The sequence below is a fragment of the Pelomonas lactea genome (assembly GCF_043555885.1).
GTDB lineage: Bacteria > Pseudomonadota > Gammaproteobacteria > Burkholderiales > Burkholderiaceae_C > Pelomonas > Pelomonas lactea.
Map to the genome: position 1 here is coordinate 277,572 of NZ_JBIGHX010000006.1, position 57,671 is coordinate 335,242.

The window sequence follows — 57,671 nt, forward strand, 5'->3', positions numbered from 1 at the left end:
TGAAGCTGGCAATCGTGTACTTGGGCCGGCGCTGCGCGGCCAGCTGGCGGCGTGTGTCCTCCAGCTCCTGCTGCAGCCGCGCGAATTTCTGGATCAGCGGCTGCATCGTCGTCTCGGGGTGGTCCAGCAGCACCAGGCCCAACGCACCGATGACCTCGCCGGCGTCGTTTCTCAACGGAAGCCGGCTGACGAGGAAGGTGCCGGCCTTGTTGGTCAGCAAGTCCACCAGCACCGGCTTGCCGGTCTCCAGCACCTGCAGCATCTGCGTGTTGGGGACGACGTCTTCCACGCGCTTGCCGACGAACTCGTGCTCGTCGCTGAAGCCCAGCGCCGGCAGGAAGCGCTTGTAGCCGTCGCTGATCCAGACGACGCGGTGATGGCGGTCGATGACCATCATCCCTTCCGTCGACCGCGCCAGCACGTCGAACATCGACTGCGCGGCCAGCCGCAGCAGGCCGTCGACGTCCTGCGGGATGTCGGTGGGTGTCTGGGATTTGGACAGCGGCATGGCCGGCGCAATGTACCGCGCCGGCAACCTCTCCCGAAGCGACTCCTGAAGAGCAAAAGGGCGACCCGCCGGGCCGCCCTCGAAGGCACTGGGTTTCACCTCAGAACTTGTATGTCCCGCCGACGGTGAACGTCCGCGGCGCGCCGTAGTAGGCGTTCAGCACCCCCAGCGCCGCGATGTTGTAGCCGTCTGTCTTGTAGGCCTTGTCGGTCAGGTTGGCGCCCTGCACGAAGAAGCTCAGCTTCGCGTCCTTCTCCAAGATCAGCCCGGCGTTGACCAGCGTGTAGGCCGGCTGCGCCAGCGACTCCGACAGGTCCGTTGTCGGGTAGACCTTGCTGCGGTGCGTGACGCCCAGCCGCGTGCGCAGCAGGCCCACCGGCAGCGCCACCGTGCTTTCGATGTTGATGCCGCCCTGCACGCGCGGCGTGTTGGTGAACTTCTTCTGGCTGGCCACGTTGACGCCGCGGTCGATGTACTCGTCGTACTTCGCGTCCAGGTAGGCCAGGTGGCCGCTGATGCGCCAGTCGCTGGCCGGCACCCACAGGAACTCGACCTCGCCGCCCTGCAGCGTGGCCTTGCCGGCGTTCGTGAAGTCGCCGAAGAAGCCCGGCTGGCCGGCGGGTGTCGTGTAGCTGGTGAACACCGACAGCTGCACGTTCTTGTACTTGTTGTGGAACAGGGCGGTGTTCAGCTCCAGCCGGCCGCCGTCCAGCACCATCTTGGCCCCCACCTCCAGCGAGTCCAGCTTCTCGTCCTCGAACGGCCGGCCCGACGATGGGAAGGCCAGCGTGTTGGCGCGGATGTTGTAGCCGCCGCTCTTGAAGCCGCGCGAGGCGGTGGTGTAGAGCTTGATCTCCTTGCTGGCCTTGTATTCCAGTGACAGGCGCGGCGACGTGTTGGTCACCTCGCGCGAGTTGTCGAAGTTGGCCGGCGTCGTCAGCGGCGTGCCGCTGAAGCTGTCGTTCGCGAAGGTCTGGTTCAGCACGACGGCGCGCTTGGTCTCCTTGGTGTAGCGCAGGCCGGTGCTGACGGAGAAGTCCTTCGTCAGCCGCCAGCTCCAGTCGCCGAAGATGGCCTGGCCCTTCGTGAACACCGTGCCGTTGGTGGTGCCGAAGCTCAGGTTGAAGAAGTTGTTGCGCACCGTGCCGCCGGCCTTGCCGTCGAAGTAGTACAGGCCCACGACGCCCGAGCTGCGGTCGCCTTCGTAGATGGCCTGCAGCTCGTGGCTCTGCGAGCTGTCGTGGTACTCGGCGCGCACGTCCGCGATCTTGTTGGGCAGGCCGTCGAAGTCGATGGACGTGTTGGTGTCCGACGCGCGGTGCGCCAGGATGTACTTCAGGCTCCAGTCGTTGCTGACGCCCCAGTTCAGCGCCAGCGACTCGCCCTCGCTGGTGGTGCGGTTGGCGTTGGGCATGCCGGAGGCGATGTCGAAGCGGCCCGTCGTGGCCGGCGTCTTGGCGGGGTCGAACGCGTTCACGTTCAGGCGCTGGAAGCCGCGCATGTGCGAGGCGTCCACCGTGCGGTCCACCGACACCTGCGCGTTGAATGTCGAGCCGGTCGGGAACCAGCCGGCCGAGACGCGGCCGCTGGTCGTGTCCTGGTCGCTCACGGGGCTGCCGTCGGTCAGGTTCTTGCCGAAGCCGCCGCGGTTCAGGCTGGCGCCGGCGAGGCGGAAGCGGAACTGGCCGTCGTCGGTGGCCGCGCCCACCGCGCCCTTGGCGTTGACCTGGCCGTAGCTGCCCATGGCCAGCGTGACGGCGCCCTCGGTCTTCTGCGGCAGCGGCTTGCTGACGTACTTCACCGCGCCGCCCACCGTGTTCTTGCCGTACAGCGTGCCCTGCGGGCCGCGCAGCACCTCCACGCGCTGCACGTCGTACACGTCCAGCAGCGCGCCCTGCGGCCGGGCGATGTAGACGTCGTCGAAGTAGATGCCCACGCCCGGGTCCACGCCCCACAGCGGGTCCGCCTGGCCGACGCCGCGGATGAAGGTCGTGATCGTCGTGTTGCTGCCGCGTGCGGCGTAGATGGTCAGGTTGGGCACCTGGCCCTGCAGGTCGCCCAGGTCCTTGATGGCCAGCTTGTCGAGCTGCTCGGCCGTCAGCGCCGTGACGGCCACGGGCACGTCCTGCAGCGTCTCCTCGCGCTTGCGCGCGGTGACCTTCACGGCCTCCAGCGTGGCCGTCGGTTCGGCCGGCGCGGTCTGGGCGGCGGCGGGCAGGGCGGTCAGCGCGCCCAGCGCGGCAAGGGCGGCGAGGTGCAGGCGTGAAGGCGCCGGTAGGCGTCGGGGCATGGCTTGTCTCCTGGTGTGGTTTTCGTGGTGCCAGGAGCCTTGGCGCAAAAGCCATGCCCGGGCCAACCTGGGGCGAACTCCGTGCCAACCCTTGCGGGTTGACCCTGGGTTTGGCGGTCGCCGGCCCGGTTCCTGTCCGGATTCCAGGCACCCGGCCGCGCGGCGGCTGTCCAGAACCCGGACAGCAACCCCGCGGCCTGCAAAGCCGCGGGCGCGCCGATATGCTGCGCCGCTCAGCTTCCCCACCCCCCTGGAGATTCACGATGCTCAAACGCCTGCTTCCCGCCGCCCTCGCCCTGGGCGTCAGCGCCACGACCTTCGCCGCCGGTCCGCAGCTCAAGGGCCAGGCGCCGGGCTGGTACCGGCTGCAGCTGGGCGACTTCGAGATCACCGCGCTGTCCGACGGCAGCATCGACCTGCCCGTCGACAAGCTGCTGCAGCAGCCCGCCGCCAACACGTTGCGCGCGCTGCAGAACGCCTATCTGGGGGTGCCGCTGGAGACCTCGGTCAACGCCTACCTCGTCAACACCGGCAGCAAGGTCGTGCTGGTGGACACCGGCACCGCCGGCCTGTTCGGCCCCACCGCCGGCCGCGTGCTGGCCAACCTCAAGGCCTCGGGCTACAGCCCGGAGCAGGTTGACGAGATCGTCATCACCCACATGCACGGCGACCACATCGGCGGCGCCTCCAGCAGCGCCTTTCCCAACGCGACGCTGCGCATCGACAAGCGCGACAGCGACTTCTGGCTCGCGCCCGAGCAGGTCGCCAAGGGCGGCGACGGCGGCAAGGCCATCGCGGCGCTGGTCAAGGGCTTTGCCGACGCCGGCCGCTTCAAGCCCTTCGAGGGCAGCCCGGCCGGCGTGGAGATCGCGCCCGGCGTGAAGGCCTTCCCCGCCTACGGCCACACCCCCGGCCACAGCAACTTTGTTGCCGAGAGCAAGGGCCAGAAGATGATGTTCTGGGGCGACCTGATGCATGTGGCCGCCGTGCAGTTCCCCGACCCGTCGGTGACCATCCAGTTCGACAGCGACCCCAAGGCCGCCCGCCCCGCCCGCGAGGCCGCCTACGCCGCCGCCGCCAAGGACGGCTACTACGTCGCCGTCACCCACATCAGCTTCCCCGGCATCGGCCGCCTGCGCGTCGACGGCAAGGGCTACGACTGGCTGCCGGTGAACTACTCCGCCAACCGCTGAAGCGGCCGCGCCGTCACGGCGCCAGCGGCTGCAGCCACAGCTGCCGGCCGGCCGGGTCCACGCAGACGCGGTGGCGACTGAGGAAGTCCTGGCCCAGGAAGCCGTCCAGCCCGGGCACCTGCAGGGGGGCGCTGACGAATGCACCGGCCGCTAGCGACCGGTCCCCCGCGCTCAGCGGGCCGGCGGCCACGGCGTCGGCCAGCGCCGGGCGGATCACGTTGCGCGACGCCCCGGTGTCCAGCCCCAGCGTCAGCGGCTGGCCGGCTGCGTCGTGCAGCCGCAGCACCGGCAGGCTGCCCAGCAACTCGAAGCGCAGCGGCTCTGGGCCGCAGCCAGCCGGCATCGGCTCGTCGCCGCCCAGCAGACGCAGCTCGCGCGCGGCGTAGTCCACCACCCAGCGCCGCTCGCGCAGCCAGCCCCAGCCGAGGTAGCCGTCGATGCCTGGCGGCCGCCGCGGCTTGCCCCAGGTCTGCGCGGCCGGTGCCGGCTGCAGCGCCTGGCCGGCCAGCTCCACCTCGCCCACGGCCAGCGCGGCATTGGCCCGCGGCCGGCCCTGCGCATCCTGTGAAGCGTCGGCGCTGCCGCCGGCGGCAGCCGGGGCCCAGTCCGGGCGCAACGCCAGCGCGGCCGCGCCGCCGGTGTCGATCAGCAGCCGCGCCTCGCGCCCGTCGATGCGTGCCGCCACCGAGGCCAGGCCGCCTTCCAGCCGCAGCGGCAGCACACGGGCCGGGCCCGCCCATGCCGTCAGGGTGGCCGTGATGAGCAGGGCGGCTGCGAGGGGCCGGTGGTGGCGTGTCATGCGCTGCAGTCTAGGCAGCCATAGGCGCCATGCCGGAGGGCATGGCGGCGGTGCCCGGCGCTGCCAGCCGGGGCGTCCCCAACCTTGTCGAGGTGCGCGCACCCGCGGGCCTCCCCGGCACGGCCTGGTGCGCCACACTCCGCGCCAACGCGCGGCGCGCCAGTGCGCAGGCCGGCCAGTCTTCGGGTTAGCTCTGGGAGATGCCATGTTCCGTTCGACCTGGCGCCGCCGTGCGCTGCAACTGCTCACCGCGGCCACGACGGCCTGGGCGGCGCTCGGGGCGCCTGCCGCACAGGGCGCATCAAGCTTCAGGAGCGGTGCCAGCTGCAAAGCCAATGCGCCGTTCACCCTGGCGGTGGAGTGCGCGCGCGTCGCCGCGAGTTCCGACGAAGGGCTGCTTCCCAACCAGGTGCTGAGCACCGGCATCGACCCCCCGTCCAGCTTCGACTACAAGGCCTCAGCCAGCGCCAGGAGCGGCCCGGGCAACCTGGGCCTGGCCATCGCCGCCAGCCTGAGTGGGGGGCTGAACGGCTTTCCGGGCGTGCTGGGCAGCCAGGCATCGGCCACCGTGGCCTATGCCGACACCGTGCGCATCACCTCGGCGACGCTCGCGCCGGGCACGCCGATCCAGCTGACGGTCTCGCAGACCTTGAGCTTCACCATGCTGACGTCGGGCTCGGCCGCCGGGCGCCTGTTCGGCATCGTCACCGGTCTGGGCGTCAGCGGCGTTGACGGTTTCTACCTTCGCTATTGCCGGGGCAATGCCTACAGTGACTGCATTCCCGTCACGTCCGACAAGCTCGACCAGACCGTCACGCTCAGCGGCGTCGTGTCAACCCAGGTCGGCGGCAGCGTGACCCTCAGCGGCAGTTTGGACGCCTTGACGTTGGTGCTCGCCCACCGAGGCGTGGCCAGCGCCGGCTACGTGGCCTCCGCCGCCTCGATCAGCAGCCTGAACAGCGCGCACACCTTCATCGAGTCGCAGACTCCCGGCGTCACGCTGCTGGCCGACAGCGGCCACAACTACGCCGCGCTGGCCGTGCCCGAACCGGCGCCGCTGGCACTGCTGCTGGCCGGCCTGGGCGTGCTGGCCGTCAGGGCGCGGGCACGGCGGCTTTCTGCTCCCTGAGCATCCGCACGATCGTCGTCACGTTGATCGCCGCGATGACGACCTCCAGCGCCGTGCCGCCGATGGAGCCGACGATGACGTTGTTGACCACCCAGAGCCCCGTGCCGCACAGCATCAGCAGCCGCATCGGCACGCCCTGCAGCGTGAAGAGCGCGATGGTGCCCAGGCATGAGGCCGTCAGCGGCAGCCAGTCGCTGGGCTGGGTGGCGATGGCCAGGCCGAAGCCGAGGTTGGCGCAGACGACGGCCACCGCCACCCACTTCGAGCGCGTGCGCAGCGACAGCAGCGAGCGCGTCATCGAGATCAGCGAGCTGGCCACGGCCGTGGGGTTGCCCAGCAGCGCGAAGTGCACCACGTAGGCCAGGCACTCGCCGGTCATGAACCACTTGAAGCGCCGGTCGTCGGTCTGCAGGAAGCAGCCGACGCCCAGCACGAACGCCACGTAGCCGAACAGCTGGGCGGGGGAGAACCAATCGGACATCGGCGGCATTGTCGCGGCGCCGGGCCGCCCGCCATGACTCCCGGCCGGCCGCGCGGCCGCCGCGACACTGGCCGCCCCACCACCGAGGACCGCCCCATGCCCACGACACCCGCCGTTTCGCGCCCGCCCGCCCTGCCTGGCCGCTGGCGCCTCGCGTGCGCCGCGGCGCTGCTGGGCCTCACAGCCGGCGCCAGCGTCGCGCAGGACGGCAACGCCCGCAGCGGCCCGCTGCACGACGAACTCGCGGCCATGGACGCCCGGCTGTTCCAGGTCGCGTTCGTCAGTTGCGACGCCGCCGCGTTCCGCGCGCTGTTCACCGAGGACGCCGAGTTCTATCACGACAAGACCGGCGCCAGCGTCGGCGACGCGGCCCGCACGCTGAAGAGCTGCCCGCGCGACCACGGCGTCACCCGCACGCTGGTGCCGGGCAGCCTGGAGGTCTACCCCATGCAGGGCTACGGCGCCGTGCAGATGGGCCGCCACGTCTTCGCGCGGGCCGGCGAGCCCGGCTCGGAAGAAGCCAGGTTCGTGCACCTGTGGAAGCGCGACGCCACCGGCTGGCGCCTGGCCCGCGTGCTGAGCTTCGACCACCGGCCCACGGCGCCGCGGCAGCCGCAGTGACGGCGCAGGGCGCCTTGACGGATTGCGCACCCCACGCCGGGCTTCAGCCGTGACCAAGCTCAAGTACGCACTGGCCTGCCTGCCGTTCCTGCTGCCCTGCGCCGGCTGGAAGCTGGCGCCGGTCATCGGCGCGGCGTGGGCGTGTCCGGTGGCGGACAAGTGGCCGCAGCCCTGCATCGTTGCGGCCGTCAACGTGGAGCCCGCGTTGAGCGCCATTGCTTGGTGGGGCATGCTGTTGTGGGTGCCGGGCCTGCTGATCTCGGGCCTCTGGCTTGGCAGCTACATCGCGCCGCACCTGCCACGCCCGTGGGGGCGAGGCGCGAGGCGAGGCAGTGGGGACGACCTGACCATTCCCTGAGGTGGGCACGCGCAGGCCCTGCCCGTCCGCCGGTGAGATCACCGTCACAGTGCCGTCCGTCACGCTGACCGGCACTTACGACGCTGACGCTGGACGAACTGGCCTGTGGCTGCGGCGTCAGCACCGACTGGCTGCACGCGCGGCTGGACGGCGGCCTGCTGGCCTGCTGCAACGGCGAGCCCCGCCGCTTCGCCATCCCGCAACTGCGACGCCTGGCCATCGAGCGGACTTCGGCGCCAACCAGGCGCTCGCGGCGCTGCTGGCGGACTTCATCGACGAGATTCATCGGCTGAGGGCGCGGAGGTAGGGGGGTGGCGGCTTTGCAGCGATCGCGGCTTGTCAGTTCGCCAGCGCGCTGCGTGAGGCCAACCGTGCTGCGGCCGCGTCTACCTGGCTCGTCAGATCAGGGCGGGCCTTGGCCGGTACGTTTGGAATGCTGCGATGCCCTCGCGGAATCACTTCTACAACTGCCCCTGGTTCACCACGGCATTGTTCGCATTCCTACCATCGCTCAGCGCAAGATGGTCACGAAAGAGCGCACCGACTCTTCACGCCTACGGCTCGCGCCGGTAGTGCCGTACCGCGAGCTTGCGTCCATCAGGCGCTTCAGTCGCGAACTCCAGCAACCAGTCGCCGGAAAGCAGCAGGAAACGCACGCGGTCGTTGCCGTCCGCCTCCGCCTGATCGCACTGCATGAGCACCTGGCGATAGCGCTTCTTCGTGCTCAGCGGTGCCAGCGCAGCATCGGCGGCGCCATCGTTGGCGAACGATGCGTCCAGGCCGTTGCCAGTCGAGGAGAAGTCGCCCAGCGCCGTGCGTTCCGCGCTTTGTTGGCCTTGGCCTGTGAGCTTCGGCAGATAAGTCAGGCCGCCGCTGTATCGGAGCGGGCAGTCAGTCGCGTCCACCAACGGCGCTCCGGCGCCTGTCTGCAGGGTGATGCGGAAAGCCTCACCCACGCGGTGAATGTCGGCGGTGCCCGCCATGGGCTGCAACGGGGCCGTCCAGTTATCGGCACCGCGCTCCAGCCGCCAGCGGCCCAGCCACGCGGCGTCCAGCTGGCCGGTGGCGGAGGTCGTGCCCTGTGGCACCCATTCGTGGCGCCCCACGCGAGTCAGCAGAAAGACGGCCCAGCGCGGTTCGCGCTGCAGCAGTTGGTCGATCGCCAGCTCGCGCGCCTGGTGGTGCTCGGCGGTGGCGTAGAAGAACGTCCGCCCGCTGAAGGGGCTGGTGCCGCCGCCCCGGTGCAGTTCCCGGCCCCAGGTCAGATTGCCGGGTGTCAGCGCGGCGGGGCGGTTCAAGCGCAGTTGCCGGAAGGCGTCAGTTGCCCAGATGTCGTACTCGCCAGTGCAGTAGCGGAACGCGCGCTGCCAAGTTTGAACGCGGCCGTCGCAACGCTCGTAGGCGGGCTCGAACCCAATTTCGCGCAGACGGGCAAGGGCCTGGGAAGCCTTGGCGTTGTTGCAGGTGGAGGGGTCTTCGCCGCGGTCCAGCGCGGTTGTTGTCTCGCATTGCAGATAGATGACCTCAGCCACGAGGTCACCCTTGCCGATGGCCGCTTTGAATTTCGGCAGCCAGGCGGCGTTAAAGGCTGCACGGGCGGACTCAAAGCGCGCCTCCTGTTCCGCAGCCTTGTTCGCGCAGCTCATCTCCTCGTGGGCAAGGCGCGCAGCTGCACGCTTGGACATGGGAGGGTCATCCGGGCTGCGCTCGCGATCGCAGAAGTCGGAGTTGATGGTGGGGGTCAGGGCTTCCACCGCGATGACGTCGCGGCGCAGGGCCCAGACGTCGACGAAGCCGCGGCCATCAACGGTCGCGCGGGGCTGGAAGGGTGGCGCCGCCCAAGCTGCAATTGGCCACAGCAGGCAGGTCAGCAGCGCCGTTGCAATGGCTGACTTCACGGTTCACCGCAGACCGTGAATAGCCGTATCGACACGTGGCGCCTGGAGAAGGTGAGCGAGCGCATCGCCTGACGATAACTCGGGCTGGCTGTACAGGTGCTTCAAGACGAGTTGGCCGGACGCATCCTTTGCGCTCTCGGCTTCCCGCAGTGAATCTGCGGGTCACACCGACGGCGGTCATCAGCTGGTTGCGGTGGAAGCTGTCGCTCACGTCCTCAACCACGAACGGCTCAGATCAGGCTAGAGCAGACCCGCTGCCCCGCTCGCTATCCCTCCGCACCATCCTTTCCGTGCTCCGTGGCAACCACCACCTTCTCCGGCCACGCCCCACCCTCGCTGAAGCATCTCCACGCCCACGTCACCCATTTCAGCAGTGATGTCGCCAGCCACAGCGCCCAGGCCAGCATCAGCGCGCGGTACAGCCAGACCGGGGCGCTGAGCACCCAGGCGCCGGCGGTGTGGTCGGTGAAGCGGTCGGACACCCAGTGCAGCTCATGGCCGCTGGAGCCCGGCCCGGCAACGAGCAGGTCGGGGTAGCCCAGCAGGCCGGTGCGCAGCACGTCCAGCAGCGCGCCGATGGCGAACAGCGTCCACAGCACCAGCGTCAGCTGCACGACGATGCGCAGCCAGCGCCGCGCCTCGGCAGCGCCCCAGCGGCGGCGCGCCTCCAGCAGGCCGAACCAGCCGGCCAGCGTGGCCAGTGCCCACAGCGACACCGGCGCCACGCCCAGCGCCAGCACGAGCCAGGCCGGCCGGGCCATCAGCCCCGGTACGCCGCGCGGCGCGAACCAGGCCAGCACCAGCACCACCGCCAGCACGCCCCAGATCAGCACGGCCGGGCCGATCAGCGGGCCGCCCACGGCCAGCACAAGACGGTCCTCGGGCACCTGCAGCTGCAGCGTGTCGTTGACGCCGGGCAGACCCAGCGCCAGCCCCTCGTGGCGCCACAGCGCGCCCATGCCCTCGGGTGCGCGCCAGCGGATGTCCACGCTCTGCGCGCCGGGCGTCAGCGGCAGGCTCAGCGCGCCGTCGCGCGGCTGCAGCGCCAGCACCTGGCCGTCGATCTTCACGCTCAGCAGCTCGGCACCGGTCGGCAGCTTCAGCGCGTGGGGCCCGCCCAGGCTGGCGCGCAGCTTCATCGCCAGGTTCACCGTGGTGCTGCGTTCGCCGGGTTCCAGCGTCGTTTGCACGCTGTCCAGCGTCAGCGTCTGGCCGCCCACGCCGGCGGGCTTGGTGATGGCCAGCTTCAGCGTCTCGCCGGGCCAGGGGCGCCACTCGGGCCGCCACTCGCCGTCCTGCTGCAGCGCGGTGGCCGGCAGGCCGGAGGCCTCCACATGCCACTGCGGCGACGCGGCCACCGTCCAGCGCTCGACCTGGTTCGCGGCCTTGCCTGCCACCAGCGTCAGCGTGCCGGTGGGCGCCAGGCTGCTGGCCACCTCCACCGCGTCGTCGCCGCCCAGCTGCAGGCTGGCGATGCCGTTGGCCACCGTCACGCCGGCGTCGCCGACGGCCTCGCCGGGCAGCAGCGCCCACTGCACGCGCAGCGGCGCACGGCTGGGGGCGATGCGTTCAAGCCGCGTGACGACCTGCCAGCGCAGGCCCAGTTCCAGCCGGCGGTCCACGCGCACCAGCGGCGCCAGCGCGTCGCGCTGCGTGCCGGCGTCCTCGGCGCGGGCGCTGCCGGCGGTGGCCTCGCGGCTCAGCGTGATGGCGCCGGTGCTCAGGCCGCGCGGGTCCAGGCCGGCCAGCGTCCAGCCCTTCAACTCGGTCTGCACGACGCGCGGCGGCAGCGGCAGCGCGATGTCCAGCCCACTGGCAGCGCCGACGTCGGCGCTCAGCACCAGCTGGTGCACGCCGGCCGGCACGGCGGCCCACAGCTTGCCGTCGCTGTCGCGTCGCGTGGCAGCGGGCTGGCCGTCCAGCGTCACGCTGGCGGGCTGCCAGCCGGTGCCCTGGCCGGGCAGCGGCACGGCCACCAGCGCCTGCGCGTGGATCTCGGCGCGCAGCTGCACCGCCGAGTCCTGCGCGCTGACGAGCAGCCGGGCCAGGTCGGCACATTGCGGCACGCAGTCGGGCGGCGCGGCGAGCTTGCCGCGCAGCGCCTTCAGCTGTTCATCGCTGGGCCACGGTGCGGTGGGCGCAGTGGGCGTTGCTGCGGGCTTGTCGTCCGCCGCGTCGCTGGGCGTGGGCGCCAGGCCGAGGCCCAGCGCCACGCACAGCGCGGCCGCCACGGCGGCACCGCTGCGGCGCGGCGGCAGCGCGGGCGGCCTCAGGCCGGTCACCACCACCAGGGCCAGCGCCAGCAGCGCCAGGCCCAGCAGCTTCAGCAGCGCCGTGGCCCAGGGCGGCAGCAGCCACAGGTTCAGCGTCTGCTCGGGCGTCACGGGGCCGCTCCAGCTCAGCGTGTGCGCGCGCCAGCGCCACGTGGGCAGGCCGGGGCCGGTCTGCACGCGGGCGCCGGGGTCCACGCGGGCGAGGTCGCTGCTGTAGGGCGAGATGCCCTTGGGCGGCGCCTTCATCATCAGCGCGGGCGGCGGCACCACCCGCTCCGCCACGGCGGCGTCCCGCCGCGCATCGGGCATCTCTTCGTTGACGGCGGCGGGCACGGCGACTTCCTCCTTGTGGGCGAAGCCCAGGCCGCTGTGGACTTGTTCCAGGCTCGGGTAGATGGCCTGGCGGATCTCCGTCACGGCATAGGGCAGCAGCACCAGCACCAGCAGGCCGGCCACGGCCAGCCGGCCGCGCGCAAACAGCGTCTGCGCCCGCCCCGCCGGCATCACGCGCGCCAGCGCCGTCAGCGCCAGCAGGCCGAACCACAGCACGGCCGGCGGGCTGCCGGGCGTGTGCCAGGTCAGCGCCAGCGCCACGCCGACGAGCACGCCGGTGCGCCAGCCCAGCAGCCGGTAGGCCGCCAGCGCGGCCAGCAGCACGAAGAAGAAGTCCCACAGCGTCCACATCGCCACCCACGCGCCGTCGGCACGGCTGGGGCCTTGCGCATGTAGCAGCCGCCAGCCGGGCGGCAGCTGCAGCGTGGCCTGGACGTGGTCCACCGTGCTGGCCCAGCCGCTGGCGGGCAGCGCGCCGTCACGCGGCCAGCGGCTGTCGGCCTCGATGATGGCGCGGCTGTTGCGCACCTCGAAGCCGGCGGGGCCGTCCTTGGTGAGCTGCGTGATGGGCTGGTCGTCGCCGGTCAGCGCGGCGCGGCCCAGCTGGCCCGGCGCGGCCATCGTCAGCCGCGCGCTGGCCGACAGCGTGCCGTCGAAGCGGTCACTGGCCGTGAAGCCGTGGCCGTCGAAGTCCAGCCACAGCGTGCGGTTCAGGCGCAGCGCGTCAGGCGCGGGCTTGGCGTTGCCGCGCTGCAGCTCGGTCAGCTTCAGCGTCTCGCCGGGCTTGAGGCGGAAGGCCGGCAGCGCGCGCCAGCCCTCGGGCATCTCCACCTGGCGCGGGTCCACGCTGGCCACGCCCTCGGGGCGGACCAGCCGCAGCGCCGGCGCGGCCTTCACGGCCCAGACTTCCTCGTCGGTGGCCGTCTTGGGCAGGGTCAGGGCTTGCACGGGTGAGTTCAGCCGCGCGGTCAGCTGGATGCGCCACGCACCCGGCCTTGCCTGCACGACGAGCCGGCCGTCCTCGGCCAGCCGGGCGGGCAGCGGGCTGTCCAGCTGCATCGCCACCAGCCCCGGCAGCAGCGCCAGCGGCAGCTCCACGGCGCGGGCGCGGCCGGCCACGCGCAGCTCGTAGGCCGTCGTCACGGTCAGCGGCAGCTCGTCGTCGACGAGGCGCACCGTTTGCACGCTGACGCTGTCGGTCGCCTCGGCGGGGCTGGCCGCCGCGCGCAGCCACAGCCGGCCGTCGCCGTCGGGCGTGCGCGCCTGCGTGGCGCCGTCGCTGCTCACGACGATGGCGCCCAGGCCGGGCGGCACGGCCAGGTTCTGCGGCGTCTGTGCCCAGGCGATGCGCCCTTCGACGACATGCGTGCCCGGCGCCAGCCACACGGCCGGGTGGCCGTCGCCCTCGGTGACGGGCAGCGCCTTGCCGCCGGCCTTCACGTCCTGCGGCCACGCGCCGGGCTCGCCCGGCAGCGCCACGCGGGCCGGGGCGCCGAACACCTGCACGTCCAGCCGGAACGTCGCCTCGCGCGCACCGGCACTGAGCTGCAGCCGGCCGGGCCAGACGCAGAAGGCTTGCTCCGACGACGCCACGGGGTTCACCGGGCAGCCCAGCGGCGGCTGGCCCTGCTGGGCCCAGGGCAGCCAGTCGCGCAATGCGGGTGGCAGCTCGGCCGGCGTCAGCGGCGCGGCGTGGGCGGCAAGGCCGGCCAGCAACAACAACAGCGGGTAGGTGAAGCGCTTCATGGGTCTCCCTGAGAGTGCGTGGCCGCAGCCGGCCGCATTGCAGCACAGCAGGCCGGCCCCGGCGCCGGGCTGGCGGCGCGGGCGCTGGGGGCGCGCCCGGCGGTGTCGTCGCGCGCACCGGCGGCAATCCCTGGCCGCGCGGGGCCGTCTCCTACAGGCCAGGGTGGCTCGCCCGCCCACACTGGCGGTACACGAACTCTTCCGTCGGTGTGTGCTGCGAACCGCCACCCCCACGGTTGCGCTCGGTCTGCTGGCCGCCGCCCTCGGCGGCGCCGCACGCTGCCTGGCTGCCCGCACATCCTTTGACAAGGCCGCCTGCGGGCGCGGCCGGCCCGCTTTCCAACCCCTGCCCAGGACGACCCCATGAAACTCCCCGCACTGCTGCCTTCGCTGCTCATCGGCGCCGTCGCGAGCTCGCGCTCGATGACGCCCATGGCCACCATCACCACCGCCCGCCTGGCCGGGCGTCAGGCGCCGGGGCGCCTGCTGCTGCTGGACCGCCCGCTGTTCCGCTTCGGCGCACTGCTGATGGGCCTGGGCGAGCTGCTGGGCGACAAGATGAAGACGGCCCCCGACCGCACGGTGTTCCTGGGGTTGACGGCGCGCGTGGCCAGTGCCGGCATTGCCGGCGCCGCGCTGGCGCCCGAAGGCCAGGCGCGCGCCGGCGCGGCCGTGGCGGTGGCCACCGCCGTGCCGCTGGCCTATGCGACGCTGGCCGTGCGCAAGCAGGCGATGGCGCGCGTGGGCCAGACGCGCAGCGGCCTCGTCGAAGACGCGCTGGTGGTGGCCGCTGCCACCGCCATCGTCGCGCTGACGATGCGCGCGACGCGGGGCTGAGCCACCGCAGCACGGCTGGCGACCTGAGCGCCCCGGCACCTAACATCGGGGTCAAAGGGCGACACCTCAGGGAGAAGACATGGGCTGGTGGAACCGATGCCGGGTGGCCGCGTTGGCGCTGGGCGTGGCGTGCGTGCTGCCGGTTCAGGCGCTGGCGCAGGCCATGACGCCGGACGTCGTGCTGGCGCGCGCCGATGCCGATGCAAGCGGCGGGTGGCCGGTGGTGCTGTGGGTCGTGGATGGCGACCGTTCGAGCGTCGTCATCAGCGCGCCGCGGGCGCAACTGGGCGAGATCCCCGGCGCGGCATGGGCCCCGGTGGATGCCGACGCGCTGATGAACCTGGAGCGCTTCGGCGCGCCGCGGCTGCTGGCGTTGGCGGCGCCCGATGCCGATGCGGCATTGCTGGACTGGGAGCGACCGTCGCGCATGTCGTCGTTCCCGCCCTACGCGCATTGGCCGGGTGAACGGCTGGAGCTGCGCCACGCGGCCTGCGCCGGCGATGGCTGTGCGCCGCGACAGGCCTGGCGCATCGAGTTGCCACCGGGCAGCGGCGAGACGCTGCCGCTGGCCCGGCTGCTGCCGCAGCTGGGCTCCGACGCGCCGGCCTGGCTGGTGCTGCACGTGGTGAGCCGGCATGCCGCGCCGGGGCTGATGGAGGTGCGCTATCTGGCCGTGCCGGCGCCGTTGCAGCCTGCGGCCGATGCTGCGAAGCGGGCCATCCTGCCCGCCGAGGCCGCGGCGCAGTTCCCGGCCATCCACACGGCGATGCTGATGCAGCTGGCGCGCGCGCAGGGGCGGGAGGCGACGTCAACGCTGATGCGCGCCGACGACCTGGGGCCCGTGCAGAGCCCCGGGTATGTGCGCTCGTGGCACAGCCATGCCAGCCAGCGTGCGGCGCTCGGGCTGCAGTCGCTCTCGCCGGACACCGGTGGCCTCGCCCGGCTGCTGCTGCGGCTGCATCCGGCCGACCGGCCCGCCACGCTGAGCCTGCTGGCCCGGTCGGTGGATGGCAACTTCGCGACACTGCGGGCGCTGCTGCCCGCACCCGCCGACGTGCAGGCGCGCCGCGACCAGGTGGCCGCCCTGCGCTGCGAGCCGGCCTGCGCCGAGCGCCTTCAGGAGGTGGGGGTGAGATTGGCCCGGGGGCTGTCGCCCGAGCTGAAGGCCCTGGGTCGCCTGACGCCCGCCGAGCGGCTGTCGGCCTGCCGGCAGTCCTGCGAGTTCCAGAAACGCCGCACCGAGGAAGACCTGCCGGGCCAGCTCAACTCCGCGGCGCAGCGCCAGGCGCTTGCGTGGCGGTGGGTGGCATCGCTGACCGGCCGCACGGCGGCGCAGTGGCAGCAACAGCCCTGAGCAGGGTCAGCGCGGCTGCCAACTCAGAGACACGCTCCAGCCGCGCGGCGCGGCCGGCTCGAAGAAGCGGCGGTTGGCCTCGTTGACGATGACGCTGGCGGCCGTGGCGCGGTTCAGCAGGTTGTCGGCGCGCAGGCGCCAGCGCAGCTCGGGCGTCAGCGCGCCGCCGACGTTGAAACCCCACAGCCCGCCGCCGGCCGGCGCTGCGGTGCCGGCGTCGTCGGCCGGCAGGCGCGCGCGGCCTTGCAGGCCCAGCGCCGCGTCCAGGCCGTCGCCCTGCCAGCGCAGTTCGGCGCTGCCGAAGGTGGCGGGCACGCCGGGCAGCGGCAAGCCGGTCGCCAGCACGCGGGTGGCCAGCCGCGTGGCGGCCAGGTCCAGCTGCCAGCCGGGGGCCAGCGGCAGCGTGGCGGCGGCTTCCAGGCCGCGGCGGCGCGTCTGCGCGGCGTTGGTGAACACGGTACGGCCGCCGCTGCTGCTCAGCACGCTGATCTCGTCGCGCGTCTCGGCGTGGAAGGCGGTCAGCGCGAGGCGGCGTTGGCCGTCGCGCCCCGGCCCGCGAACCTCCCAGCCCAGCTCCGCCTGCCGGCTGCGCTGCGCGCGCAGCTCGTTGTTGAAGCCGCTGCCCTGCGAGCGGTAGGCCAGCTCCGTCAGCGTGGGCGACTCGGCCGCGCGGCCCAGCGCCAGGCGCACCACCTGGCCCGCCGCCGGCCGCCAGGCCAGGCCCACCACGGGCTGCACGCCGCTGAAGCTGCGTGCGCCGCTGTCGTCGCCGTTGGCGAGATACCGGTCCGCGCTGTCGAAGCGCAGCCGGCTGGCGCGCAGCCCGGCCAGCAGTTCCCAGTCGGGCGTGGGCGTCCAGCGCCACTGCGCGTAGGGCTCGCTGCTGGTGGCGCGGTTGGTCTCGTCGCGCTTGAGCGCGCCGGTGTCGCCGGCCTGGTTGAGGTAGCCGCGCCGCGCGTCGCGCTGCGTCTCGACGGCCCAGCCCAGTGTCAGCTCCTGCTCGGGCGCCAGGGCCCAGTTCGCGCGCGCGTCCACGCCGCCAAAGCGGCGCCGCAGCGCGATGACGCCGCCCGGGTGCGTGGGCGCGTTCTGCACGGCCAGCGGGATGGACTGCCACTGGTCCACCGCCCGATGGCCCACCCAACCGGCCACCTGCGCGCGCAGCTGCGGGGTCAGGTCGCGCAGCCAGCGCAGGCCCAGCTGCTGCTGCGTGGCGGTCTTGCGGGTGTTGAAGGCGTCGGCCTGCGGCGCGGTCTGGCGCGGGTCGGCGGCGAACTGCTCGGCGGTCAGGCCCAGCGGGTCGTCCGCCGGCTGGCTCTGCAGCTGTGCGACGACCAGCAGCTGCTGCTCCGCCGTGCGCAGCTGCCAGCGCGCCTGCGCCAGGCGGCGCTCGCTCTCGCTGTGGGTGCGCCAGCCGTCACGGTGCGTGGCTTGCGCGGTGACGCTCAGCGCCTGGCCGTCGGCGGGCAGGCGGTCCACGCTCACGCTGGCCTGGCGCAGGCCGAAGCTGCCCAGCGTCAGCGAAGCCTGCGTGCGGTCCTGCGTGGGCCAGCGGCTCTGCAGCGCGATGACGCCGCCGCTGGCGCTGCCGTACAGCGCCGAGAACGGGCCGCGCAGCACCTCCAGCGACGCCGCATCGGCGATCAGCCAGTGGCCCAGCTGGCCCTGGCCGTCGGGCGTGCTGGCGGGGATGCCGTCGGCCACCAGCCGCAGCCCGCGCACGCCGAAGCTGGCGCGCGCGCCGTAGCCGCGGCTGGACAGCTGCAGGTCCTGCGCGTCGTTGCCGCGGTTGGCGGCGTACAGGCCGGGCACGCGCGACAGCGTGCGGGCCAGTGCCTGGGCGGGGTCCTGCGCGTCGGCGTCGCGGGCCAGCGTGGCGGCGTCCACGCGCTCCAGCGCCAGCGTGGGCGCCGCGGCGCGGCCGTGCAGCACGAGGGTGTCGAGCTGCTGGACGGTCTCTGTGCCGCCGGCCAGCGCCAGCGCGGTCAGCAGCCCGTGCATCGCTGGTGTTCCGTGCGACGACGCGGACGGGTTGCGGGCCGAGCGCCGGGCCGCTCCCAAGCCGGCCCGCGCTGGCGATGTGCTCGCGGCTCAATGCCGTGAGCATCGCCGTCCCCTCGGGGGACCGACCAAGCGCGCCCGCGTTCAGCGGGGCGTGATTGGGCGAGGGGCGTCAAGGCTTGACTCGGACGATCTTGCCGGACGCTTCGAGGACGAGGTAGAGCAGCCCGTCCGGGCCCTCGCGCACATCGCGCATGCGGCCGGCGCCCTCGAACAGCTTCTCCTGTTCGGCGGGGCGGTTGTCGGCGTCCAGCTTCACGCGCTCCAGGTAACCGAACTTCAGCGAGCCGATGAAGAAGTTGCCCTGCCAGGCCGGGCCGTACTTGGCGCTCCTGAGCTTCGCCAGCCCGGCCGGCGCGATGGAGGGCACCCACTTGACGATGGGCTGCTCCATGCCGGCCTTGGCGAAGATGCCGTCGCCGATCTTGCCGCCGCCGTAGTTCTCGCCGTAGGTGATGACGGGCCAGCCGTAGTTCTGCTTGGGGCGGATGAGGTTGAGCTCGTCACCGCCCTGCGGGCCGTGCTCGTGCTGCCAGAGCTGGCCCTTCTCATCGAACGCCAGGCCCTGCGAGTTGCGGTGGCCGTAGGTCCAGATCTCGGGCAGCGCGCCGGGCGTGTTCACGTAGGGGTTGTCGGCCGGCACGCTGCCGTCCTTGCCCACGCGCACGATCTTGCCGAAGTGGTTGTCCAGCGTCTGCGCGCGGTCCATGCCCTTGTAGCGCTCGCCCAGGCTCAGGAACAGCTTGCCGTCCTGCGCCTCGGCGATGCGGCAGCCGAAGTGCAGCTTGCTGTCCATCTTCGGAACCTGGCTGAAGATGACCTTCACGTCGGTCAGCCGCTTGTTGTCGGCGCTGAGCTTGGCGCGGGCCAGCGCGGTGCCGTTGGTCTTGTCGGCGCCCGGCTCGGCGAAGCAGAAGTAGATCGTGCGGTTGCGCGCGAAGTCGCTGTCAGTGACGACGTCCAGCAACCCGCCCTGGCCCACGGCGTCCACCGCCGGCACGCCCTGGATGGGCGCGCTGGGCTTGCCGCCGGCCTTGGCCGTGCGCAGCGTGCCGTCGCGCTCGGTGACGAGGAACTCGCCGCCGGGCAGGAAGGCCACGGCCCACGGCGTCTTGAGGCCGTCGACGACGGTTTCGAGCGACGGGGCGGCGTGGGCGGTGCCCAGCGTCAGGGCGGCGGCCAGGGCGGCAACCAGGGCGAAGGGGCGCTTGCTCATGGGGATGGCGTGAGGCGGCTGCGAAGAGGGGCGCGCATCATCGCAGCCCGGCGAAACCCCCGGCCGATGCCGGCAATTTCAGCCGCCCTCAGTCATTCCATAGGCCGCCCAGCAGCCCCAGGCTCACGCTGAGCAGGTCCACGCCCAGCCCGCCGGGCCCGTGGAGCTGCCGCGACCCGGCGGGGCGCTCGCGTTGCTGCCGCGAGCGCTCCTTCTCCAGCGCGACGATGGCGTCGGCCACGTCCGAAGGGCTGCCCCAGGCCTGCCGTGCCGGCGCGTGGGCGTAGGTCTGCAAGGCCTTCTCCACGGCCTGCGGGTCCAGCAGCGACAGCGCCGTGCGGCAGTGCGAGCAGGCGTCTTCCTTGCGCAGGTCCACCGGCGCGCCGCAGGCGCTGCAGTGGATGGCGCCGACCTTCTTCGCGATGTCGGCGATCTCGGGCCGCGTCAGCTGGCGCACGAAGCCCTTCTCGATCATGAACGACGAGAAGCTGCTGAAGCGGCCGTGCCGGGCGGCGCAGCGGTGCGTGATGTAGCGGCCGCTGCGCACGATGTCGAAGCCCTGCACCAGCCCGCCGCGGCAGGTGGGGCAGGCCAGGCGGCTGTTCAACGGCGTGCGTGGCTCGTCGCGGTGCTGGTGCATGGCCTTGAACACGGTCGCCACGGCCTCGGGGGACAGCTTGAGGTTCTCCATCTGGTCGAACCACAGGCCGTGGCAGCCGAAGCAGAAGTCGATCTCCACGTCGCCGCTGTACAGCGCGGGCAGCTTGTGCGCCTGCAGCGCATCGCCGCAGGAGGGGCAGGGGCGGGAGAGGGTGGTGGACATGGCGTCATCGTAGGGGTGGCGGTGTGTATCGCCTTGTCACCGAGGGATACCGCCTCCGCGGCCGGCCTGCTGGAATGCACGCCTCGATGACTTTTGCGCCGCCCGCGCGCGACCCCCAGCCATGCTCCGTTCCTTCCCCGCCTCCTGCTGCGCGCTGGCCGCGCTGCTGCTGTCTGCCGGCGCCGCGAGTGCCGCGCCGGTGCTCGAACTGCAGCCGGGCCTGTGGGCGCATGACAGCGAGATCTGGATCAACGGCCAGTCGCTGAAGCCCGGCCTCGCCGCGCTGCGCACCAAGGTGCGGGGCCAGCTCACCGACGAGCAGAAGCGCGAGCTGGACCGCCGGCAGGCGGCCGAGAAGCAGTCGTGCCTGACGCCGCAGCAGGCGCGCATCGACCTGGCGCGCTACCTGGAAACGGCGCTGGCCAGCACCGGCGGCCCGTGGCGCTGCGAGGCCAACGCCAGCAAGCTGGACAGCAGCGCGGCCGAGGGCCGCTACGCCTGCCGCACGAGCGGCGGTGGCAGCACGCAGGGCAAGTTCTCCGCTACCTACGGGCCCAAGAGCTACCAGCTGGAACTCAACGGCCGCGGCAACGCCGTGGACGGCCGCACCGGCGAGGCGATCAGCGGTGTCGAAGTGGACCAGCGCATGCTGTCCACGGGGCGGTGGCTGGGCGGGGACTGCTGAGCGTCGCGCTCAACCTTCCATCCGCTGCTGGAACACCAGCCCCGCGTGCTCGCGCAGCGCGTGGAACTTGATGCGGGGCCAGTTCTCCTGCATCGCGCGCAGCTCACCGGCGTATTCCAGCAGCACGGTGGGCGCGTTCACCGCGTCCCACGCCACGCGGTGGGCGTTGTGGTCGATGAAGCGGCGCAGCTCCTTCTCGCCGCTGCCGGGCTGGCCCTCGGCGTCGTCGCAGGTGACCCAGCGCGCGACGTTGTAGCGCGCCGGCATCACGCGGGCCTTGCAGCCGTACTCGTGCTCCAGCCGGTGCGCGACAACCTCGAACTGCAGCTGGCCGACCGCGCCCAGCAGCAGCACGCTGCCGGCCTCGGGGCGGAACACCTGGATGGCGCCCTCTTCGCCCAGCTGGCGCAGGCCCTCGCGCAGCTGCTTGGTCTTCAGCGGGTCGGCCACTTCCACCGAGCGGAACATTTCCGGCGCGAAGAAGGGCAGGCCCGTGTACTGCAGCGCTTCGCCTTCGGTGATGGTGTCGCCTAGCTGCAGCACGCCGTGGTTGGGGATGCCGATGATGTCGCCGGCGAAGGCCTCGTCCAGCAGCTCGCGCTTCTGGCTCATGAAGGTCACCACGCTGTTGGGGCGCAGCGTCTTGCCCGAGCGCACCACCTTGAGGTTCATGCCGCGCTCGAAGCGGCCCGAGGCCACGCGCAGGAAGGCGATGCGGTCGCGGTGCGACGGGTCCATGTTGGCCTGGATCTTGAACACGACGCCGGTGAACTTGGGCTCTTCCGGCTTGACGGTGCGCTGCATGGCCTGGCGCACGTCGGGCGGCGGGGCCAGCTCGACGAGGGCGTCCAGCACCTCCTGCACGCCGAAGTTGTTGACGGCCGAGCCGAAGAACATCGGCGTCTGCTTGCCGGTCAGGAAGTCGTCGTGCACGAACTCGGGTGCGGCCTCGCGCACCAGCTCGATCTCGCCTGAAGCCTGCTCGTACTGCATGCCGAAGCGCTCGGCATAGGCCGGGTTGTCCAGGCCTTCCAGCACTTCCTCGGTGCCGGCGGCGCGATCCTCGCCGGGCGCGAACACGCGCATGCGCTGCTGGCGCAGGTCCATCACGCCGTGGAACTGCTTGCCCATGCCGACCGGCCACGTGAACGGCACGACCGTCATGCCCAGCTCCTGCTCGATCTCGTCCATCAGCGCGAGCGGGTCCTTCACCTCGCGGTCCATCTTGTTGACGAACGTGAGGATGGGCGTGTTGCGGGCGCGGCAGACCTGCAGCAGGCGGCGGGTCTGCGGCTCCACGCCGTTGGCCGCGTCGATGACCATCAGCGCCGCGTCCACGGCGGTCAGCACGCGGTAGGTGTCTTCCGAGAAGTCCTGGTGGCCCGGGGTGTCCAGCAGGTTGATGACGCAGTCGCGGTACTCCATCTGCATGACGGACGAGGCCACCGAGATGCCGCGCTGCTTTTCGATCTCCATCCAGTCCGACGTGGCATGTCGGGTGGCCTTGCGCGCCTTCACCGAGCCGGCGATCTGGATGGCGCCGGAGAACAGCAGCAGCTTTTCCGTCAGCGTGGTCTTGCCGGCGTCGGGGTGGCTGATGATGGCGAAGGTGCGGCGGCGGCGGACTTCCGTCTCGATGCGGCTGGCGATGGGTTCGGACATGGAGTGCTTCTGGCGGGCTAACCGGCGATTATCGATGGCGCTCACCGGCCGCCTACATCCCCTTGAACCGCCCCCGCTGCGCGCGGCTGACCGGCAGCGGCTGCGCCAGGCCGCGCAGCTGTACCCACAGCTCGCCGTCTTCGCGCCGCTCGATGCGCTCGATGGCACGGGCGTTGACGACGGAGCCGCGATGGATCTGCCAGAACAGCTGCGGGTCCAGCTGTTCCATCAGCTCGCCCAGCGGCGTGCGCAGCAGCAGCTGTTCGCCGGTCTGGCTCAGCGCCCGCGTGTGGCGCAGTTCCGAGCGCAGCGCGGCGATGTGCGCCACGTCCATCAGCTTCATCGTGTTGCCGGTCCAGGCTTGCAGGAAGCGCAGCTTCTCGGCCGCCGGCTGCCCCTGCTGCTGCAGGCGCTGCACGGTGGCGGCCAGGCGCGCGGGCGTCAGCGGCTTGCGCAGGTAGTCCACCGCGCCGTGCTCGAAGGCGTCCAGCGCGTGCTCGGGGTGGGCCGTGACGAACACCAGCCGCGTGCCGGCCGGCGCCAGGCCGGCCAGCGACAGGCCATCGATGCCGGGCATGCGGATGTCCAGGAAGGCGATGTCCGGCCGCAGCTCGTCCAGCAGGCGGCGGGCCTCGGTGCCGCTGCGGGCGCGGGCCACGATGGTGAGGTCGGGCCAGGCGTCGGCCAGCAGCTGCTGGAGCTCGTCGAGCAGCTGGGGTTCGTCGTCGGCGATGAGGGCGGTGGTCATGCCAGTGGCAGTGTCAGGCAGGCCTCGGTGAGGCCGTCGGCGGTGGTAGCCAGCGTCAGCGCGGCCGCGTCGCTGTGCAGCGCGCGCAGGCGCTGGCGCAGGTTGGCCAGCGCCAGGCCGTGGCCGGCGGGCTCGGCGTCGTGGCGCAGCGGGCAGCCGCTGTTGACGACGCGCAGCCGCAACCCGGCGCCGTCGCGTTCGGCCGTCAGCCGCACCTCGCCGCCGGCCTCGCTGGGCTCGATGCCGTGCTGGATCGCGTTCTCCACCAGCGGCTGCAGCATCAGCGGCGGCAGCGGCAGGTCCAGCAGCGCGGTGTCCACGTCGATGCGCCAGACCAGCCGCCCGCCCAGCCGCAGCGCCATGATGGCGAGGTAGTGATCGACGATCTGGCACTCCTCGCCCAGCGTGGACTCGGCCTGCCGCGCGCGGGTGAGCGCGATGTCGAACAGGCCGCTGACGGCGTCCAGCAGCGGCAGCGACTGGTCCGACCCCTGGCGGATGAAGCTGCGCAGCGTGGCCAGCGTGTTGAACAGGAAGTGCGGCTCTATCTGGGCCTGCAGCATCTGCAGTTCGGCGCGCAGCCGCGCGCGGTCCTGCTCCACGCGGCGCAGCGCGCGCAGGCGGCGCAGGCCCTGCGTCAGCGGCAGTCCCAGCAACGCGGCGCCGAAGCTCAGGTGCAGCCAGAAGCGGGTGAGCCGGTCGGCGGGCTGTGGCGACGCGCTCACCAGCGCCTGTTCGATGACCCAGCCCAGCGTGGCACCCGCCAGCAGGGCCACGAGCAGGATGGCGGGCAGCAGTGCGTCGTCCTGTGGGCGGGTGCGCCGGGCCAGCAGGCCGCACAGGCCGTCGGCGGCGGCATGGCCGGCCCACAAGCCCAGCGACAGCGCCCACGCGGGGTGGCCGCGCAGGAAGACCGCGGACAGCCCGAACAGTGCCAGCCCGGCCAGCAGCGGCGCGGGCCGGCGCCAGCCCACGCCCTCCTCGCGGACGGCCTGGGCCAGGTCGCTGCCGAACGTGGGTGCGGCCGTGCTCAGCGTGTTGTTCAACGCGGTGTTCAAGGCGGCGTCAGCGCGCGGGGCTGGCGCGGCAGCACGGGCGCACCGCTCTCACCGGTGACGGCCACGCTGTTGCCCACCACCTCGAGCTGGAACTTCGTGGCCTGCAGCTGGCCGGCTCCGTTGAGCAGGAACCCGAAGCTCAGCGCGGTGGCGTCGGCCGGGATGTCCAGCACGACCTCGGCGGGCTGCCACGCGAAGCTGCCGCGCAGCGGGCGGTTGTACATGTTGTCGAAGGCGGCGGCGCGCTGGCCGACGTCGGCGCGCATCCACAGCCCGCCCCAGGCGGCCAGTTGGTCGGCGCGCAGCTGGGCGGTCAGGCGCACGCGCTTGCCGGCGTAGTCGGTGCCGGCCACCTGCTGCATCAGCGTCGTGAAGCCGGTCGTGCCGGGTTGGCAGTCCAGGCTGAATACGCGTGTGCTGGGGGCGCCGCTGGCGGGCACGACGTCGCCCTTGCAGGTCTGGGCGTCGCCGGTCTGCAGCCAGCCGGGCGGCAGGCTCTCGGGCTTGGCCAGCGCGGTGGCGAGCACGCCGACGCCGATGGCGGCAACGATGGCGGAGGCTTTCATCGATCAATCTCCCGTGGCGGGCCAGGATCGGCCCGCACGCAGACTAGGGCGGCGACGCCCGCACCGCGGGGCAATGGGGCGAACGGCACCGGCGCGTGCAGCAAGGGTCGAAATGCCGACATCAACGCAGGCGCTCAGGGCGAGCGCAGCAGCGGCAGCGCGTCCAGCCGCCGTTCGATCTCCGCCTGCATGCGGCGGTACGGCGGTGCGTCCACGCCGCCGTAGGTGGCGAGGAATTCGCGCTCGCTGAGGAATTCCGGCAGGTCGGCCACGTCGGGCATGAAGTCGCTCTCTGCCACGCCGCGCGCCAGCCGCGCCTGCAGCGCCCGCGGGTCACGCTGAGCCAGCAGCCCCAGGCGCGTGCCGGCACGGTCGGCGGCAATGTCGTTGAAGCTGAAGCCACTGCCGTCGCGCAGGTCGGCCGTCTCCTTGTAGACGCCGATGGCGTTGGCCAGCGGCCCGCCGCCCTCCAGCGCCAGCACGGCAGAGATCAGCAGGTGCTGCGGGAAGTCATCGCGGCCGGCCAGGGTCACCGTCACCCGCCGCGGGTAGGGCGCCGCCCGCAGCGCCGGCACCAGGTCGGAGAGGCGCCGGCCGGTGGATTGCAGCGCCAGCGTCAGCAGCGCCGCACGGTTCTCGGCGACCGCATCGCCACCGCCGACGCTGCGCTGGCTGGCGAGCGTGAACAGCGGCGGCAGCAGGCGCGCCAGCGACAGGCCGGCGCCGCCGCCCGCCGCGGCATGCGCCTGGATCGCGCCGGTCAGCGCCTGGGCATAGGCCGTCAGGCGGGCCTGCTCTGCGGGCGGCAGCACGGTGCCGAGCAGGCGCTGCAGGCCGTCATCGCCCCATTCATAGACCACGTCGAGCCGCGCCGGCTTCAGGCGCACGCGCTGCACCATGTCCAGCGCCAGCGACCCCTCCGGCGTGGCGTTCAGCCGCTCGGCCAGGCGCGGCAGCAACCGGGCGGCCACCCAGGCCGGCACCGGCAGGCGGCCCACGGTCACGTCTTCGAGGGCGGGCAGCCCCGGCGTCTCGCGCAGCGTGGCGGCGATGTTCAGCCAGGCCGCGATGGGGCTGTGGGGCAGAGGCAGGCTGGCCTGCAGATGGGCGCTCCCAGCCTCCAGCACCAGCTGTGCCGACGCGCCGGGCACCAGCCGGCGTGCCAGCTGGTGCAGCACGAGGTTGGCCTCCCGCTCGGAGGCGACCAGCGTGCGAAGCGGGCCGGGCGTTTGCCGGCGCGGGTCGTTGCGGCGCAGGAAGTCGCGCGCCCGGGCGATGTCCGCCGCCGACACCTCGGCCGGCCCCGGCCAGCGTGGCGCGCGCTGCACCGCCAGGGCCAGTGCCAGCAAGGCGGCCACCGCCAGGGCCAGCGCCGCCCAGGCGACGGCCCTCAGCCCTCGCCGCAGGGCGGGCCGGCTCACTCCTCCAGCAGGCTGCGCAGCATCCAGGCGGTCTGCTCGTGCACGGTGATGCGCTGCGTCAGCAGGTCGGCCGTGGGCTCGTCGCTGGCCTTGTCGACGGCGGGGAACAGCTCGCGGGCGGTGCGCGCCACGGCCTCGTGGCCTTCCTTCAGGATGCGCACCATCTCCAGCGCCTTGGGCGGCTTGGCGGGCGCATCGGGCAGGCCGCTGAGCTTGGCGAACTGCGCGTAGCTGCCGGGGGCGGCATGGCCCAGCGAGCGGATGCGCTCGGCGACCGGGTCCACGGCGTTCCACAGCTCGGTGTACTGGGCCATGAACATCGCGTGCAGGCTGTTGAACATCGGCCCGGTGACGTTCCAGTGGAAGTTGTGCGTCGTCAGGTACAGCGTGTAGGTCTCGGCCAGCAGCTTGGACAGGCCGGCGACGATGGTGGCGCGGTCCTTGTCGCTGATGCCGATGCTGATGGCGGGGGCGGGCGTCTTCTTGGGCATGGGGGGCTCCGGGTGACAACTCGGCAAGCCTACCGGAAGTGGCGAGCCCGGGCCGCTCACGAAAGAAAGCCCGCCGGCGCCGGAAGGGCGCTGGCGGGCTGCTTGCAGCGGGTTGCCGGGATCAGTCGGCGCGGCGGCGGCGCTGGCTCATGAAGCCCAGCACGCCCAGGCCCAGGGCCAGCATGCCCCAGGTGCCGGGTTCCGGCACGGCGACGGCCACGCCGTCCATCGCGTAGATGTCGGCGGAGCTGACCGAGTAACCCTTGTCCGTCAGCGCGTTGACATGGGTGTTCCAGCCCATCGCGTCGAACGCGGCGATGTCGTTGCGCGACACGTTCTCGGTGTAGCAGGGTGAGGAGGTCGGGTCCATGATGCCGACCTGGCGCGAGCTCTGGAAGCAGCCAAGCGCGTCGGGGTCGTTGAAGGCGATGTTGTCCTTCCAGTGGGAGGCCTGAGCGCCGTCGCCGGAGAACTCCCCTGTGGAGAAGGTGGCGGGCTCCTGGAAGGCGGAGTCCCGCAGTCCGAACACGCTCTTGCCGTCGATGGAGAAGTAGGCCGGGCGGTTGGCCGACCACTGCAGGATGGCCTTGCCGTCCGTGCCGATCGAGTTGCCGTAGCGGAACAGGTCCAGCGTGCTGCCGACGGGCAGCTCGGCGATGTCCGTGAAGCCGAAGTCGCCGGCCTCGAACGGGGCGGCCAGCGGGCCCTTGCCGTGCATCAGGATGTCGAAGGTGTCGGTGCCGCTGACGAAGCCGAGGGCATGGCCCAGCTCGTGCACGGCGACGGCGGTGAAGTCGTACTTGCCGGCGTCGATGCCGTTGCTCGGGTTGTAGTCGAACGCGAACTGGCTGCTGAACTGGATGCTGGCGTCGTACTTGTTCAGCGGCGCCACCTGGTTCGTCAGGCCCAGCGCCTTGATGACGGACTGGTTGACGTCCAGGTAGTTGTTGATCGCGGCGTTGCCGGTGCGGGTGACGGTGGCGTCCTGGATGCCCAGTTTGTTGGCAACGTCGAGGTAGTTGTTGGTGCGGATGGTGAGGCCGCCACCGGCGTTGAGCTTGGACAGGTTGGCCACGGCGATGGCGTCCAGCGCCGTCGTGCCGGTGCTGGCCAGACCCTGGTAGACGTCGCTCACGGCGACGGCGCTGGAGTAGCTGCGCGTGGAGCCCAGTACCCGGTCGCCAAGCGCGTTGAAGCCGATCTCGATCTTGACGGTGACGTTGTTGGTCAGCGTCTTGTTCCAGTAGTTGGCGGCCTTCTGGAAGGCCAGCAGCGCCTCTGCGCCGTTGGGCGAGGTGCCGAAGCTGTTGGTCGGGTCGACCAGCACGATGTCAAGGGCGACGGCCGGCGCGGCGCAGCTGATGGCTGCGGCGGCGGCGATGGCGTGCAAGAGGCGGGTACGGCTCACGGAAAACACTCCTGGTTGGGACAAAAAAGCGCGGCGCTGCTCATGCAGCGCCGGGTCCCGCCGAGGATAGATTCGTGACAAAGCGTGAACTTGTTCTCGCTCCCCGCAGTTGGTGGGCGGGATTTCCCCGGGCTTGCCGGGTGTGAAGACGCTCAGGACAGGCGCGTCACGCCGCCCAGCTCGCAGGCGTAGATGGCGTTGCGCAGCGCGGCGATGGCCTCGTAGCGCGTGAAGCTGCGCCGCCAGGCCAGCACGACGCGGCGGGTGGGCACCGGGGCGCTGAACGGCACGAAGCGCAGGTGGGCCGACGGGTCGCGCGCCACGGACAGCTTGGGCACCACCGTCACGCCCATGCCCGAGGCCACCATGTGCTTGATGGTCTCCAGCGACGAGCCCTCGAAGCTGCGGCGGATGCCCTCGGCGTCGCTGGAGAAGCGCGCGAACTCGGGGCAGACCTCCAGCACGTGGTCGCGGAAGCAGTGGCCCGTGCCCAGCAGCAGCATGGTTTCGCGCTTGAGTTCCTCGGCGCTGATGGTGGCGCGGTCGGCCAGCGGGTGCGAGGCCGGCAGCGCGACGACGAAGGGCTCGTCGTAGAGCTGGGCCGTGGCCAGGCCGGTGTCCGGGAAGGGCTCGGCCATGATGGCGCAGTCCAGCTCGCCGGTGCGCAGCATCTCCAGCAGCTTCACCGTGAAGTTCTCCTGCAGCATCAGCGGCATCTGCGGGTACTGCTCGATGGTGTGCTTGACCAGCTCGGGCAGCAGGTAGGGCCCGATGGTGTAGATGATCCCGAGGCGCAGCGCGCCGGCCAGCGGGTCCTTGCCGCGCTTGGCGATCTCCTTGATGGCGCCGGCCTGGTCCAGCACGGACTGCGCCTGGCGCACGATCTCCTCGCCCAGCGGCGTCACGCTGACCTCGCTGCCGCCGCGCTCGAAGATCTTGACGTCCAGCTCCTCCTCCAGCTTCTTGATCGCGACGGACAGCGTCGGCTGCGACACGAAGCAGGCCTCGGCGGCGCGGCCGAAATGGCGTTCGCGCGCGACGGCGACGATGTAGCGGAGCTCTGTCAGGGTCATAGGCCCGAACGCTACACTGCCGCCGCCCCACGAGGGCTCCCAGGGTTTATACCGAGGTACCTCCCATGACAGATCGCAAGCCGATGACCCTGCCGCGCCTGGCGCAGATGCATGCCCGCGGCGAGAAGATCGCCATGCTGACCTGCTACGACGCGGCCTTCGCGTCGCTGCTGGACGAGGCCGGCGTGGACATCCTGCTGATCGGCGATTCGCTGGGCAATGTGCTGCAGGGCCGCGGCTCCACGGCGCCGGTGAGCCTGGAGGACATGGTTTATCACACGTTCTGCGTGTCGCGCGGCCACCGGTGGGCCTGGATCGTGGCCGACCTGCCGTTCGACAGCTATCACGTCAGCAAGGAAGAGGCCTGGAAGAGCGCCGCCGCGCTGGTCAAGGCCGGCGCCCACATGGTGAAGCTCGAAGGCGGCGGCTGGACGACCGAGACGGTGCGTTTCTTGAGCGAACGCGGCATCCCGGTCTGCGTGCACCTGGGCTTCACGCCGCAGACGGTGAACGCGCTGGGCGGCTTCAAGGTACAGGGCCGCGACGAGGAGAGCGCCGCGCGCATCAAGCGCGAGTCGCAGGAGGCCGTCGAGGCCGGCGCGGCGATGCTGCTGTACGAGATGGTGCCGGCCGCGCTGGCCGCCGAGATCACCGCCGCGTCGCCGGTGCCCGTCATCGGCATCGGCGCGGGCGTGGGCACGTCGGGCCAGGTGCTGGTGCTGCACGACATGCTCAACATCACGCCGGGCAGGAAGCCCCGCTTCGTCAAGGACTTCATGGCCGGCAAGGACTCCGTGCTGGCGGCCGTGAAGGGCTATGTGGACGAGGTGAAGGCGGGGACCTTCCCGGTCAACGAGGTCCACGGGTTCTAGGACAACATGCCCCCACGCTCGTTCTGCTCAGTGCCCGCCGAGGGGGCGCGTCAGCGGTTTCGGGCGACCGGGCACCACTGACATGCAAGTCATCCACACCATCCCCGAACTGCGCGACGCGCTCGCCATCCACCGCCAGCGCGGCTTCGTGCCGACGATGGGCAACCTGCACGACGGCCATCTGGCGCTGGTGAAGCAGGCGCGCGAGCTGGTGGGGCCGGCCGGCGCCGTGGTCGCCAGCATCTTCGTGAACCGGCTGCAGTTCGCGCCGCACGAGGACTTCGACACCTACCCGCGCACGCTGGAGCGCGATTGCGAGCTGCTGGCGAGCGCCGGCTGCGACATCGTCTTCGCGCCGTCCGAGAAGGCCCTGTACCCCGAGCCGCAGGGCTACAAGGTGGTGCCGCCCCCCGAGCTGGCCGACATCCTGGAAGGCCACTTCCGCCCCGGCTTCTTCACCGGCGTCTGCACCGTCGTGCACAAGCTGTTCAACATCGTGCAGCCCACGCTGGCGGTGTTCGGCAAGAAGGACTACCAGCAGCTGATGGTGCTGCGCCGCATGACGGCGCAAATGGGCCTGCCCATCGCCATCCACGGTGGCGAGACGCGCCGCAGCGCGCAAGGCCTGGCGCTGTCGTCGCGCAACGGCTACCTCAGCGAAGCCGAGAAGGTGGAGGCGCTGCGGCTGTCACGCACGCTCACGCAATTGATCGCGCGCTGGCGTGCCGGCGCGCGAGACTCGGCCGCGCTGGAAGCCGACGCGATGCAGTCGCTGCGCGATGCCGGCTGGGCGCCGGACTACGTCACACTGCGCCGCCAGCATGACCTGGGAGCGGCCGTCGAAGGCCAGCCGCTCGTGGCCCTCGCCGCTGCCAAGTTGGGCAGCACCCGTTTGATCGACAACCTCGAAGTTTGAAATGGCACTGAATCGACTGCACCGCCGCCCGCTGCTGGCCCTGGCGGCCTCCCTGGCTCTGAGCCTGACCGCCTGTGGCGGCGGGGGCGGCAGCGGCGGTGACAGCGGTGGCGGCGGCACCACGCCCACGCCGCCCGCGCCGGGCTCCGTCACGCTGACCGTCACGCACAAGGTGCGCCTGACCACGACGCAGGGCGTCATCGAGATCGGCCTGGACCGCACGCATGCGCCCGTCACGGTGGACAACTTCCTGAAGTACGTCAATGACGGCTTCTACAACGGCACCGTCTTCCACCGCGTCATCAACGGCTTCGTCATCCAGGGCGGCGGCGTGGCCCGCAATGGTGCCGGCGCGCTGCAGGAGAAGACGCCCACTTACGCACCGATCGCGCTGGAGAGCCGCACGGGCCTGTCCAACCTGCGCGGCACGCTCGCGATGGCCCGCACCAACGCGCCCGACAGCGCCACCAGCCAGTTCTTCGTCAACGTGGTGGACAACAACGGCACCGGCCTGAACAACCTGAACTACCAGAGCAGCGCCAGCCCCGGCTACGCCGTGTTCGGCCAGGTCACGGCGGGCCTGGACGTGGTGGACAAGATCAAGGCCGTCTCGACCAACTCGTCGGACGTGCCGCTGGTCGACGTGACCATCACGGAAGCCAAGGTCATTCCGTAACCAACTGAATCAGCGTGTCGGCGGCGCACGCCGCCGGCCCGTTGGGCAGGCCCAGCCATACACGGGTCCTGCCATGCTGCGCCGCCTTGCCATCCTGCTTTCCGTCCTGAGCCTGGCCGCCTGCGGCGGCGGAGATGGCGACCATCACCATGGTGGTGGCGGTGGGGGCGGCGGCACGCCGTACCCGCAGCCCAATCCGAACCCCAACCCGCCCACGCTGTCGTGCAGCGCGGCGGGCCTGGCCGCATCGGCGGCCAGCCAGTGGGGCACGGTCTGCATGTTGACCAGCAGCGGGGAGATCGTCGTCGAGCTGTACGACAGCTACGCACCGCAGACGGTCGCCAACTTCTACAAGTACGTCGCGGCGGGCTTCTACACGAAGACGCTGATCCACCGCGTCGACCGCGACTTCGTCGTGCAGGGCGGCGGCTACACGTCGGGCATGGTGACCAAGACGCCGCTGTACGCGCCCATCAGGCTGGAGAGCAACAACAACCTCTCCAACCTGCGCGGCACCATCGCCATGGCCCGCCGCAGCGACGCCGACTCGGCCACCAGCCAGTTCTTCTTCAACGTGGTGGACAACACCAGCCTGGACTACCAGAGCCCCGCCAACCCGGGCTACGCGGTGTTCGGCCGCATCATCTCGGGGCTGAACACGCTGGACGCGATCAACGTGGTGCCCACCTACACCTACAGCCAGAGCGACATCCAGCCGCGCACCGAAGTGCTGGTGTACTGGATGCAGCGGCTGAAGTAAGGCCCGCCCGCCCGCACCTGCTGCGCGCCAATCGTCCGCGCTGGCGGCCGTTCGTCATCCGGCCGGCGCGGGCCGCTGGCGGGCCGGGCAACATGGCCTCCGTCAACACCTTGATGGAGTCCACATGTCCCGCAAGCGTTCCTGGGCCGGCCTGTTCGCCGCCGCCGTCGGCATCCTGACCGCGCTGCACGTCAGCCAGGGCCAGGCGGCGCCGGCCGAGTTTCGCGACCTGAAGGTCGACGTCGTCGGCCAGGGCCGGCCGGTCGTCATGATCCCTGGCCTGAACAGCGCCGCCAGCGTGTGGACCGAGACCTGCGCCGCGCTGCAGCCCGGCGTGCAATGCCACCTTGTGCAGTTGCCCGGCTTCGCCGGCACGCCCGCCGTGGCGACGGAGAACTTCCAGCTCGCCATGCGCGACCGCCTGCTCGCCTATCTGGACGACCGCAAGCTGGACAAGCCCGTCGTCATGGGCCACAGCCTGGGCGGCGTGCTGGCGCTGCAGATGGCGGCGGAAAAGCCGGGGCGCATCGAGCGCCTGGTCATCGTGGACAGCCTGCCCTTCCTGGGCGGTCTGCGCGGCATGACGCCCGAGCAGGCCAGGGGCATGGCCGCCGGCATGCGCCAGCAGATGCTGGCCGCCACCAAGGAGCAGTGGGAAGCCGGCACGCGCCAGGGCGCCGGCGGCATGAGCCGCAGCCCGGCCAACACCGAGCGCGTCATCGCCTGGGGCCTGGCCAGCGACCGCGCGACGACGGCGCAGGCCATGTCCGAGCTGTGGGGCGACGACCTGCGGCCGCTGCTGCCGCGCATCACGACGCCGACGCTGGTGATGGGCGCCTGGGCTGCCTACGAACCGATGGGCTCGACACTGGAGAGCACCAGGAAGATCTTCGAGACCCAGTACGCGGGTCTCAGCGGCGCGAAGGTGTCGATGAGCCTGCGCGGCCACCACTTCCTCATGTGGGACGATGCCGACTGGCTGGTGGGCGAGGTGAAGGCCTTCCTGGCCGCAAAGCCGTAACGACGGGTTCGGAGGCCCATGACGACAGGCAAACGCAGCGCGATCCAGGCGCTGTTGTGGAGTTTCTATGCCGGCCTCTCGCTCGCGATGATCGCGAGCTTCGGGCCGCTGACCGGCTCCATGGCCTTCGTCATGGTGTTCGTGGCCGCCGGGTTGTGGGGCTGCAGCGAACTGCTGCGCGCGCTGGCCCTGCGCCACGGCTGGCTGGACCTGCCGCCCCGCGGCCTGTTGCTGCGCCTGCTGGGGTTGCCGCCGCTGATGGCCTTCGCACTGCAGCTCCTGACCTCCGCCGTCAGCTGGACCGGTATCCAGCTGGGCCTGCTGGCATTTCCCCCCGGCATGCCGCGCGGCGGCTTGGTGATGCTGGGCTACACGCTCAACACCAGCGTGCTGCTGTGGTTGTGGCTGGCCGTCTGGGTGGGGGTGCACATGGTCAACCGCTGGCGCCTGGGCGAGATCGCCAAGTGGCAGGCCGAGACGGCGGCGCGCGAGCTGGAGCTGCAGGTGCTGCGCGCCCAGATCAACCCGCATTTCCTGTTCAACGCGCTGAACAACCTGCGCGCCCTCGTCAACGAAGACCCGGCCCGCGCCCGCGAGATGCTGAGCCGCCTGTCCAACACGCTGCGCCACACGCTGCAGCACAGCGCCAAGGAGCGCGTGCCGCTGGCCGACGAGCTGGCCGTCGTGCGCGACTACGTGGCGCTGGAGCAGCTGCACCACGAGGAGCGGCTGCGCGTGGACTGGCAGGTGGACGCCGCGGCCGAAGCCGCCAGCGTGCCGCCCATGCTGCTGCAGCTGATGGTGGAGAACGCCATCAAGCACGGCATCGCGCGTACGCCGGGCGGCGGGGTCGTCAACATCCGCATCGCGCGCGAGGGCGAGGCGCTGCAGATCGCCGTCGACAACCCCGGCCGCTGGGCGCCGTGGAGCGGCGCGCAGGCCGGCACCGGCCTGGGCCTGACCCATCTGCGCGAGCGCCTGCGGCACGCCGGCGGGCGTGGGGCCGACTGTCGCATCGTCGATGCCGATGGCCGCGTGCAGGTCTGCATGACACTGGCGGCATGAGGATCTTCATCGTCGAGGACTCGCGCCTGGCCCGCCAGGAGCTGCGCACGCTGCTGGCGGCCATCCCGGATGCCGATGTCGTGGGCGAAGCCGCCGAGCTGGCCGCGGCGCGCTCCGGCGTCGAGGCCCTGGCACCCGAGCTGCTGCTGCTGGACGTGGAGCTGCCCGGCGCCACCGGCTTCGACCTGCTGGACCAGCTGGAACATGTGCCGCTGGTCGTCTTCACGACGGCCTACGACCAGCATGCGCTGGCCGCCTTCGAGCGCAACGCGCTGGACTACCTGCTCAAGCCCATCGACCCAGCCCGGCTGGAGGCCGCACTGGCGAAGGCGCGTGCGCGGCTGCGGCCGGCGCCGGTCGCCGCGTCGCAGGCCGCGGTGGCGACCAAGGGCGCGGACGACATGGTCTTCCTGCGCGACGGCGAGCGCTGCTGGTTTGTGCGGCTGGGCGACATTGCCGGGTTTGAAGCCTGCGGCAACTACGCCCAGGCCTGGTTCGACGGCCAGCGCCCGCTGATCAACCGCACGCTGACCAGCCTGGAGGACAGGCTGGACCCGCAGCTGTTCTTCCGCGCCAGCCGCAGCCACCTGATCAACCTGCGCTGGATCCAGGGCATCACGCCCTCCAGCAGCGACGGTTACCGCGTCACGCTGAAGGACGGCCACCAGGTGGAGGTGTCGCGGCGCCAGGCCAGGCTGCTGCGGGAGAAGCTGGAGCTGTAGCGGCCCGTCGGTTGGCGGCGCAGGCTGTCCCGTGCGATCTGCAGTTCGTCGGCTTGCGGGTGACGGCTGGGGCAGAGATGCGACGATGCCGGCCACTTCAACCCCGGACTGCCAGGACTTCAGACCATGACCCGCTCCGCCACCTTCGCCGTCTCGCTGGCCGCCGCCGCACTGCTGAGCGCCTGCGTGTTCGCGCCGCCCGCCGGCGTCATCTCGGCCGACTCCGACGCCATTGCCAAGATGAGCGAGCGCGCCGTCGCCACGTGCGGCCAGGGCAATGTGCGGGAAGTGAACGCCAAGAGCTTCACCTGCAAGTGAGCGGGCCGCTCAGGCCTTCAGGAACTCCGCCTTCGTCCCCAGCCAGCGCGCCACCTGGCGCCGCGCGGCCTCGGGGTGTTCGTCCAGCAGCCACGGCGCCAGCTCGCGCGCGGCCACCAGCAGCGGCGCGTCCTCCTGCAGGTCGGCAAAGCGCAGCAGCTCGGCGCCGCTCTGGCGCGAGCCCATGAACTCGCCGGGGCCGCGGATGTCCAGGTCGCGCCGCGCGATCTCGAAGCCGTCGGTGGTCTCGGCCATGGCCTTGAGCCGCGACTTGCCCGTGTCCGACAGCGGCGGGCTGTAGATCAGCACGCACACACTCGCCTTTGACCCGCGCCCCACGCGGCCGCGCAGCTGGTGCAGCTGTGCGAGGCCGAAGCGCTCGGCATGCTCGATGACCATCAGGCTGGCATTGGGCACATCCACGCCCACCTCGATGACGGTAGTCGCCACCAGCACGCTCATCGCGCCGCTGGAGAACTGCGCCATCACGGCCGCCTTGTCCGCCGGCGACATGCGCCCGTGCAGCAGGCCCACCGACGTGCCGGCCAGCGTCTCGCTCAGCTCGGCATGCGTCTCGGTGGCGTTGCGCAGGTCGACGGCCTCGCTCTCCTCCACCAGCGGGCAGACCCAGTAGACCTGCGCGCCGTCGGCCACCGCCATGCGGATCTTGTCGACCACGTCATGCCGCTTGGCCTCGGTGAACACCTTGGTCACGATGGGGCTGCGGCCGGGCGGCAGCTCGTCGATGGTGGAGACGTCCAGGTCGGCGAAGTAGGTCATCGCCAGCGTCCGCGGGATGGGCGTGGCGCTCATCATCAACAGGTGCGGCTCCAAGTCCATCGCCTTGAGCTTGTTGCGCAAGGCCAGCCGCTGCGCCACGCCGAAGCGGTGCTGCTCGTCGATGATGGCCAGGCCCAGCTTCGCGAACTTGACCTTGTCCTCGATGACGGCATGCGTGCCGACAACGAGTTGCGCCTCGCCCGACGCGGCCGCGTCCAGCATCTTCTGCCGCGCCTTGCCCTTCACGCTGCCGGTGATCCAGGCCACCTTCAGCCCCAGCGGCTCCAGCCAGGCTATGAGCTTGCGGAAATGCTGCTCGGCCAGGATCTCTGTGGGCGCCATCAGCGCGCACTGCCAGCCGGCGTCGATGGCGATGGCCGCGGCCAGCGCGGCGACGACCGTCTTGCCCGAGCCCACATCGCCCTGCAGCAGCCGGTGCGTGGGCTGCGGCCGGGCGAGGTCTTGCGCGATCTCCTCGCACACGCGCTGCTGCGCCGCCGTGAGCTGGAACGGCAGCACGCCCAGCAGCTTCTCGTGCAGGCCGCCGGGGCGCGCCTGCAGGGCCGGGGCCACCAGCAGCGCCCGCTCGCGCTGTGCCTGCAGCTGTGACAGCTGCTGCGCCAGCAGTTCCTCGAACTTGAGCCGGTGCCAGGCCGGGTGCTGGTGCTCGTGCAGCGCGTGCTGCGACGCGCTGGGCGGCGGGTGGTGCAGATAGGTCAGCGCGTCCTTCAGCGTGGGCAGCCCGCGCGGCACGACGCCGGGCGGCAGGATCTCGCGCAGGTCCGCCCGCGCCAGGCCCGACGCGACGGCCTTGCGCAGATAGGCCTGAGGCAGCTGCGCCGACGCGGGGTAGACGGGCGTGAGCTCTTTAGCCAGCGGCGTGTCGTCGTCCACCACCTTGACGACCGGGTGCACCATCTCGCGGCCGAAGAAGCCGATACGCGGCTCGCCGCGCAGCCGCAGCCGCGCACCGACGGCCATCTGCTTCTGTTGCGACGGGTAGAAGTGCAGGAAGCGCAGCAGCAGCGAGCCGGTCTCGTCCTTCACGCGCACCAGCAGCTGGCGCCGCGAGCGCAGCTCGATCTGGCTGTCGACGACGACGCCTTCCACCTGGGCCGCCTCGTTGTCGTGCAGCGCGCCTATGGGCGTGATGCGGGTCTCGTCCTCGTAGCGCAGCGGCAGGTGCAGGGCCAGGTCGATGTCGCGCACCAGGCCCAGCTTCTCCATCGCCTTCTGCGGGGCGGACTTGGGTTTGGCAGGGGGCGGGGAGGCGGCCTCGGGCATGGGCCGCATTCTGGCGGCTTGCGCGCCGCGTCAGCGGAAGTAGCGCTGCCGCAGCCGGTCGTAGCGGCCGTCGCGCTTGAGGGCGTCGAGCGCCGCCTGCAGCCGGCGCACCAGGGCCGGGTCGGCGTCGGGCCGCAGGCCGTAGTAGTAGCTGCGCGTCGAGTCCTGTTCCATGACCGGTTGCAGCGTGCCATAGGGCAGCTGCAGCTGGCGCAGGTTCCAGGCGGCGGCCCAGTCCAGCAGCGCCACGTACTCCATGCGGCCGGCCAGCAGCTTGCGAACGTTGGTCGCGTCGTCCAGCCCGTGCTCCAGCTCCAGGCCGGGCCTGAGGCCGGCGGCCTGCAGCTGCCGGTCGGCGGCCGAGTCGCGCACGACGCCGATGCGCGCCGCACCGAGCTCGGCGAGCTGGGTCATGGCCAGGTCGCTGCGGCTGGCGAGGCGATACAGCAGGATGCGGCGTTGCGCGATGGGGCCGACCCACTGGAACTGCGACTCGCGTTCGGGCGTGCGGGTCAGCGAGAACAGCACGCTGTTGGCACTGGCCTCGGCGGCCTGCACGGCGCGTTGCCAGGGCAGCACCTGCAGTGCCAGTCGCAGGCCGGCGCTGGCGGCCATCAGGCGCAGCAGCTCGACGCTGAATCCCTGGGCGCCGGCTTCGTCCTGGTAGTTCAGCGGTGGCAGGTTTTCCGTGATGCCCTGCAGCGTCGCGTCGCCGGCAGCCGCAATGGCGAGCGGCGCGGCGAGCAGGGTGGTCAGCGCGAGGCAGGAGCGGCGTTTCACGACGGCGGGTCTGGAGAGCGGCCGAGTCTAGGTCGCCCGCATGACAAACCTTCGCGCCGCCGCGTGCGGGCCGTGCGATTTCGCGCGCCGGGCCCGTGGCCGTGGGGTCAGCCCGGCGTCGCCACGCCAGCCATGCGGTCGTGGGCGCGGAAGAACTGGCGCGCCAGCGCCAACAGCTGGCCCTGGCTCAGCTCGGCGGCAGGGCGGTAGTCGGCGATGTGCGGCGCCAGCTGCGGCCGGTGCGCTTCCACATAGTGGCGGAACTGACCCAGCACGACGTGCGAGCCGGTCATCAGCACCTCCGGGGTGTCCTGCAGCGCCTGGCACAGCGCGGCGAAGAGGGCCTGCAGGCTGCGCGAGTCATCGCCGTGCGCGTGCCGCTCATGGGCCTCGATGCGTGCGGCGTGAACCTGGTGCGCATCGAAATGCAGCACCTGGGCGTGGTGATGGTCGAGATGGACAACGGCGTGGAACATGGGAAGTCTCCGGTGGGATGTCAACGGGTGGTTTCGGTGGCGGCCTGGCAGTCGACGCAGCGCAACGCCTGCGGCTGGCGCTGCAGCCGGTCGAAAGGGATGACGGCCGCACAGTCGATGCAGCGGCCGTAGGCGGGCGTCTTCAAGCGCATCAGCGCGTCGTCGAGGGCGTCCAGCTCGGCGAGCAGGTGGTCGTCGCGGGCCTGATCCAGTTCGCGGTCGGCGTCGTCGTCTGCCAGCAACGCGGCGGCGTGCGCGACGCGGTCGACGCCGTCGCGCTGGGCCTGCAGCGCCGCCTGCACGCGTTGGCGGGCCAGCGTCAGCTCGCTTTCCAGCAGGGCATGTTGTCCGGGGGTAAGGGCAGTGCTCATGGAACCTCCTGGCGCCCATGCTGGCACCCTGCCCGTGGCGGCGCGTTGCGCTGCGTCAAGAAGGTGGCGATGGGAGAATCCGCCTCCCTCCACTGGTTTGGCACGGGTCCGTCCGGCCCTCAAGCGCATGTCCCACACGGTCGCCGACTTCGATTTCGACCTTCCTCCCGAGTTGATCGCCCAGCATCCCGCCGCGGAGCGCACCGCGTCGCGCCTGCTGGACGCCACCGGCCCCGAGCCCGTGGACCGCGTGTTCCGCGAGCTGCCCGAACTGCTGCAGTCGGGCGACCTGCTGGTGTTCAACAACACCCGCGTCATCAAGGCGCGGCTGTATGGCGTGAAGTCGACCGGCGGCAACGTCGAGGCGCTGGTCGAGCGCGTGCTGCCCGGCACGCAGGAGGTGTGGATGCACCTGCGCGCCAGCAAGAGCCCCAAGCCCGGCAGCCGCGTGCGCTTCGCCGACGCTTTCGACGCCGAGGTGCTGGGCCGCTGCGGGCCCGACATGGGCCTGTTCCACCTGCGCTTTGCCGGCGACCCGTTCGCGCTGCTGGAGGCCCACGGCCATGTGCCGCTGCCGCCCTACATCGAGCATGCCGACAGCGCCGACGACGAACGCCGCTACCAGACCGTGTTCGCCAAGGAGCCCGGCGCCGTTGCCGCGCCGACCGCTGCGCTGCACTTCGACGAGGCGCTGCTGGCCCGGCTGGCCGAACGCGGTGTGCAGCAGGCGCATGTGACGCTGCACGTGGGCGCCGGCACGTTCCAGCCGGTGCGCGTCGAGAAGATCGACGAGCACAAGATGCACAGCGAATGGTTCGACGTGCCGCAGGCCACGGTGGACGCCGTCGCCGCCTGCCGCGCGCGCGGCGGCCGCGTGGTGGCCGTGGGCACGACGACGCTGCGCGCGCTGGAGTCCGCCGCGCGGGGCGGCACGCTGCGGGCCGGTGCCAGCGAAACCGACATCTTCATCACGCCGGGCTTCGAGTTCCGCGTCGTCGACCGGCTCGTCACCAACTTCCACCTGCCCAGGAGCACGCTGATGATGCTGGTCAGCGCGCTGGCCGGGCATGCGCATGTGATGGCGCTGTACCGCCACGCGATTGCGCAGCGCTACCGCTTCTTCAGCTATGGCGACGCGATGCTGCTTTCACGGGTCCACGCAACGCGCCCCTGACCGGCTTCATCGACGGCCGCCGTGAACACGGCCCGTGACGTGACCGGCAGCGCGACGCGCATGTGCACGCGCGCCTCGTGCCGCACGTCCAGCAGCGCGGCGCCATGCTGCTCGACAAGCCGGCGCAGCCGCCCCTCCAACTCGTAGGGCAACTCGCAGCCCAGCTCGGCCAGGGCCACGCGCTCGATCTTGTCGGCCGTCAGCAGCGCCTGGGCGATGCAGTCCGTGTAGGCGCGCACCAGGCCGCCGGCGCCCAGCTTCACGCCGCCCCAGTAGCGCACGGCCGTGGCCAGAACGCCGTCCAGCCCCTGGTGGCGCAGCACGTCCAGCATGGGCCGGCCGGCGGTGCCGCCGGGCTCACCATCGTCGTTGGCGGCCGAGTGGCCGCCGGCCAGCAGCGCCCAGCAGACATGGGCGGCGCCCGGGTGTTCGGCGCGCAGCTGCGCCACGCGGGCCAGCGCCGCGGCGCGGTCGGCGCAGGGTTCCACCCGGCCGAGGAAGCGGCTCTTCTTGACGACGAGTTCGTGTTCGGCCGGGGCGGCCAGGGTCAGCGGCATGGCGGGATTGTCGGCTGCGACAATCCCCACCCCATGCTGAAGTTCGACCTCCTCAAGACTGAAGGCCGCGCCCGCCGCGGCACGCTCACGCTCAACCACGGCGTCGTGCAGACGCCCATCTTCATGCCCGTGGGCACCTACGGCACGGTCAAGGGCGTCACACCGCGATCGCTGCAGGAGATGGGCGCGCAGATCATCCTGGGCAACACCTTCCACCTGTGGATGCGGCCGGGCCTGGATGTGGTGAAACAGTTCGGCGGCCTGCACCGCTTCGAGAGCTGGACCAAGCCCATCCTGACCGACAGCGGCGGCTTCCAGGTGTGGAGCCTGGGCGCGATGCGCAAGATCAGCGAAGAGGGCGTCAAGTTCGCCTCGCCGGTGAACGGCGACAAGCTGCTGCTGACGCCAGAGGTCAGCATGCAGATCCAGACGGTGCTCAACAGCGACATCGTCATGCAGTTCGACGAATGCACGCCGTATGAAAGCAAGGGCGTGCTGACGACCGAGCGCGAGGCCAAGCAGTCCATGGAGCTGAGCCTGCGCTGGGCCAAGCGCTGCATCACCGAGTTCGAGCGGCTGGAGAACCCGAACGCGCTGTTCGGCATCGTGCAGGGCGGCATGTACACGAACCTGCGCGACGCCTCGCTGGCCGGCCTGGCCGAGCTGGACCTGCCCGGTTACGCCATCGGCGGCCTGAGCGTGGGCGAGCCCAAGGCCGAGATGCAGCGCATCCTGGAACACACGGGCCACCAGCTGCCGGCCAACAAGCCGCGCTACCTGATGGGCGTGGGCACGCCGGAAGACCTCGTCGAGGGCGTCAGCCAGGGCATCGACATGTTCGACTGCGTGATGCCCACCCGCAACGCGCGCAACGGCCACCTGTTCACGCGCTTCGGCGACCTGCGGCTGCGCAACGCCCGCTACAAGGCCGACGAGTCGCCCGTGGACCCCACCTGCAGCTGCGAATGCTGCAAGGGCTTCAGCCGCGCCTACCTCCACCACCTGGATCGCTGCGGCGAGATGCTGGGCCCCATGCTGACCAGCATCCACAACCTGCACTACTACCTGGCCCTGATGCAGGAGATGCGCGACGCGCTGGACGCCGGGCGCTTCGAGGCCTGGCGGGCCCAGTTCCACGCGGACCGCGCACGGGGCGTTTGACGCGCATCCCAAGAGCTAGGGGGGGCAGGTGTTGCTGCCCTGAAATTCCCCCCTCGTTTACAGGTGAGTACGGATAAATCCGTCACATCCTGCAGCCCAGAATTCGCCCGCCCACTCTGGTGCAGGCGCTGCGTCTGCCGTGCTGTAACTGTTTGAAACAACGGAGTGGGTCCGACGAACTTTCGAGGCCTCCCGATGTCGATCAAGTCCTTGCGCGCTCGCGCTGCCGCTGCCCTGCGCCGTGCTTCCCGCTCTGCAACTGCCCGTGCCCCGGCGCCGCGGCCTGCGTCGTGGAAGGTCGAGACGCTGGAGCCCAAGCTGCTGCTGTCGGCCGACGCGCTGCCGGCGGTGCATCTGCTGGCCACGCAGGCCGATGCGCAGGCACCCAAGGTCTACGGCTTCGAGCGCGGCGAGGGCGCGGCCTGGGTGGATGCCCGCGCGGCCGGCGACACGGCGGGCGGGCTGCTGCAGTTCGGTGACGGCATTGCAGCCGCCGACGTGGCGGTGCGACGCGTCATCGACGATGCCACCGGCGAGGCCAACGCGCTGGAGTTGGCGCTGCGCGGCAGCGGCGACCGCGTGCAGCTGCGCGGCTTCTTCACCGACGCCAACCCGGTGCAAGCCGTCGCGTTCGCCGATGGCACGCGCTGGACGGCTGACGAGCTCCCCGGCCTGATCGAGACCGGCCCGCAGCGCCAGGCGCTGGCGGCGCAGGCGGCCACGGCCAATGCCGTCGTCACCAACGGCCCGGGCAACAACCTCTACCTGTTCGGCCGCGGCGATGGCGCGACGACGGTGCAGTCCTACTCGGACCCCAACCTCGGCAAGGTCAACACACTGCAGTTCAAGGCCGGCGTGGCGCCGGCGGACGTCAGCGTCGCGCGCGCACTCGACAGCCAGGCCGGCGGCAACGTCGCGCTGGCGCTGACCATCAACGGCACCGCCGACGTCATTTCATTCAACGGCTTCCTGTACGGCGGCACGCCGGCCAACGAGTTCAACGGGCTGCAGAAGGTCGTGTTCGCGGATGGCACGAGCTGGGATGTGTCGCACCTGCTGTTCCTGCTGGGCATGGGCACGGCGGGCAACGACAGCTACTCCGGCAGCTCGGGCGCTGATCTGCTGAATGGCGGCGCCGGGAATGACAGCCTCTGGGGCGTTGGGGGCAACGACAGCCTGTACGGCGGTGCGGGCGATGACAACCTGGACGGCGGTGATGGCGATGATTTGCTTGAAGGTGGCAGCGGCAACGACTCGCTGAGCGCCGGCGCCGGCAACAACACCTTCCTTTTCGGCCGCGGTGATGGGCAGGACCGGCTTTACTACAACTACAACTCGACCGCCGGGCGCATCAACACGCTGCAGTTCAAGGCCGGCATTGCGCCCGCCGACGTCGTCGTTAAGCAGGCGTACGACAACTATTGGGGGGGCAACCAAGCGCTGGAGCTGAGCATTGCCGGAACGACCGACAAGGTCATCGTCAACGGCTTCTTCTACTACGACGATCCGGCCAACGCCTATGCCGGCATCCAGAAGGTGCGCTTCGCCGATGGCACCGAATGGACGGCCGGCCAGATCGTCGTGCTGCTGCTCGCCGGCACGGACGGCAACGACAATCTGCGCGGCACAGCCGCGCCCGACACGATCAACGGTGGGGTGGGCAATGACACGTTGAACGGTGCCGGCGGTGACGACACCGTGTCGGGCGGCATCGGCAACGATGCGCTGTACGGCGAGGGCGGCGCGGATCAGCTGTTCGGCAACGAGGGCGACGACAGTCTGGACGGCGGCGACGGCAACGACACGCTGGAAGGCGGTGCCGGCAACGACACGCTGAATGGCGGTGCCGGCAGCAACACTTTCGTGTTTGGTCGCGGCGACGGCCAGGACCGCCTCTACTACAACTACAACTCGACGGTCGGCCGCGTCAACACGTTGCAGTTCAAGCCGGGTATCGCGCCCGCCGACGTCATCGTCAAGCAGGCCTATGACAACTATTGGGGCGGCAATCAGGCGCTGGAGTTGAGCATCGCCGGCACGACCGACAAGGTCATCGTCAACGGCTTCTTCTACTACGACGATCCGGCCAACAACTACGCCGGCATCCAGCGTGTGCGCTTTACCGACGGCACGGAATGGGACGCCGCGGCCATCCTGGGCATGCTTTACGCCGGCACGGACGGCAACGACAACCTGCGCGGCACGAGTGGCGCCAACTTCATCTACGGTGGTGGCGGCAACGACACGCTGAACGGTGCCGGCGGTGATGACACCGTGTCGGGCGGCATTGGCAACGATGCGCTGTACGGCGAGGGCGGCGCAGATCAGCTGTTCGGCAACGAAGGCGACGATAGCCTGGAAGGTGGCGACGGCAATGACACGCTGGACGGTGGTGCCGGCAACGACACGCTGAACGCCGGTGCAGGCAACAACACGTTCGTGTTTGGTCGCGGGGATGGCCAGGACCGGCTGTACTACAACTACAACTCGACGGTCGGCCGCGTCAACACGCTGCAGTTCAAGGACGGCGTTGCGCCCGCCGACATCGTCGTCAAGCAGGTCTACGACAACTACTGGGGCGGCAACCAGGCGCTGGAGTTGAGCATCGCCGGCACGACCGACAAGGTGACCGTCAACGGCTTTTTCTACTACGACGATCCCGGCAACAACTACAACGGCCTGCAAAAGGTCAGGTTCGACGACGGCACCGAGTGGGACGTCGCTGCCCTGCTCGGCAGGCTGTACACGGGCACCGAAGGTGATGACGGATGGCGCGGCACCAACGCGGCCGAAACCTTCAACGGCCTCGGTGGCAATGACAGCATCGCCGGTGCGGGTGGCAACGACATCATTGACGGTGGCGCCGGCAATGACACGCTGCGCGGTGACGACGGCGATGACGTCGTCATGGGCGGCATCGGCAATGACAGTCTCTACGGTGGCGCCGGCAAGGATGTGCTGCAGGGCGGCGACGGGGATGACGGCCTGGACGGCGGTGACGGCGACGACACACTGGACGGCGGTGCGGGCAACGACACGCTGAACGCCGGCAACGGCAACAACACCTTCCTGTTTGGGCGTGGCGACGGTCAGGACCGCCTGTACTACAACCACAACGGCGGCCAGGCGCGCACGAACACGTTGCAGTTCAAGGCTGGCGTGTCTCCGGCTGATGTGCGCGTCAAGCAGGCCTACGACAACTATTGGGGAGGCAACCAGGCGCTGGAGTTCAGCATCGTCGGGACAACCGACAAGGTCACTGCCAACGGCTTCTTTTACTACGACGACCCCAGCAACGGCTACAACGGCCTGCAGAAGGTCCGCTTCGACGACGGTACCGAATGGGACATTGCGACGTTGGTTGCGATGGTCGAGACCTTCACCGACGGCGATGACAACGTGCGCGGCACGATCGCCAGCGAGACCCTCAGCGGCGGGCTGGGCAATGACACCATCGCCGGCGCGGCCGGCAACGACATCATCGACGGCGGTGCGGGCAACGACAGCCTGTCTGGTGATGATGGCGACGACGCGGTCACCGGGGGCACGGGCAACGACAGCATCAGCGGCGGCAGCGGCATCGACCTGCTGCAGGGCGGCGACGGCAACGATTCGCTGAACGGCGGCAGCGGCAATGACCGACTCTACGGCGAGGCGGGCGATGACGCCCTGGACGGCGGGGACGGCGACGACCTGCTGGAAGGCGGTACCGGCAATGACACGCTGAACGCCGGAGCGGGGAGCAACACCTTCCTGTTCGGCCGTGGTGATGGTCAGGACCGGCTGTACTACAACCACAACGGTGGTCAGGCCCGTATCAATACCTTGCAGTTCAAGGCCGGCGTTGCGCCTGCTGACATTGCCATCAAGCAGGCCTACGACAACTACTGGGGTGGCAACCAGGCGCTGGAGTTGAGCATTGCGGGCACGACCGACAAGGTCACCGTCAACGGTTTCTTCTATTACGACGACCCCACCAACGGCTACAACGGTCTGCAGAAGGTCCGTTTCGACGATGGCACCGAATGGGACGTTGCCTATCTCGTCGCGACGCTGCTGGCGGGCACGCCGGCGGCCGACAGCATCGCCGGCACGGTGGCAGCCGACGAGATCCACGGCGGCGCCGGCAATGACACGCTGGCCGGCCGCGGCGGCAACGACGCGCTGTACGGCGAAGAGGGCAACGACGCGCTGTACGGCGATGACGGCAACGACATGCTGTTCGGCGGCGCTGGCAACGACTACCTGGACGGGGGCTACGGCAACAACACCTATGTGTTCGGCCGCGGCGACGGGCAGGACACCATCGGCAACCGATACGACACGACGGCGGGCAAGCTCAACACCATCCAGTTCCGCGCAGACGTGCTGCCGGGCGACGTGAGCGTGCGCCGCGTCTACGACAACCAGAGCGGCGGCATCACGGCGTTGGAGCTGGCCATCGTCGGCAGCAACGACCGCATCACGGTCAACTACTTCGCCTACAACGACGACCCGGCCAACCCCTACAACCCGGTGCAGCGGGCCACCTTTGCCGATGGCACGGTGTGGAACATCGCGCGACTCGTCGAGCTGATGAGCGCGGGCACCGAGGCCAACGACAACCTGCGCGGCACCAATGGCGCCGACGTGCTGACCGGCGGCCGCGGCGACGACATCCTGAGTGGCAACGACGGCCATGACCGCCTGCTGGGCGGCGACGGCAACGACGCGCTGTACGGCGGCAACGGCAACGACACGCTGGACGGCGGCAGCGGCAACGACTGGCTCGAAGGCGGCTACGGCAACAACACCTACCTGTTCGGCCGCGGCGACGGGCAGGACACGCTGGTGGGCTACTACGACTCCACGGCCGGCAAGCTCGGCACCGTGCAGTTCAAGGCCGGCGTCGCCGCGAGCGACGTGCTGCTGCGCCGTGTGGGCGGCGCGCAGGGCAATGGCAACGAATCGCTGGAGCTGTCCATCGCCGGCACGACCGACCGGCTGGTCATCAACTACTTCTTCCAGGGTGACAACCCCGGCAGCTACTACAACCCCGTCCAGCAGGTCCGCTTCGACGACGGAACGACGTGGGACATCCCGACGCTGCTGGCGCTGCTGGGTGCCGGTACCGCCGGCGACGACGCGCTGCGCGGCACCACCGGTGCCGACACGCTGAGCGGCGGCCGTGGCAACGACAGCCTGGAGGGCCTGGACGGCAACGACACGCTGCTGGGCGGCGATGGCAACGACGCGCTGTACGGCGGCAACGGCAACGACACGCTGGACGGCGGCGTGGGCAACGACTGGCTGGAAGGCGGCTACGGCAACAACACCTACCTGTTCGGCCGCGGCGACGGGCAGGACACGCTGGTGGGCTACTACGACTCGACGGCGGGCAAGCTCAACACCGTGCAGCTCAAGGCCGGCGTGGCCGTGGGCGACGTGCTGCTGCGCCGCGTGGGCGGTGCGCAGGGCAATGGCAACGAGTCGCTGGAACTCTCCATCGCCGGCACGACGGACCGGCTTGTCATCAACTACTTCTTCCAGGGTGACAACCCTGGCAGCTACTACAACCCCGTCCAGCAGATCCGCTTCAACGACGGCACGACGTGGAGCGTCGGCGACATCCTGGCCGCGCTGGCCAACGGCACGGCGGCCGACGACGCGCTGCGCGGCACCACGGGCGCCGACACGCTGAGCGGAGGTCGCGGCAACGACAGCCTGGAGGGCCTGGACGGCAACGACACGCTGCTGGGCGGCAGTGGCAACGACGCGCTGTACGGTGGCAACGGCAACGACACGCTGGACGGCGGCGTGGGCAACGACTGGCTGGAAGGCGGCTACGGCAACAACACCTACCTGTTCGGTCGCGGCGACGGTCAGGACACGCTGGTGGGCTACTACGACTCCACGGCCGGCAAGCTCAACGTCGTGCAGCTGAAGGCCGGCGTGGCCGTGGGCGACGTGCTGCTGCGCCGCGTGGGCGGCACGCAGGGCAGCGGCAACGAGTCGCTGGAGCTGTCCATCGCCGGCACGACCGACCGGCTGCTGATCAACTACTTCTTCCAGGGCGACAACCCCGGCAGCTACTACAACCCCGTCCAGCAGATCCGCTTCAACGACGGCACGACGTGGAGCATCGGCGACATCCTCGCCGCGATGGGCGCTGGCACGGCCAGCGACGACGCGCTGCGCGGCACCACGGCCGGCGACACGCTCAGCGGGGGCCGTGGCAACGACAGCCTGGAGGGCCTGGACGGCAATGACACGCTGCAGGGCGGCAGCGGCAACGACGCGCTGTACGGCGGCAACGGCAACGACACGCTGGACGGCGGCACGGGCAACGACTACCTGGACGGCGGCTACGGCAACAACACCTACCTGTTCGGCCGCGGCGACGGGCAGGACCTGATCGGCTCGAACTACGACTCGACAGCCGGCAAGCTCAACACCGTGCAGTTCCGCGCCGGCATCAGCCCGGCGGACGTCGTGCTGCGCAAGGTGACCGGCACGCAGGGCGGCGCCAACGAGTCGCTGGAGATCACGCTGGTCGACAGCGCCGACCGGCTCATCGTCAACTACTTCTTCCAGGGCGGCAGCTCCGCCAGCTACTACAACCCCGTCCAGCAGCTGCGCTTCGACGACGGCACCGCCTGGGACCTGGCCGCCATCAGCGCCCGCCTGGAGACGGCGCCCGCGACGACGACGATCAACGGCACCAGCGGTGCCGACACGCTGACCGGCACGGCCGCCAACGAGACGCTCAACGGCCTGGGCGGCACCGACACGCTGGCCGGCGGCGCCGGCACGGACTTCCTGTCCGGCGGCACGGGCAACAACACCTATCTGTTCAACCGTGGTGACGGCGTCGACACCATCCTCTACAGCGGCGACACCAACCCCAGCCGCCTGAACACCGTGCGCCTGGGCGTGGGCATCACGCCGGCCGACCTCGTGCTGCGCCGCGTGCTGGACAGCCAGACCTTCCGCTACAGCGCGCTGCAGATCGGCATCGCTGGCACCGCGGACCGGCTGATCATCAACTACTTCGTCGAGAACGACAGCCCCACCAACGCCTACAACCCGGTCCAGCAGCTGCAGTTCGACGACGGCACCATCTGGACGGCCACCGAGATCTTCAACCGCCTGAACACCGCCACCGCGGGTGACGACACGTTGACCGGCTCCACGGCCGGCGAGACGCTCAGCGGCGGTGCCGGCAACGACCAGCTCAGCGCGCGCGGCGGCAACGACACGCTGCTGGGCGGCGACGGCGACGACCTGCTGTACGGCGAGGCGGGCAACGACACGCTGGACGGCGGCGCGGGCAACGACTACTTCCACGTCGGCAACGGCAACAACACCATCCTGCTCGGCCTGGGCGACGGCGTGGACGTGCTGGCCTACACCGACTACGACACCAGCAAGACCAACACGCTGGTCTTCAAGGCGAGCATCGCGCCGGCCGATGTGCGCCTGAGCCGCGTGGTGGAAGAGGGCGCGCGCAGCTACCGCGCGCTGGAAGTGGCCTACGGCAACGGCGGCGACAAGCTCATCGTCAACGCCTTCTTCGAGAACGAGGATCCGAACCGCGGCTACAACCCGCTGCAGAAGATCCAGTTCGACGACGGCACCGTCTGGACGCTGGCCGACATCGTCACCCGCACCCAGCAGGGCACGGCGGGCAACGACACGCTGCGCGGCACGTCCTGGGCCGACACGCTGGACGGCGGCGACGGCAACGACACCCTCATCGCCGGCAACGGCAACGACACGCTCAAGGGCGGCGCGGGCGACGACCTGCTGTACGGCGAGGCGGGCAACGACACGCTGGACGGCGGCGCGGGGAACGACTACTTCCACGTCGGCAACGGCAACAACACCATCCTGCTCGGCCTGGGCGACGGCGCCGACGTGCTGGCCTACACCGACTACGACACCAGCAAGACCAACACGCTGGTCTTCAAGGCCGGCATCACGCCGGCCGACGTGAAGCTCAGCCGCGTGCTGGAAGAGGGCGCGCGCAGCTACCGCGCGCTCGAGGTCGCCTACGGCAACGGCGGCGACAAGCTCACCGTCAACGCCTTCTTCGAGAACGACGACCCCAACCGCGGCTACAACCCGCTGCAGAAGATCCAGTTCGACGACGGCACCGTCTGGACGCTGGCCGACATCGTCGCCCGCGTGAACGCGGGCACCGACGGCGCGGACAGCCTCATCGGCACGGCTGCCGGCGAGACGCTGGAAGGTGGCGATGGCCACGACACGCTGTCTGGCCGCGGCGGCAACGACACGCTGCGCGGCGGCCGCGGCAACGACGCGTTGTACGGCGAGGGCGGCAACGACACGCTGGAAGGCGGCGAGGGCGACGACCTGCTGTACGGCGGCGGCGAGAACGACACGCTGGACGGCGGCGCGGGCAACGACTACTTCCACGTCGGCAACGGCAGCAACACCCTCCTGCTGGGCGTGGGCGACGGCGTGGACGTGCTGGCCTACACCGACTACGACACCGGCAAGACCAACACGCTGGTCTTCAAGGCGGGCATCACGCCCGCGGACGTGCGCCTGAGCCGCGCGCTGGAAGAGGGCGCGCGCAGCTACCGCGCGCTGGAAGTGGCCTACGGCAACGGCGGCGACAAGCTCATCGTCAACGCCTTCTTCGAGAACGAGGACCCCAACCGCGGCTACAACCCGCTGCAGAAGATCCAGTTCGCCGACGGCACCGTCTGGACGCTGGCCGACATCGTCGCCCGCACCCAGCAGGGCACGGCGGGCAACGACACGCTGCGCGGCACCTCGTGGGCCGAGACGCTGGACGGCGGCGACGGCAACGACACCCTCATCGCCGGCAATGGCAACGACACGCTCAAGGGCGGCGCGGGCGACGACAGCCTGTCGGGCGAGGAGGGCAACGACGTCCTCGACGGCGGCACCGGCAACGACACGCTCAGCGCCGGCAACGGCAACAACACCTACCTGTTCGGCCGCGGCGACGGGCAGGACACGCTGATCGAGACGCCGTACAACACCGGCAAGGTCAACACGCTGCAGTTCAAGCCGGGCATTGCACCGTCGGACGTCATCGTGCGCCGCGTGTTCGACTACCGCACCGCGCAGTACACGGCCATCAGCATCGGCCTGGCCAACAGCGACGACAAGCTCACCGTCGCCTACTTCTTCTACAACAACGACCCGAAGAACGCCTACAACCCGCTGCAGCAGGTCAAGTTCGACGACGGCACCACGTGGGACCTGAACGCCCTCGTCGCCGAGGTCGACAAGGCCGTGGGCATGGACCTCATCGTGCGCGACGTCAGCGTCGCGCCGGCCGGCGGTGCCAGCCAGTTCCTGTCCGGCGGCCAGGTCACCGTCACCTGGACCACCGTCAACCAGGGCGCCACCGCCACCATCGGCGACTTCGCCGACCGCGTCACGCTGCGCACCGCCGGCGGCGACGTGCTGGCCGAACTGCTGGTGCCCTATGTCGAGGCCACGTCCGGCGCGCTCGCGTCCGGCGCGGTCATCACGCGCACCGTCACGCTGAAGCTGCCGGACGGCCCCACCGGCGCCGGCAACCTGCTGGCCGTCATCGAGAGCGACTACGGCAACACGCAGAAGGAAGGCGGCACCAACGAAACCAACAACCGCGGCCAGGTCGGCTTCGCCAGCACGCTGGCCGAGTACGTCAACTACGTCAACCTCGTCGCCAGCAACCTCAGCATCACGCCGGCCGGCGACTGGCAGAACGGCGACACCGTCACCGTCGGCTGGACCACCAGCAACGCCGGCACCATCACGCCGACGCGTGGCTGGACCGAGCGCGTGGAGGTGCTGAACCAGACCACCGGCATCGTCATCGCCAGCCTCACCCGTGCCGGCACGCCCGCCGAGGCCGCCCCCGGCGCCAGCGTGGACCGCACCGCCAGCTTCAGCTGGCCCGGCGGCGCCAACGCGGCCGGTGCCATCCGCCTGCGCGTCACCGTGGACGCCGGCAATGAGATCGCCGAGTTCAACGGCAACGGCACGCTGGAGAACGATAACCAGCTGCAGGCCAACGTCAACGTCGGCAGCGACCTGATCGCGCGCAACCTCAGCCTCGACAGCGCCACGCCGATGTCCGGCGACGTGCTGACGCTGCGCTGGGAAGACGTCAACCAGGGCCGCGTCGCGACCAACCTGAATTACCAGGACCGCGTCGTCATCCGCCAGCGCAATGCCGACGGCAGCGCCGGCCCGGTGCTGGTGGACACGCTGGTCAGCTTCACCGGCAACGCGGCGCTGCCGCTGGCCGCCGGCGAGAGCCGCCAGCGCAGCTATGGCTTCGTGCTGCCGCAAGGCCTGCGCGGCGCCGGCACCTTCGACGTGACCGTCAGCCCCGACCGTGGCAACGGCGGCGCGGGCGTGCTGTTCGAGGCCAATGCCGACGGCACGGCCGAGAGCAACAACGACGCGGCGTGGAGCTTCACGGCCGCGCTGCGCACCTACGCCGACCTGGCCGTCACGTCGGTCGACGTGCCGCCCAGCGCCAGCGCCGGCACCGACATCAGCGTCGCCTGGGTCGTCAAGAACAACGGCGCTGCCGCGGCCACGGCCGCCAGCGGCTGGGTCGACCGCATCGTGCTGAGCCGCGACGCCATCGTCGGCAACGGCGACGACGTCGTGCTGGCCGAGGTGCCGCGCGGCACGTCGCTGGCGAGCCTGGACGAATACCGGCAGACGGCCACCGTGCGCATCCCCACGCGCATCGAAGGCGCCTACCGCATCGCGGTGATCGCCGATGCGACGTCCAAGGTCACCGAGCCCGACACCCGTGCCGACAACGCCGGCCTTTCTGCGAGCCTGAGCGTCACGCAGACCTACGCCGACCTCGCGCCCACGCTGACGCTGGTGCCCGCCGAGATGTTCGCCGGCCGTGCGGCGCGGGTGGAGTGGTCCGTCCGCAACGGCGGCACGATCGCCACCGACGTGAACCGCTGGGTGGACCAGGTCTACCTCAGCAGCACGCCGACGCTGACGGCCCAGTCCACGCTGCTGGGCTCGGTCACCCGCGTCGGCACGCTGGCCAAGGACGACAGCTACGCCGCCGGCCTGGACTTCACCGTGCCGCGTGACGCCGTGGGCGCGCGCTACGTCATCGTCAGGACCGATGCCTTTGCGGCCGTCTACGAGCTGGGCCGCACCGACAACAACATCGTGGTGGCCAACGCCGCCACGACCGTGAAGGCCGAACCCAAGCCCAACCTGCAGATCGAGGGCATCACCGCGCCCGCGGAATGGCGTGTGGGCCAGACGGTGCAGGTGAGCTACACCGTGCGCAACGCCGGCAATGACAACATCAGCGGCTTCTTCGGTGAGGAGATCCGCCTCGTCGACACGCTGGGCCTGCTGCCCAACCAGGTGCTCACCAGCACCTGGGCCTTCCAGACGCTGGGCGCCGGCGGCGCGCTGACGCAGAACCTCAGCCTCGCCGTGCCGGCCCTGCCGCCGGGCAACTGGCGGCTGGAGATTGCGGCCGACCGCGGCAACTATGTGGCCGAGTCCAACGAGACCGACAACGTCGCGTCGCGGGCGGTCACGCTCGTCGCGCCCGACCTCGTCGTCGGCAGCCTCACCACCACCGGCCTGCTCCAGGGCGGCGAAGCCATCTCGCTGGCCTGGACGACGCGCAACATCGGCAGTGCGCCGGCCGCGGACATCCGCGAGAAGGTCTACCTGTCCAGGGACGGTGTCGTCGGCAGCGGCGACATCCTGCTGGGCGAGCGCAGCATCGCCAGCCTGGCCGCGGGCGCCAGCAGCGCCGGCAGCCTGGGCTTCACGCTGCCGGTGGACCTGTCGGGCGCGTGGCGCCTCATCGTCGTGACCGACACCGGCGCGGCGAACAACGAGTCCACGCAGGAAGGCAACAACCAGGACTCGCTGGCCATCGACGTGGCGCAGGACGCCTACGCGGACCTCGCCGTGCTCAGCGTCAGCGCGCCCACGCGCGTCATCGACGACCCGGCCAGCATCACCGTCGAGTGGACGGTGAAGAACGAGGGCCCCGGCGCCGGCCGCGCGACCAGCTGGACCGACCGCATCATCTACAGCACCAATGCCGTGCTGGGCGACCAGGACGACATCGTGCTGGGCGACGTCGTGCGCAACGGCGCGCTGGCCGCGGGCGAGAGCTACACGGGCCATCTGGACTACCAGTTCGGCCCGGCCTTCAGCCGCCACGGCACCATCTTCGTGAAGAGCGATGCGACGGGCGCGGTGTGGGAGAACGCCAGCGAGGCCAACAACGTGAAGGACGCGGGCCACGCGACCGACGTCATGCCCATCCCGTACGCGGACATGCGCGTCGAGTCCGTCACCACGCCCAGCACCGCCTACAGCGGCCGCGAGCTGACGGTGCAGTGGACCGTGGCCAACCGCGGCATCGGCATCACCAACACGACCGGCTGGACCGACAGCGTCTGGCTGAGCCGCAATGCTGATGGCAGCGGCCAGCGCTTCGACCTCGGCAGCGCCGGCCACCTCGGCCAGATGGCCGTGGACGACACCTACAACCGCAGCATCGTCGTGCGCCTGCCCGACGGCATCTCGGGCGACTGGTTCCTGAACGTCGCCACCGGCGGCCCGTACGAGTTCGTCTACGGCAACGACAACGTCGGCCACTCGCTGGCCGTGCCGGTCACGCTGAGCGACTCGCCCGACCTGCGCGTGGACATGCTGGACGCGCCCGCCACCGCGCAGGAAGGCGCGCTGGTGGATGTGAGCTGGCGCGTCGTCAACGACGGCCAGGCCCGCGCGGCCGGCCAGTGGCAGGACACCGTGCTGCTGCTGGCGCCCAACGGCTCCACCGTCGTGCTGGGCAACTACGTCTACGACCGCGGCCTGGACGCCGGCAAGAACTACACCCGCACGGAGCAGGTGCGCCTGCCCAGCAAGATCGAGGGCGGCTACCGCCTGCGCGTCGTCACCAACAGCCTGCTCGGCACCGGCGGCCAGCCGCAGGTCTACGAGTACGGCGACGCCCGCAACAACAACACGGCGACGGACACCGACGCCATCGTCGTCAGCCTGAACAACCGGCCGGACCTGCGCGTCACCAAGGTCGAGGTGCCCACCGAGGTCACGGCCGGCACCAGCACGGGCCTGAAGTTCACGGTCGGCAACTTTGGTCAGGAAGCCACCGCCGGCCAGTGGCAGGACTACGTCTACCTGTCGCTGGACGGCACCGTCAGCGGCGACGACGTGCTGCTGGCCCGCGTGGACAGCGGCTCGGCGCTGAACCCCGGCGACGAGCCCTACACAACCATCGTCAACGGCGTGAACATCCCCATCCGCTACCGCGGTGATGTCTACATCATCGTCGTGGCCGACGGCGGCAACCGCATCGACGAGTACCCCAGCGAGGCCAACAACGCCCGCGCCGAGCGCCTGCACATCAACCCGGTGCCGTTCGCCGACCTCGTCGTCAGCGACGTCGTCGCGCCCGACCAGGTCGTGCACGGCGCCACCATGGAGGTGCGCTACAAGGTCACCAACAAGGGCTCGGCCGAGACCCGCGGCGACGCCGCGACGACCAACAGCTGGACCGACAGCGTCTGGCTCACCGTCGACAAGACCCGCCCCAACCCGGGCAAGGGCGACATCAAGATCGGCCAGTTCACGCACACCGGCAAGCTGGCCGTGGGCGAGGACTACCTCAACACCGTCAACGTGCAGATCCCCGACAACATCCAGTCGGCGCGCTACTACGTGACGGTGTGGACGGACACCTACGACGCGATCCTGGAGGACACGCTCTCCAGCAACATCAACCCCGACGATCCGACCCAGATCGACAACAACAACTACAAGGCGCGCGACTCGGCCGGCATCGGCCCGATGAAGGTGCTGGGCATCACGCCGCCCGACTTGGTCGTCAGCAGCGTCATCGCGCCGGCCGCGGCAACGGCCGCGGGCAGCTACAGCTTCAGCTACACGGTGCAGAACCGCGGCGACGCCTTCGAGGGCGGCGACTGGACCGACCGCGTCTGGCTGATGGACAACGCCGACCCGGCACAGGCCAAGGTCAAGTGGCTGCTGGGCGAGTACCGGCAGCAGCGCGCCTTGGGCAACGGCGAGAGCTACAGCGCCAGCCAGACGGTCAACCTGGGCCCGTCGGTCAGCGGCGGCTTCCTGGTCGTGCAGACCGACTTCTTCAACAACGTGCGCGAGACGGCCGAGGACAACAACACCCACCGCGCCATCTCCGTCGTCACGAACGCGCCGTCCGACCTGCGCGTCACCAACGTCACGACGCTGCCCACCAACTTCTCCGGCGAGGACACCACCGTCACGTGGACGGTGCAGAACTTCGGCGCCGCCACGTGGAGCGGCACGGCCGGCTGGCTGGACCACATCTGGGTCAGCCCCGACCCGACCTTCATCCCGTCGCGCGCGACGCAGATCGGCTCCGTGGTGCATAGCAACACCACGCCGCTGGGCGCGGGCGAGAGCTACACGGCCAGCGCCGTCGTCAAGCTGCCGCCGGGCACCGACGGCGTGTACTACATCTACGTGATGGCGGACGGCAAGCACTACGCCGAGTCGCTGGCGCCCAGCTTCAGCTACGGCGAGAGCACCCAGCCTGCCCAGCAGTCGCAGGACGAGGAACTGGACGGCGAGAACAACGCCTACGCCCGCGACCACCTCTACCGCACCAGCGTGTTCGAAGGCGCGCGGCGCGACAACAACCTCGGCCGCGGCATGCTGAGCATCGTCTACCGTGAGCCCGACCTGCAGATCGACAAGATCACCGTCGACAACCCCAACCCGAGCTCCGGCGACACCATCACGGCGACGTGGACCGTCACCAACCGCGGCACGCGCGAAACCCGCGTGCCGGGCTGGATGGACGGCGTCTACCTGTCGCGCGACGCGACGCTGGACCCGAGCGACTACCCGCTCGTCGACCGCGGCAGCGAGATCGAGACGCTGCTGCGCGCCCGCCAGGTCTACCTGACCGACGCGCAGGGCAAGCCGCGCATGCTCAAGCCGGGCGAGAGCTACACGCAGTCCGCCACGTTCGCGATCCCGACGTCCATCAGCGGCAACTTCAACCTCATCGTCAAGGCCGACACCGGCGTCTTCAAGGACTTCTACAACGAGGTGCCCAGCACCATCCGGACCGGGCTGCCCGTCATCCGCGAGACCGGCACCAATGGCGTGCTGGAGTTCAAGGACGAGGCCAACAACACGGCCAAGATCGCGTTGCCCATCACGCTGGCCACGCCGCCCGACCTGCAGGTCACCAGCGTCACCGCGCCGGAGGCCGTCATCGCCGGCCAGAACTTCACGGTGGCCTACAAGGTCGAGAACCTCGGCGGCAAGACGCCGGCGGACCAGGGCACGTGGTACGACATGGTCTACCTGTCCAAGGACCGTTTCCTGGACCTGAACAAGGACCGCTACCTCGGCTATGTGCAGCACGGCGGCGGCCTGGCCGCCGGCGGCAGCTACACCGGCAGCCTGACCTACACGGCGCCGCGCGATCTCGAAGGCCCGTACTACGTCTTCGTGGTGACCGACCCGGCGCGCATCTGGGGCGCCAGCGAGACCGGCCAGGTGCTGGAGTTCGGCAAGGACGACAACAACAACGCCGCGGCCGTGCAGCCCATGCGCATCGAGACGCCGCCGCCGGCCGACCTCGTCGTCACCGACGTCATCGTGCCGCCCAGCGCCAAGGTGGGCG

The 57,671-nt window shown here is 70.7% G+C and carries 40 protein-coding genes (2 of these 40 cut by a window edge); 18 read left to right on the forward strand and 22 right to left on the reverse strand.

Annotated elements, in window-relative coordinates:
- Nucleotides 1–508 carry the beginning of a sigma-54 interaction domain-containing protein gene (locus ACG04Q_RS18025; protein ID WP_394512507.1) on the reverse strand. 992 nt of this gene lie to the left of the window's left edge, so only the first 508 of its 1,500 coding nucleotides appear in the window; it begins with the start codon at nt 506–508; its stop codon lies off the left edge, out of view.
- Between the two features lie 100 nt (nt 509–608).
- Nucleotides 609–2,798, reverse strand: a complete 2,190-nt coding sequence (locus tag ACG04Q_RS18030) for a TonB-dependent receptor (protein ID WP_394512509.1) — start codon at nt 2,796–2,798, stop codon at nt 609–611.
- 263 nt (nt 2,799–3,061) lie between these two features.
- Between ACG04Q_RS18030 and ACG04Q_RS18035 the strand changes: the two genes are divergently transcribed.
- On the forward strand, nt 3,062–3,991 hold the full coding sequence (locus ACG04Q_RS18035) for an MBL fold metallo-hydrolase (RefSeq protein ID WP_394512511.1): 930 nt from the start codon (nt 3,062–3,064) through the stop codon (nt 3,989–3,991).
- A 13-nt stretch (nt 3,992–4,004) separates the two neighbouring features.
- Here ACG04Q_RS18035 and ACG04Q_RS18040 read toward each other — a convergent pair whose 3' ends face one another.
- Nucleotides 4,005–4,790 carry a hypothetical protein gene (locus tag ACG04Q_RS18040; protein ID WP_394512513.1) on the reverse strand — a complete coding sequence of 262 codons (786 nt, stop codon included), beginning with the start codon at nt 4,788–4,790 and terminating at the stop codon, nt 4,005–4,007.
- A gap of 205 nt (nt 4,791–4,995) precedes the next feature.
- Between ACG04Q_RS18040 and ACG04Q_RS18045 the strand changes: the two genes are divergently transcribed.
- Nucleotides 4,996–5,919, forward strand: coding sequence for a PEP-CTERM sorting domain-containing protein (locus tag ACG04Q_RS18045; RefSeq protein ID WP_394512515.1), 924 nt, complete (start codon nt 4,996–4,998; stop codon nt 5,917–5,919).
- Here ACG04Q_RS18045 and ACG04Q_RS18050 read toward each other — a convergent pair.
- Nucleotides 5,885–6,400, reverse strand: a complete 516-nt coding sequence (locus tag ACG04Q_RS18050) for a YgjV family protein (RefSeq protein WP_394512517.1) — start codon at nt 6,398–6,400, stop codon at nt 5,885–5,887. The genes ACG04Q_RS18045 and ACG04Q_RS18050 overlap by 35 nt on opposite strands.
- A gap of 96 nt (nt 6,401–6,496) precedes the next feature.
- Here ACG04Q_RS18050 and ACG04Q_RS18055 point away from each other — a divergent pair, with 96 nt between their 5' ends.
- Together ACG04Q_RS18055 and ACG04Q_RS18060 are read left to right on the forward strand one after the other, a co-directional pair.
- On the forward strand, nt 6,497–7,021 hold the full coding sequence (locus ACG04Q_RS18055) for a nuclear transport factor 2 family protein (RefSeq protein WP_394512518.1): 525 nt from the start codon (nt 6,497–6,499) through the stop codon (nt 7,019–7,021).
- A 49-nt stretch (nt 7,022–7,070) separates the two neighbouring features.
- On the forward strand, nt 7,071–7,379 hold the full coding sequence (locus ACG04Q_RS18060; protein WP_394512520.1) for a hypothetical protein: 309 nt from the start codon (nt 7,071–7,073) through the stop codon (nt 7,377–7,379).
- Nucleotides 7,380–7,933: 554 nt separating this feature from the next.
- Here the strand turns inward: ACG04Q_RS18060 and ACG04Q_RS18065 are convergent.
- Together ACG04Q_RS18065 and ACG04Q_RS18070 are read right to left on the reverse strand one after the other, a co-directional pair.
- Complete coding sequence (locus ACG04Q_RS18065) at nt 7,934–9,277, reverse strand: hypothetical protein (protein ID WP_394512522.1); 1,344 nt, start codon at nt 9,275–9,277, stop codon at nt 7,934–7,936.
- A 266-nt stretch (nt 9,278–9,543) separates the two neighbouring features.
- Entirely contained in the window at nt 9,544–13,629 is a 4,086-nt protein-coding gene (locus ACG04Q_RS18070; RefSeq protein WP_394512524.1) for a hypothetical protein, read from the reverse strand.
- 363 nt (nt 13,630–13,992) lie between these two features.
- Here ACG04Q_RS18070 and ACG04Q_RS18075 point away from each other — a divergent pair, with 363 nt between their 5' ends.
- Together ACG04Q_RS18075 and ACG04Q_RS18080 are read left to right on the forward strand one after the other, a co-directional pair.
- Nucleotides 13,993–14,466, forward strand: a complete 474-nt coding sequence (locus tag ACG04Q_RS18075; protein ID WP_394512526.1) for a hypothetical protein — start codon at nt 13,993–13,995, stop codon at nt 14,464–14,466.
- Nucleotides 14,467–14,545: 79 nt separating this feature from the next.
- Nucleotides 14,546–15,820 carry a hypothetical protein gene (locus tag ACG04Q_RS18080; RefSeq protein ID WP_394512528.1) on the forward strand — a complete coding sequence of 425 codons (1,275 nt, stop codon included), beginning with the start codon at nt 14,546–14,548 and terminating at the stop codon, nt 15,818–15,820.
- A 6-nt stretch (nt 15,821–15,826) separates the two neighbouring features.
- Here ACG04Q_RS18080 and ACG04Q_RS18085 read toward each other — a convergent pair whose 3' ends face one another.
- The 3 genes from ACG04Q_RS18085 to ACG04Q_RS18095 all read right to left on the reverse strand — a co-directional run bounded on the left by ACG04Q_RS18085 (nt 15,827) and on the right by ACG04Q_RS18095 (nt 19,920).
- The gene (locus ACG04Q_RS18085; protein ID WP_394512530.1) at nt 15,827–17,821 is read right to left on the reverse strand and encodes a TonB-dependent receptor family protein; all 1,995 of its coding nucleotides are present in this window, start codon (nt 17,819–17,821) and stop codon (nt 15,827–15,829) included.
- Between the two features lie 172 nt (nt 17,822–17,993).
- Entirely contained in the window at nt 17,994–19,097 is a 1,104-nt protein-coding gene (locus ACG04Q_RS18090; protein ID WP_394512531.1) for a PQQ-dependent sugar dehydrogenase, read from the reverse strand.
- An 88-nt stretch (nt 19,098–19,185) separates the two neighbouring features.
- Nucleotides 19,186–19,920, reverse strand: a complete 735-nt coding sequence (locus tag ACG04Q_RS18095; protein ID WP_394512533.1) for a zf-TFIIB domain-containing protein — start codon at nt 19,918–19,920, stop codon at nt 19,186–19,188.
- A gap of 121 nt (nt 19,921–20,041) precedes the next feature.
- On the opposite strand from ACG04Q_RS18095, the gene ACG04Q_RS18100 reads away from it, so the two are divergent.
- Nucleotides 20,042–20,605 carry a DUF3617 domain-containing protein gene (locus tag ACG04Q_RS18100; protein WP_394512535.1) on the forward strand — a complete coding sequence of 188 codons (564 nt, stop codon included), beginning with the start codon at nt 20,042–20,044 and terminating at the stop codon, nt 20,603–20,605.
- A gap of 9 nt (nt 20,606–20,614) precedes the next feature.
- Here ACG04Q_RS18100 and ACG04Q_RS18105 read toward each other — a convergent pair whose 3' ends face one another.
- The 8 genes from ACG04Q_RS18105 to ACG04Q_RS18140 all read right to left on the reverse strand — a co-directional run bounded on the left by ACG04Q_RS18105 (nt 20,615) and on the right by ACG04Q_RS18140 (nt 29,032).
- Nucleotides 20,615–22,267, reverse strand: a complete 1,653-nt coding sequence (locus tag ACG04Q_RS18105; RefSeq protein ID WP_394512537.1) for a peptide chain release factor 3 — start codon at nt 22,265–22,267, stop codon at nt 20,615–20,617.
- 52 nt (nt 22,268–22,319) lie between these two features.
- On the reverse strand, nt 22,320–23,015 hold the full coding sequence (locus ACG04Q_RS18110) for a LytR/AlgR family response regulator transcription factor (protein WP_394512539.1): 696 nt from the start codon (nt 23,013–23,015) through the stop codon (nt 22,320–22,322).
- On the reverse strand, nt 23,012–24,073 hold the full coding sequence (locus ACG04Q_RS18115; RefSeq protein WP_394512541.1) for a sensor histidine kinase: 1,062 nt from the start codon (nt 24,071–24,073) through the stop codon (nt 23,012–23,014). Before ACG04Q_RS18115 ends, ACG04Q_RS18110 begins: the two co-directional genes overlap by 4 nt.
- Nucleotides 24,070–24,639 carry a hypothetical protein gene (locus ACG04Q_RS18120; RefSeq protein WP_394512543.1) on the reverse strand — a complete coding sequence of 190 codons (570 nt, stop codon included), beginning with the start codon at nt 24,637–24,639 and terminating at the stop codon, nt 24,070–24,072. The genes ACG04Q_RS18115 and ACG04Q_RS18120 overlap by 4 nt, the downstream gene beginning before the upstream one ends.
- Before the next feature lie 134 nt (nt 24,640–24,773).
- Nucleotides 24,774–26,060 (reverse strand): hypothetical protein, encoded by a 1,287-nt coding sequence (locus tag ACG04Q_RS18125; protein ID WP_394512545.1) that lies wholly within the window; start codon nt 26,058–26,060, stop codon nt 24,774–24,776.
- Entirely contained in the window at nt 26,057–26,551 is a 495-nt protein-coding gene (locus ACG04Q_RS18130) for a Dps family protein (RefSeq protein ID WP_394512547.1), read from the reverse strand. Before ACG04Q_RS18130 ends, ACG04Q_RS18125 begins: the two co-directional genes overlap by 4 nt.
- 121 nt (nt 26,552–26,672) lie before the next feature.
- A complete protein-coding gene (locus ACG04Q_RS18135; protein ID WP_394512549.1) occupies nt 26,673–27,959 on the reverse strand; it encodes an NF038122 family metalloprotease in 1,287 nt (428 codons plus the stop codon).
- A 152-nt stretch (nt 27,960–28,111) separates the two neighbouring features.
- Nucleotides 28,112–29,032 carry a hydrogen peroxide-inducible genes activator gene (locus ACG04Q_RS18140; protein WP_394512551.1) on the reverse strand — a complete coding sequence of 307 codons (921 nt, stop codon included), beginning with the start codon at nt 29,030–29,032 and terminating at the stop codon, nt 28,112–28,114.
- Between the two features lie 65 nt (nt 29,033–29,097).
- Between ACG04Q_RS18140 and panB the strand changes: the two genes are divergently transcribed.
- The 8 genes from panB to ACG04Q_RS18180 all read left to right on the forward strand — a co-directional run bounded on the left by panB (nt 29,098) and on the right by ACG04Q_RS18180 (nt 35,382).
- On the forward strand, nt 29,098–29,904 hold the full coding sequence (gene panB / locus ACG04Q_RS18145) for a 3-methyl-2-oxobutanoate hydroxymethyltransferase (protein ID WP_394512553.1): 807 nt from the start codon (nt 29,098–29,100) through the stop codon (nt 29,902–29,904).
- 82 nt (nt 29,905–29,986) lie between these two features.
- Nucleotides 29,987–30,820, forward strand: coding sequence for a pantoate--beta-alanine ligase (gene panC / locus ACG04Q_RS18150; RefSeq protein ID WP_394512555.1), 834 nt, complete (start codon nt 29,987–29,989; stop codon nt 30,818–30,820).
- A gap of 1 nt (nt 30,821) precedes the next feature.
- Nucleotides 30,822–31,496: a peptidylprolyl isomerase gene (locus ACG04Q_RS18155; RefSeq protein ID WP_394512557.1), complete on the forward strand. Its 675-nt coding sequence runs from the start codon at nt 30,822–30,824 to the stop codon at nt 31,494–31,496.
- A 73-nt stretch (nt 31,497–31,569) separates the two neighbouring features.
- Nucleotides 31,570–32,256, forward strand: a complete 687-nt coding sequence (locus ACG04Q_RS18160; protein ID WP_394512559.1) for a peptidylprolyl isomerase — start codon at nt 31,570–31,572, stop codon at nt 32,254–32,256.
- A gap of 124 nt (nt 32,257–32,380) precedes the next feature.
- The gene (locus tag ACG04Q_RS18165) at nt 32,381–33,277 is read left to right on the forward strand and encodes an alpha/beta fold hydrolase (protein ID WP_394512561.1); all 897 of its coding nucleotides are present in this window, start codon (nt 32,381–32,383) and stop codon (nt 33,275–33,277) included.
- Between the two features lie 18 nt (nt 33,278–33,295).
- The gene (locus ACG04Q_RS18170; RefSeq protein WP_394512563.1) at nt 33,296–34,342 is read left to right on the forward strand and encodes a sensor histidine kinase; all 1,047 of its coding nucleotides are present in this window, start codon (nt 33,296–33,298) and stop codon (nt 34,340–34,342) included.
- Nucleotides 34,339–35,064 carry a LytR/AlgR family response regulator transcription factor gene (locus ACG04Q_RS18175; RefSeq protein ID WP_394512565.1) on the forward strand — a complete coding sequence of 242 codons (726 nt, stop codon included), beginning with the start codon at nt 34,339–34,341 and terminating at the stop codon, nt 35,062–35,064. Before ACG04Q_RS18170 ends, ACG04Q_RS18175 begins: the two co-directional genes overlap by 4 nt.
- Nucleotides 35,065–35,190: 126 nt before the next feature.
- Nucleotides 35,191–35,382 carry a hypothetical protein gene (locus ACG04Q_RS18180; protein ID WP_394512567.1) on the forward strand — a complete coding sequence of 64 codons (192 nt, stop codon included), beginning with the start codon at nt 35,191–35,193 and terminating at the stop codon, nt 35,380–35,382.
- Nucleotides 35,383–35,391: 9 nt separating this feature from the next.
- Here the strand turns inward: ACG04Q_RS18180 and recG are convergent, their stop codons facing one another.
- The 4 genes from recG to ACG04Q_RS18200 all read right to left on the reverse strand — a co-directional run bounded on the left by recG (nt 35,392) and on the right by ACG04Q_RS18200 (nt 39,073).
- Nucleotides 35,392–37,446, reverse strand: a complete 2,055-nt coding sequence (gene recG, locus ACG04Q_RS18185; protein WP_394512569.1) for an ATP-dependent DNA helicase RecG — start codon at nt 37,444–37,446, stop codon at nt 35,392–35,394.
- Nucleotides 37,447–37,476: 30 nt separating this feature from the next.
- Nucleotides 37,477–38,226 (reverse strand): substrate-binding periplasmic protein, encoded by a 750-nt coding sequence (locus ACG04Q_RS18190; RefSeq protein WP_394512571.1) that lies wholly within the window; start codon nt 38,224–38,226, stop codon nt 37,477–37,479.
- Nucleotides 38,227–38,333: 107 nt separating this feature from the next.
- Nucleotides 38,334–38,702, reverse strand: a complete 369-nt coding sequence (locus tag ACG04Q_RS18195; protein ID WP_394512573.1) for a hypothetical protein — start codon at nt 38,700–38,702, stop codon at nt 38,334–38,336.
- Between the two features lie 20 nt (nt 38,703–38,722).
- Nucleotides 38,723–39,073 carry a TraR/DksA family transcriptional regulator gene (locus tag ACG04Q_RS18200; protein ID WP_394512575.1) on the reverse strand — a complete coding sequence of 117 codons (351 nt, stop codon included), beginning with the start codon at nt 39,071–39,073 and terminating at the stop codon, nt 38,723–38,725.
- A 127-nt stretch (nt 39,074–39,200) separates the two neighbouring features.
- On the opposite strand from ACG04Q_RS18200, the gene queA reads away from it, so the two are divergent.
- On the forward strand, nt 39,201–40,247 hold the full coding sequence (gene queA, locus ACG04Q_RS18205; RefSeq protein WP_394512577.1) for a tRNA preQ1(34) S-adenosylmethionine ribosyltransferase-isomerase QueA: 1,047 nt from the start codon (nt 39,201–39,203) through the stop codon (nt 40,245–40,247).
- On the opposite strand, the gene ACG04Q_RS18210 is transcribed toward queA, so the two are convergent.
- Nucleotides 40,199–40,804 carry an IMPACT family protein gene (locus ACG04Q_RS18210; RefSeq protein WP_394512579.1) on the reverse strand — a complete coding sequence of 202 codons (606 nt, stop codon included), beginning with the start codon at nt 40,802–40,804 and terminating at the stop codon, nt 40,199–40,201. The two genes, queA and ACG04Q_RS18210, sit on opposite strands and share 49 nt — an antisense overlap.
- A 33-nt stretch (nt 40,805–40,837) precedes the next feature.
- Between ACG04Q_RS18210 and tgt the strand changes: the two genes are divergently transcribed.
- Nucleotides 40,838–41,965 carry a tRNA guanosine(34) transglycosylase Tgt gene (tgt, locus tag ACG04Q_RS18215; protein WP_394512581.1) on the forward strand — a complete coding sequence of 376 codons (1,128 nt, stop codon included), beginning with the start codon at nt 40,838–40,840 and terminating at the stop codon, nt 41,963–41,965.
- A 195-nt stretch (nt 41,966–42,160) separates the two neighbouring features.
- On the forward strand, nt 42,161–57,671 hold part of the coding region annotated (locus tag ACG04Q_RS18220) for a calcium-binding protein (protein WP_394512583.1) (this coding region is incomplete at its 3' end). 17,517 nt of the annotated region lie beyond the right edge of the window; 15,511 of 33,028 annotated nt are visible.

Coding starts and splice junctions, on each gene's coding strand:
- ACG04Q_RS18090 (WP_394512531.1), bottom strand. CDS start 19,097: ATGAGCAAGCGCCCCTTCGCCCTGGTTGCCGCCCTGGCCGCCGCCCTG.
- ACG04Q_RS18105 (WP_394512537.1), bottom strand. CDS start 22,267: ATGTCCGAACCCATCGCCAGCCGCATCGAGACGGAAGTCCGCCGCCGC.
- ACG04Q_RS18155 (WP_394512557.1), top strand. CDS start 30,822: ATGGCACTGAATCGACTGCACCGCCGCCCGCTGCTGGCCCTGGCGGCC.
- panB (WP_394512553.1), top strand. CDS start 29,098: ATGACAGATCGCAAGCCGATGACCCTGCCGCGCCTGGCGCAGATGCAT.
- ACG04Q_RS18100 (WP_394512535.1), top strand. CDS start 20,042: ATGCTCCGTTCCTTCCCCGCCTCCTGCTGCGCGCTGGCCGCGCTGCTG.
- ACG04Q_RS18160 (WP_394512559.1), top strand. CDS start 31,570: ATGCTGCGCCGCCTTGCCATCCTGCTTTCCGTCCTGAGCCTGGCCGCC.
- ACG04Q_RS18035 (WP_394512511.1), top strand. CDS start 3,062: ATGCTCAAACGCCTGCTTCCCGCCGCCCTCGCCCTGGGCGTCAGCGCC.
- ACG04Q_RS18130 (WP_394512547.1), bottom strand. CDS start 26,551: ATGCCCAAGAAGACGCCCGCCCCCGCCATCAGCATCGGCATCAGCGAC.
- ACG04Q_RS18110 (WP_394512539.1), bottom strand. CDS start 23,015: ATGACCACCGCCCTCATCGCCGACGACGAACCCCAGCTGCTCGACGAG.
- ACG04Q_RS18140 (WP_394512551.1), bottom strand. CDS start 29,032: ATGACCCTGACAGAGCTCCGCTACATCGTCGCCGTCGCGCGCGAACGC.
- panC (WP_394512555.1), top strand. CDS start 29,987: ATGCAAGTCATCCACACCATCCCCGAACTGCGCGACGCGCTCGCCATC.
- ACG04Q_RS18070 (WP_394512524.1), bottom strand. CDS start 13,629: ATGAAGCGCTTCACCTACCCGCTGTTGTTGTTGCTGGCCGGCCTTGCC.
- ACG04Q_RS18165 (WP_394512561.1), top strand. CDS start 32,381: ATGTCCCGCAAGCGTTCCTGGGCCGGCCTGTTCGCCGCCGCCGTCGGC.
- ACG04Q_RS18180 (WP_394512567.1), top strand. CDS start 35,191: ATGACCCGCTCCGCCACCTTCGCCGTCTCGCTGGCCGCCGCCGCACTG.
- ACG04Q_RS18085 (WP_394512530.1), bottom strand. CDS start 17,821: ATGCACGGGCTGCTGACCGCGCTGGCGCTGGCCGGCGGCACAGAGACC.
- tgt (WP_394512581.1), top strand. CDS start 40,838: ATGCTGAAGTTCGACCTCCTCAAGACTGAAGGCCGCGCCCGCCGCGGC.
- ACG04Q_RS18175 (WP_394512565.1), top strand. CDS start 34,339: ATGAGGATCTTCATCGTCGAGGACTCGCGCCTGGCCCGCCAGGAGCTG.
- ACG04Q_RS18095 (WP_394512533.1), bottom strand. CDS start 19,920: ATGTCCACCACCCTCTCCCGCCCCTGCCCCTCCTGCGGCGATGCGCTG.
- ACG04Q_RS18120 (WP_394512543.1), bottom strand. CDS start 24,639: ATGAAAGCCTCCGCCATCGTTGCCGCCATCGGCGTCGGCGTGCTCGCC.
- ACG04Q_RS18030 (WP_394512509.1), bottom strand. CDS start 2,798: ATGCCCCGACGCCTACCGGCGCCTTCACGCCTGCACCTCGCCGCCCTT.
- ACG04Q_RS18050 (WP_394512517.1), bottom strand. CDS start 6,400: ATGTCCGATTGGTTCTCCCCCGCCCAGCTGTTCGGCTACGTGGCGTTC.
- ACG04Q_RS18055 (WP_394512518.1), top strand. CDS start 6,497: ATGCCCACGACACCCGCCGTTTCGCGCCCGCCCGCCCTGCCTGGCCGC.
- ACG04Q_RS18195 (WP_394512573.1), bottom strand. CDS start 38,702: ATGTTCCACGCCGTTGTCCATCTCGACCATCACCACGCCCAGGTGCTG.
- recG (WP_394512569.1), bottom strand. CDS start 37,446: ATGCCCGAGGCCGCCTCCCCGCCCCCTGCCAAACCCAAGTCCGCCCCG.
- ACG04Q_RS18040 (WP_394512513.1), bottom strand. CDS start 4,790: ATGACACGCCACCACCGGCCCCTCGCAGCCGCCCTGCTCATCACGGCC.
- ACG04Q_RS18200 (WP_394512575.1), bottom strand. CDS start 39,073: ATGAGCACTGCCCTTACCCCCGGACAACATGCCCTGCTGGAAAGCGAG.
- ACG04Q_RS18075 (WP_394512526.1), top strand. CDS start 13,993: ATGAAACTCCCCGCACTGCTGCCTTCGCTGCTCATCGGCGCCGTCGCG.
- ACG04Q_RS18210 (WP_394512579.1), bottom strand. CDS start 40,804: ATGCCGCTGACCCTGGCCGCCCCGGCCGAACACGAACTCGTCGTCAAG.
- ACG04Q_RS18170 (WP_394512563.1), top strand. CDS start 33,296: ATGACGACAGGCAAACGCAGCGCGATCCAGGCGCTGTTGTGGAGTTTC.
- ACG04Q_RS18080 (WP_394512528.1), top strand. CDS start 14,546: ATGGGCTGGTGGAACCGATGCCGGGTGGCCGCGTTGGCGCTGGGCGTG.
- ACG04Q_RS18045 (WP_394512515.1), top strand. CDS start 4,996: ATGTTCCGTTCGACCTGGCGCCGCCGTGCGCTGCAACTGCTCACCGCG.
- queA (WP_394512577.1), top strand. CDS start 39,201: ATGTCCCACACGGTCGCCGACTTCGATTTCGACCTTCCTCCCGAGTTG.